This is a genomic window from Mesorhizobium norvegicum (genome assembly GCF_004919685.1).
Classification (GTDB): domain Bacteria; phylum Pseudomonadota; class Alphaproteobacteria; order Rhizobiales; family Rhizobiaceae; genus Mesorhizobium; species Mesorhizobium norvegicum.
Genome location: NZ_SMYZ01000041.1, coordinates 56,917 through 114,587 on the forward strand (window position 1 = coordinate 56,917; position 57,671 = coordinate 114,587).

Annotated in this window: 47 protein-coding genes and 1 pseudogene (2 of these 48 only partly in view); 30 read left to right on the plus strand and 18 right to left on the minus strand. The window is 63.2% G+C overall.

Annotation, left to right across the window (positions count from 1 at the left end; all coding sequences use genetic code 11):
- The 4 genes from FCU66_RS16995 to FCU66_RS17010 all read left to right on the plus strand — a co-directional run.
- Positions 1-11: the final stretch of a 4'-phosphopantetheinyl transferase family protein gene (locus FCU66_RS16995; RefSeq protein ID WP_136618320.1), read on the plus strand. It extends 727 nt beyond the left edge of the window; only the last 11 of its 738 coding nucleotides appear in the window; its start codon lies beyond the left edge, outside the window; its stop codon occupies positions 9-11.
- 98 nt (positions 12-109) lie between these two features.
- Complete coding sequence (locus FCU66_RS17000; RefSeq protein ID WP_136618319.1) at positions 110-6,427, plus strand: non-ribosomal peptide synthetase; 6,318 nt, start codon at positions 110-112, stop codon at positions 6,425-6,427.
- Positions 6,420-8,081, plus strand: a complete 1,662-nt coding sequence (locus tag FCU66_RS17005) for an AMP-binding protein (protein ID WP_168991891.1) — start codon at positions 6,420-6,422, stop codon at positions 8,079-8,081. Before FCU66_RS17000 ends, FCU66_RS17005 begins: the two co-directional genes overlap by 8 nt.
- 178 nt (positions 8,082-8,259) lie before the next feature.
- The gene (locus tag FCU66_RS17010; protein WP_136618317.1) at positions 8,260-9,834 is read left to right on the plus strand and encodes an anti-phage dCTP deaminase; all 1,575 of its coding nucleotides are present in this window, start codon (positions 8,260-8,262) and stop codon (positions 9,832-9,834) included.
- Positions 9,835-10,081: 247 nt separating this feature from the next.
- On the opposite strand, the gene FCU66_RS17015 is transcribed toward FCU66_RS17010, so the two are convergent.
- Together FCU66_RS17015 and FCU66_RS17020 are read right to left on the minus strand one after the other, a co-directional pair.
- The gene (locus FCU66_RS17015; RefSeq protein ID WP_246093929.1) at positions 10,082-10,318 is read right to left on the minus strand and encodes a DUF6471 domain-containing protein; all 237 of its coding nucleotides are present in this window, start codon (positions 10,316-10,318) and stop codon (positions 10,082-10,084) included.
- Positions 10,319-10,334: 16 nt separating this feature from the next.
- Positions 10,335-11,324, minus strand: coding sequence for a hypothetical protein (locus FCU66_RS17020; protein WP_136618316.1), 990 nt, complete (start codon positions 11,322-11,324; stop codon positions 10,335-10,337).
- A 406-nt stretch (positions 11,325-11,730) separates the two neighbouring features.
- Between FCU66_RS17020 and FCU66_RS17025 the strand changes: the two genes are divergently transcribed.
- Positions 11,731-11,925 (plus strand): hypothetical protein, encoded by a 195-nt coding sequence (locus FCU66_RS17025; protein ID WP_136618315.1) that lies wholly within the window; start codon positions 11,731-11,733, stop codon positions 11,923-11,925.
- A 178-nt stretch (positions 11,926-12,103) separates the two neighbouring features.
- On the opposite strand, the gene FCU66_RS41670 is transcribed toward FCU66_RS17025, so the two are convergent.
- The 3 genes from FCU66_RS41670 to FCU66_RS17040 form a co-directional block, all read right to left on the minus strand.
- A complete protein-coding gene (locus FCU66_RS41670; protein WP_206077119.1) occupies positions 12,104-12,391 on the minus strand; it encodes a hypothetical protein in 288 nt (95 codons plus the stop codon).
- 78 nt (positions 12,392-12,469) lie between these two features.
- On the minus strand, positions 12,470-13,618 hold the full coding sequence (gene dgoD, locus FCU66_RS17035) for a galactonate dehydratase (RefSeq protein WP_136618314.1): 1,149 nt from the start codon (positions 13,616-13,618) through the stop codon (positions 12,470-12,472).
- A 7-nt stretch (positions 13,619-13,625) separates the two neighbouring features.
- Complete coding sequence (locus FCU66_RS17040; protein WP_168991890.1) at positions 13,626-14,372, minus strand: FadR/GntR family transcriptional regulator; 747 nt, start codon at positions 14,370-14,372, stop codon at positions 13,626-13,628.
- Positions 14,373-14,573: 201 nt separating this feature from the next.
- Between FCU66_RS17040 and FCU66_RS17045 the strand changes: the two genes are divergently transcribed.
- The 6 genes from FCU66_RS17045 to FCU66_RS17070 all read left to right on the plus strand — a co-directional run bounded on the left by FCU66_RS17045 (position 14,574) and on the right by FCU66_RS17070 (position 21,547).
- Entirely contained in the window at positions 14,574-15,563 is a 990-nt protein-coding gene (locus tag FCU66_RS17045; protein WP_136618313.1) for an arabinose ABC transporter substrate-binding protein, read from the plus strand.
- Positions 15,564-15,634: 71 nt separating this feature from the next.
- Entirely contained in the window at positions 15,635-17,146 is a 1,512-nt protein-coding gene (gene araG / locus FCU66_RS17050) for an L-arabinose ABC transporter ATP-binding protein AraG (RefSeq protein ID WP_136618312.1), read from the plus strand.
- An 11-nt stretch (positions 17,147-17,157) separates the two neighbouring features.
- A complete protein-coding gene (gene araH / locus FCU66_RS17055) occupies positions 17,158-18,108 on the plus strand; it encodes an L-arabinose ABC transporter permease AraH (protein WP_136618311.1) in 951 nt (316 codons plus the stop codon).
- A gap of 15 nt (positions 18,109-18,123) precedes the next feature.
- Entirely contained in the window at positions 18,124-18,903 is a 780-nt protein-coding gene (locus FCU66_RS17060) for an SDR family oxidoreductase (RefSeq protein ID WP_136618310.1), read from the plus strand.
- A gap of 14 nt (positions 18,904-18,917) precedes the next feature.
- Positions 18,918-20,630, plus strand: a complete 1,713-nt coding sequence (araD, locus tag FCU66_RS17065) for an L-arabinonate dehydratase (RefSeq protein WP_136618309.1) — start codon at positions 18,918-18,920, stop codon at positions 20,628-20,630.
- Positions 20,631-20,641: 11 nt separating this feature from the next.
- Positions 20,642-21,547, plus strand: coding sequence for a dihydrodipicolinate synthase family protein (locus FCU66_RS17070; RefSeq protein WP_136618308.1), 906 nt, complete (start codon positions 20,642-20,644; stop codon positions 21,545-21,547).
- Between the two features lie 85 nt (positions 21,548-21,632).
- Here the strand turns inward: FCU66_RS17070 and FCU66_RS17075 are convergent, their stop codons facing one another.
- Positions 21,633-22,307, minus strand: a complete 675-nt coding sequence (locus FCU66_RS17075; RefSeq protein ID WP_136618307.1) for a GntR family transcriptional regulator — start codon at positions 22,305-22,307, stop codon at positions 21,633-21,635.
- 263 nt (positions 22,308-22,570) lie between these two features.
- Between FCU66_RS17075 and ssuD the strand changes: the two genes are divergently transcribed.
- From ssuD to FCU66_RS17135, 12 genes and pseudogenes are all read left to right on the plus strand, one after another.
- Positions 22,571-23,743: an FMNH2-dependent alkanesulfonate monooxygenase gene (ssuD, locus tag FCU66_RS17080; protein WP_136618306.1), complete on the plus strand. Its 1,173-nt coding sequence runs from the start codon at positions 22,571-22,573 to the stop codon at positions 23,741-23,743.
- On the plus strand, positions 23,740-25,185 hold the full coding sequence (locus FCU66_RS17085) for an FAD/NAD(P)-binding protein (RefSeq protein WP_136618305.1): 1,446 nt from the start codon (positions 23,740-23,742) through the stop codon (positions 25,183-25,185). Before ssuD ends, FCU66_RS17085 begins: the two co-directional genes overlap by 4 nt.
- Before the next feature lie 164 nt (positions 25,186-25,349).
- Complete coding sequence (gene sfnG / locus FCU66_RS17090; RefSeq protein ID WP_136618304.1) at positions 25,350-26,453, plus strand: dimethylsulfone monooxygenase SfnG; 1,104 nt, start codon at positions 25,350-25,352, stop codon at positions 26,451-26,453.
- A gap of 123 nt (positions 26,454-26,576) precedes the next feature.
- The gene (locus tag FCU66_RS17095; protein WP_136618303.1) at positions 26,577-27,509 is read left to right on the plus strand and encodes an ABC transporter ATP-binding protein; all 933 of its coding nucleotides are present in this window, start codon (positions 26,577-26,579) and stop codon (positions 27,507-27,509) included.
- Positions 27,506-28,405: a branched-chain amino acid ABC transporter permease gene (locus tag FCU66_RS17100; RefSeq protein ID WP_136618302.1), complete on the plus strand. Its 900-nt coding sequence runs from the start codon at positions 27,506-27,508 to the stop codon at positions 28,403-28,405. Before FCU66_RS17095 ends, FCU66_RS17100 begins: the two co-directional genes overlap by 4 nt.
- A gap of 3 nt (positions 28,406-28,408) precedes the next feature.
- Positions 28,409-29,449, plus strand: a complete 1,041-nt coding sequence (locus tag FCU66_RS17105) for a branched-chain amino acid ABC transporter permease (protein WP_136618301.1) — start codon at positions 28,409-28,411, stop codon at positions 29,447-29,449.
- Between the two features lie 83 nt (positions 29,450-29,532).
- Complete coding sequence (locus FCU66_RS17110; RefSeq protein WP_136618300.1) at positions 29,533-30,870, plus strand: ABC transporter substrate-binding protein; 1,338 nt, start codon at positions 29,533-29,535, stop codon at positions 30,868-30,870.
- A gap of 81 nt (positions 30,871-30,951) precedes the next feature.
- On the plus strand, positions 30,952-31,758 hold the full coding sequence (locus tag FCU66_RS17115) for an ABC transporter ATP-binding protein (RefSeq protein ID WP_136618299.1): 807 nt from the start codon (positions 30,952-30,954) through the stop codon (positions 31,756-31,758).
- A gap of 24 nt (positions 31,759-31,782) precedes the next feature.
- Positions 31,783-33,040, plus strand: a pseudogene (locus FCU66_RS17120) (SfnB family sulfur acquisition oxidoreductase).
- A 73-nt stretch (positions 33,041-33,113) separates the two neighbouring features.
- Positions 33,114-33,674 (plus strand): FMN reductase, encoded by a 561-nt coding sequence (msuE, locus tag FCU66_RS17125; RefSeq protein ID WP_127256266.1) that lies wholly within the window; start codon positions 33,114-33,116, stop codon positions 33,672-33,674.
- 119 nt (positions 33,675-33,793) lie between these two features.
- A complete protein-coding gene (locus tag FCU66_RS17130; RefSeq protein WP_136618298.1) occupies positions 33,794-34,279 on the plus strand; it encodes a hypothetical protein in 486 nt (161 codons plus the stop codon).
- A gap of 228 nt (positions 34,280-34,507) precedes the next feature.
- Complete coding sequence (locus FCU66_RS17135) at positions 34,508-35,719, plus strand: epoxide hydrolase family protein (RefSeq protein WP_136618297.1); 1,212 nt, start codon at positions 34,508-34,510, stop codon at positions 35,717-35,719.
- A 43-nt stretch (positions 35,720-35,762) separates the two neighbouring features.
- On the opposite strand, the gene FCU66_RS17140 is transcribed toward FCU66_RS17135, so the two are convergent.
- The 7 genes from FCU66_RS17140 to FCU66_RS17170 form a co-directional block, all read right to left on the minus strand.
- Positions 35,763-36,350 (minus strand): helix-turn-helix domain-containing protein, encoded by a 588-nt coding sequence (locus FCU66_RS17140; protein ID WP_246093930.1) that lies wholly within the window; start codon positions 36,348-36,350, stop codon positions 35,763-35,765.
- Between the two features lie 269 nt (positions 36,351-36,619).
- The gene (locus tag FCU66_RS17145; RefSeq protein ID WP_136618295.1) at positions 36,620-37,159 is read right to left on the minus strand and encodes an aminomethyltransferase family protein; all 540 of its coding nucleotides are present in this window, start codon (positions 37,157-37,159) and stop codon (positions 36,620-36,622) included.
- Positions 37,152-40,037 carry a sarcosine oxidase subunit alpha family protein gene (locus tag FCU66_RS17150; RefSeq protein WP_136618294.1) on the minus strand — a complete coding sequence of 962 codons (2,886 nt, stop codon included), beginning with the start codon at positions 40,035-40,037 and terminating at the stop codon, positions 37,152-37,154. The genes FCU66_RS17145 and FCU66_RS17150 overlap by 8 nt, the downstream gene beginning before the upstream one ends.
- Complete coding sequence (locus tag FCU66_RS17155) at positions 40,034-40,300, minus strand: sarcosine oxidase subunit delta (RefSeq protein ID WP_136618293.1); 267 nt, start codon at positions 40,298-40,300, stop codon at positions 40,034-40,036. The genes FCU66_RS17150 and FCU66_RS17155 overlap by 4 nt, the downstream gene beginning before the upstream one ends.
- A gap of 8 nt (positions 40,301-40,308) precedes the next feature.
- Entirely contained in the window at positions 40,309-41,562 is a 1,254-nt protein-coding gene (locus tag FCU66_RS17160; RefSeq protein ID WP_136618292.1) for a sarcosine oxidase subunit beta, read from the minus strand.
- Positions 41,563-41,644: 82 nt separating this feature from the next.
- The gene (locus FCU66_RS17165) at positions 41,645-44,056 is read right to left on the minus strand and encodes a GcvT family protein (protein ID WP_136618291.1); all 2,412 of its coding nucleotides are present in this window, start codon (positions 44,054-44,056) and stop codon (positions 41,645-41,647) included.
- Positions 44,057-44,171: 115 nt separating this feature from the next.
- Complete coding sequence (locus FCU66_RS17170) at positions 44,172-44,831, minus strand: TetR/AcrR family transcriptional regulator (RefSeq protein ID WP_164548563.1); 660 nt, start codon at positions 44,829-44,831, stop codon at positions 44,172-44,174.
- A 271-nt stretch (positions 44,832-45,102) separates the two neighbouring features.
- Here FCU66_RS17170 and FCU66_RS17175 point away from each other — a divergent pair, with 271 nt between their 5' ends.
- The 4 genes from FCU66_RS17175 to FCU66_RS17190 all read left to right on the plus strand — a co-directional run bounded on the left by FCU66_RS17175 (position 45,103) and on the right by FCU66_RS17190 (position 48,986).
- Positions 45,103-46,542 carry an aldehyde dehydrogenase family protein gene (locus tag FCU66_RS17175; protein WP_136618289.1) on the plus strand — a complete coding sequence of 480 codons (1,440 nt, stop codon included), beginning with the start codon at positions 45,103-45,105 and terminating at the stop codon, positions 46,540-46,542.
- A gap of 79 nt (positions 46,543-46,621) precedes the next feature.
- Positions 46,622-47,197 carry a DUF1349 domain-containing protein gene (locus FCU66_RS17180; RefSeq protein WP_136618288.1) on the plus strand — a complete coding sequence of 192 codons (576 nt, stop codon included), beginning with the start codon at positions 46,622-46,624 and terminating at the stop codon, positions 47,195-47,197.
- Positions 47,198-47,392: 195 nt separating this feature from the next.
- Positions 47,393-48,289, plus strand: coding sequence for a dihydrodipicolinate synthase family protein (locus FCU66_RS17185; protein WP_136618287.1), 897 nt, complete (start codon positions 47,393-47,395; stop codon positions 48,287-48,289).
- Positions 48,290-48,302: 13 nt separating this feature from the next.
- Positions 48,303-48,986 (plus strand): GntR family transcriptional regulator, encoded by a 684-nt coding sequence (locus FCU66_RS17190; RefSeq protein ID WP_136618286.1) that lies wholly within the window; start codon positions 48,303-48,305, stop codon positions 48,984-48,986.
- 97 nt (positions 48,987-49,083) lie between these two features.
- Here the strand turns inward: FCU66_RS17190 and FCU66_RS17195 are convergent, their stop codons facing one another.
- The 5 genes from FCU66_RS17195 to FCU66_RS17215 form a co-directional block, all read right to left on the minus strand.
- Positions 49,084-50,250, minus strand: a complete 1,167-nt coding sequence (locus FCU66_RS17195; RefSeq protein ID WP_246093931.1) for a glycosyltransferase family 4 protein — start codon at positions 50,248-50,250, stop codon at positions 49,084-49,086.
- Positions 50,251-50,500: 250 nt separating this feature from the next.
- On the minus strand, positions 50,501-52,030 hold the full coding sequence (locus FCU66_RS17200; protein ID WP_136618284.1) for a mercuric reductase: 1,530 nt from the start codon (positions 52,028-52,030) through the stop codon (positions 50,501-50,503).
- Complete coding sequence (locus tag FCU66_RS17205) at positions 52,020-53,351, minus strand: glucoamylase family protein (RefSeq protein WP_136618336.1); 1,332 nt, start codon at positions 53,349-53,351, stop codon at positions 52,020-52,022. The genes FCU66_RS17200 and FCU66_RS17205 overlap by 11 nt, the downstream gene beginning before the upstream one ends.
- A 147-nt stretch (positions 53,352-53,498) precedes the next feature.
- Positions 53,499-54,251 (minus strand): SDR family NAD(P)-dependent oxidoreductase, encoded by a 753-nt coding sequence (locus tag FCU66_RS17210; protein ID WP_136618283.1) that lies wholly within the window; start codon positions 54,249-54,251, stop codon positions 53,499-53,501.
- Between the two features lie 138 nt (positions 54,252-54,389).
- Positions 54,390-55,199: an IclR family transcriptional regulator gene (locus FCU66_RS17215; RefSeq protein WP_136618282.1), complete on the minus strand. Its 810-nt coding sequence runs from the start codon at positions 55,197-55,199 to the stop codon at positions 54,390-54,392.
- 196 nt (positions 55,200-55,395) lie between these two features.
- On the opposite strand from FCU66_RS17215, the gene FCU66_RS17220 reads away from it, so the two are divergent.
- The 3 genes in view from FCU66_RS17220 to FCU66_RS17230 are tightly spaced (at most 3 nt apart) and all read left to right on the plus strand, a layout consistent with a single transcriptional unit that may run on beyond the window.
- Positions 55,396-56,409: an ABC transporter permease gene (locus FCU66_RS17220; RefSeq protein ID WP_136618281.1), complete on the plus strand. Its 1,014-nt coding sequence runs from the start codon at positions 55,396-55,398 to the stop codon at positions 56,407-56,409.
- A complete protein-coding gene (locus FCU66_RS17225) occupies positions 56,409-57,251 on the plus strand; it encodes an ABC transporter permease (RefSeq protein ID WP_136618280.1) in 843 nt (280 codons plus the stop codon). Before FCU66_RS17220 ends, FCU66_RS17225 begins: the two co-directional genes overlap by 1 nt.
- A gap of 3 nt (positions 57,252-57,254) precedes the next feature.
- Positions 57,255-57,671, plus strand: partial view of an ABC transporter ATP-binding protein gene (locus tag FCU66_RS17230; protein WP_136618279.1) — the start only. 660 nt of this gene lie beyond the right edge of the window; the window shows 417 of its 1,077 coding nt (coding positions 1-417); it begins with the start codon at positions 57,255-57,257; the stop codon falls past the right edge of the window.

Below are 57,671 nucleotides of genomic sequence, written 5' to 3' on the forward strand. Positions count from 1 at the left end.
CCGCGCGTTGACAGCCGCGCCGCCAGCAAGCACTCAGGGAACCGGGCAAAGGCTTTTTGGGTTGAGCGGTGGCTATTTCTGATCGACGTCGATCCCGGATCGGGATCTGATGGGCACGATATGTGACCATGTGAACCGGCATGCCGGATACAATTCGCAGACGGTGGCCCTTCTGGCCGCGGGACGGCCAGGGCTTACCTTTGAAGGGTTGGTTGCCCAGATCCGCTATGTCGGCGAAGCGCTGGCGCTGGAGGGCATCGGCCTATCCGACCGTGTCGCCTTGCTGCTGCCCGAGGGTGCGGAAGCCGCGGTGGCGATTGTGGCCGTCGCAGCCAACGCGGCATGCGCTCCCTTGAACCCCGCATGGCCGGCGCGCGAACTTGAATCGCAGCTGGCCGCGCTGCGCGCCACGACGCTGATCGTACCGCATGGCTGGCAATCGCCGCTGCTTGCCGTGGCGGCCTCGCTCAAGATCCGCGTCCTGCAACTGCTTGCCGAGCCGGGTGCGGCGGCCGGGCGCTTTTCGCTGACCGGTGCCGGCGAGACGCATCGCGATAACTGGCGCAAGGCCTCACAACCGGATGCGGCAACGCCGGACGATACCGCGCTGCTGCTGTTCACCTCGGGCACGTCGGCGCGGCCCAAGCTGGTGCCGCTGACCCATCGAAACCTCTGCGTTTCGGCGCAGGACATCTGCGCGGCACTGGATCTGCGGCGCACCGACCGCTGCCTAGGCGTGATGCCGCTGTTCCACATCCATGGCATCAGCAGCCTTTTGGCATCGCTGGTTTCAGGGAGTTGCTACATCAGCCTGGCGGGCTTTTCCGCCGACGGCTTTTTCAGCGGCCTCGAAGACTTCAGACCGACCTGGTATTCGGCCTCGCCGACCATCCATCGCACGATCCTCGACCAGATCCGTCTTTGCCGGGGGGACCCGCGCCGGGCCGGGCTGCGCTTCATCCGTTCGGCTTCGGCGCCAATGCCATCCCAATGGATCGCGGATATCGAAGGCGTGTTCGGCGTACCGTTCGTCGAGGCCTATGGGATGACCGAGGCGGCGCCGCAAATTGCCAGCAACGGCCTGCCGCCGTTCGAACGCAAGCGCGGCTCCGTCGGCAGGTCCGCGGGCCCGCGGATCGCCATCATGGATGAAGCCGGGCGTCTCCTGATGCCGGACGAGAACGGCGAAATTGTCATTCGTGGCGCCAATGTCATGCCCGGCTACGATGGCGATCCCGCCGCCAATGAGGCGGCTTTCGTCGATGGCTGGCTGCGGACAGGAGACCGGGGCCATCTCGACGCAGACGGCTATCTGTTCGTCTCCGGCCGCCTGGCGGACACCATCAATCGCGGCGGCGAAAAAATCGCGCCGGCGCTGGTGGAGCAAGTCCTGCTCGACCATCCCGACATCGAACAGGCGGTCGTTTTCGGCATCCCCCATCCGGTGCTTGGCGAGACTGTTGCCGCGGCGGTCGTTCCCAAGCCGGGGAAAGCGCTGTCGACGCAGCAGATCCGCGGCTTTGTCGCCGAGCGGCTGGCGCGCTCCAAAGTGCCGCAGCGGATCGTGCTGGTGGATGAGATCCCGATCGATGCCGGTGGAAAGATCAATCGCAGGCATCTGGCTCTGAATCCGCAAGAACAGGACGGTCAACCTGTTCTGCCGCAGACCGGCAAGGTGGTTGCGCGAACCGCGATCGAGCGCCGGGTGGCGGCGGTCTTTGCCGAGGTTCTGGGAGCCGAACCGCCCGGCATCGATGACGACTTCTTCGACCTTGGCGGTCATTCACTGACCGCAATGCAGGTTCTCGCCCGGCTGCATGCCATATTCGAGGTCACATTGCCGGTCGATTGCATGTTTGACAGCCCGACCGTGGCGCGGCTTTCCCGGCGCATCGGCGAAGAGATGGCCAACCTCGTCGCGGATGGCCTGGCGCGGCTGGAGCGGGGATCGACGTCCGGGCAGGCAACGACACGCATTCCTCGCCGACAGGAGGGTGTGCCTGCGCCGCTTTCCTCAGCCCAGCAGCGCGTCTTTTTTCTCGACCGGATGGGCGCTGGCAGCGCTTACACCATGTCGGCCTCGCTGTGGCTGAGAGGCGCGCTTGATGAGCGTGCACTGGCGTTGGCGCTCGATGAGGTACGCCGACGCCACGACATCTTGCGCACGACCTTTCACCTGCGCGACGGCGACCCGGTCCAGGTCGTTTCCGGATTTCAGGAAAGCACGCTGCAAACGATCGACCTGACCGGCCACGAGGCGGATGCGCGAACCGCCGAGGCCATGCGCATCGCCACGCAGGAAAGCGACGAACCGTTCGATCTGGCGCAAGGTCCGTTGTTTCGCGCCAGTCTGGTTCGGCTGGCCGAGCAGCACCATGCCTTGCTGCTGACGATGCACCACATCATCTGCGATGGCTGGTCGATCGGTGTGCTGCATGCCGAGCTGCAGCAGCTTTACCAGGCCTTTCATGACAACCGGGCGTCGCCGCTCGCAGAACTGCCGCTGCAGTTCGGCGACTTCGCCGCCTGGCAGCAACGCGGCATCGAAACCGCGGAGATCGAACGCCAGACGGCATACTGGGTCCAGCAACTCAAGGGCCTGCCGCCGACCTGCACGCTGCCGACGGACCGATCCCGCCCGGCGATCCAGTCCCACCGCGGTGGCGCACTGCAGATCGAGATCGATCGTCAAACGACGGATCGCCTGAAGATCCTCGGCCGAAGCCAGGACGCGACCGTCTTCATGGTCTTTCTGGCGGCCTTCAAGACATTGCTCTTCCGTTACAACGGGCAGGATGATTGCGTCGTCGGCGTGCCGATCGCCAACCGCCCGAGGAAGGAACTGGAGCCGCTCATCGGCTTCTTCGCCAACACGCTGGTTTTGCGCACGACGCTTGGCGGCGACCCGTCCTTCGTCGAATTGCTCGGTCGCATCCGCACGACGGCGCTCGACGCCTACGCGCATCAGGATGTCGCCGTCGAACGCATCGTTGATCAGCTGAAAATCGCGCGCGATCCCGGCCACACGCCCCTGTTTCAGGTGATGTTCGCGTTCCAGAACGTCCCGAAGTTTTCTGGCTCGGGCCCATCGGCGCAGCCTGCAGCCGACCACCCAGTGGGGCCTTCCTTCGATTTTGCGCAGGACCTTGCGGCACAGCCTCTGCCCATCGACAAGGCGATGGCGAAATTCGACCTCACTCTGTACCTGTCGGAAACCCCGGACGGGATGGCCGCGACCTGGCAATTCAACGCCGATCTCTATGAGCCTGCCGTCATCGATCGGCTGGCTCGGCAGTTCCAGACCTTGCTCGAAGGCATAGCAAGCGATCCCGCGCAAACGCTTTCGCAATTGCCGCTGTTACCCGAGGTCGATCGTCACCAGATCGAGATCGACTGGAACCGCACGCAAGCCGGCGAACTGCTGGAGCAGGACTATGTCCAGCTGTTTGAGGCGCAGGTCGAGCGAACGCCCGATGCTGTCGCCGTGCTGGACCAGGATCAGCGGCTCACCTATCGCGAGCTGAATGAGCGGGCCAACCGCTTCGCGCGTTATTTCAGCAGTTGCGGCGTCGCCCGCGAGACATTGACGGCGGTCTGCCTGCCAAGGTCTGCCGAGGTGCTGGCAGTGCTGCTTGGCGTGTGGAAGGCGGGCGGCGCGTTTCTGCCGCTCGATCCCGATTACCCGCCCGATCGCATAGGCTTCATGCTGGCTGATGCGGGTGCGGCGCTGCTCATCACGGAGACATCGCTGTTGCCGAAATTCGGCGCCGCGTTTCAGCCGGAGGCACCGGGCCAAGCTGCCGCCAGGCAGGCCATCTGCATCGACGCCTGCCGACCGTCCGTTGCGGAGCAGGATCCCGGCAATCCGGGCGTCGTCGCTGCGCCGGATGCGCTCGCCTACGTCATCTATACGTCGGGCTCCACCGGCCGGCCCAAGGGCGCGATGATCACGCGGGCGAATGTCGGTCACTATGCGCAGGCGATGGTCTGCGCCGTCGGGCTCGAACCAGACGACACCTGGCTGCACACCGCCTCGTTTTCGTTTTCCTCGTCCATACGCCAGTTTGCGGTTCCCTTGTCGTGCGGTGCGGCGGTTTCGATCGCTTCGGCCGAGGAAATCAGCGACCCGCACGTGCTGTTCGAGATGGTGCGCCGCCAGCACGTGTCGGTGGTGGATCTCGTCCCTTCCTTTTCGGCCGGCTGCCTGCATGTGCTGATGTCGCTCGATCCATCCGTGCGCCAGAGACTGCTCGACAATCGGGTGCGGCTGATGCTGTCGGCCAGCGAGCCCCTGCCGGGCGCCCTGGTCGAAAAGTGGCGGCGCCTCTGCAAGCCGGCGACAGAATTCATCAACATGTTTGGCCAGACCGAGACGACGGGAATCGTAACCGTCCATCCCATTCCGGCCGAGGCCGGCACGGCGGGGATGATCCCGATCGGCCGGCCGATCGCCAATACGCAGGCCTATGTGCTGGACACGTCCCGCCGTCCGGTTCCGGCCGGCATCAGCGGCGAGCTGTATGTCGGCGGCGCCGGTGTCGGCCGCGGCTACATCAATCGCACCGGTGCCGGCAACCTCGTGCCGAACCCGTTCAGCACGGGCGAGCGGCTGCAGCGAACCGGCGATCTGGCACGCTACCTGCCTGACGGGACGATCGAAATCGTCGGGCGTGCAGACGAACAGATCAAGCTTCACGGCTTCCGCATCGAACCGGGTGAGATCGAGGCTGCGTTCCACACGCATCCGGAGGTGCGCGAATGTCTCGTCGGTGTTGTCGAGGATGCCATCGAAGATGACGATATCGGCGATCGCAAACGCCTGGTCGCCTTCGTTGCGGTGAATGCCCCGCATGATGCGGAAACGCTGGCTCTGTCTCGGCAACTGCGCGATTTTCTGCGGCGGCAGCTGCCGCGATACATGCTGCCTCAACGCATCGTCATCCTGGATCGCTTGCCGCGCACGCCAAACGGCAAGATCGACCGGCAGGCTCTGCTCGCCAGTCAGCCACGAGCGGCGACGCGGCCAATCGCCGGCATGCCTCCCTTGGGCCAGGCCGAGTTGCATGGGGTGGCGCGAACGGAGGCCGAGACGATCCTGGCGGCGGTCTGGAAGAAGGTCCTGAGGCTGGAGGAGGTTGGCCTGCACGACAACTTCTTCGACCTCGGCGGCAATTCCCTCCTCAGCATCAACATCGTCGTCGAAGCCGGCAAAGCCGGCCTGGCCATCGATCTGCGTCAGCTCTACCAGCACCAGACGATCGCCGATCTGGCGCGCGCTGCCTCCCAGGCGGGGCTTGGGCAAACCGTCGCGGCGACACCGGCATCGGCTGCGGACGCGGTGAAAATTCCGGTGACGATCGAAAGCCTCCGTGCCTATGGCCGCGAAGCGCTGACGCGGGCCGGACTGAGCGCGCAGGGTGCGGCGATCGTCACCGAAGTGCAGCTCGAGGCAAGCCTGCGCGGACAGCCGACGCACGACATTGTCAGCATTCCGCGTTACGCCACGCGGATTGCCTCGGGCAAGATCAATCCGCATCCGCAAATCCGCATCGAACATGACAGCGCCACCATCGCCCGCATCGATGGCGACAACGGCCCCGGCCAGTGGGTCAGCACGGTGGCGATGGACCTCGCCATTGAAAAGGCGGGCAGGCACGGCGTCGGCATTGTCGGTGTCCGCCGCTCCAATCATTTCGGTGCCGCCGGCCACTATGTCTGGCAGGCAGCAAGGAAGGGACTGATCGGTCTGTGCACGACCAACGGACCGCTGATCCTGGCGCCGACCGGCGGCGTCACGCCGACATTCGGCAACAACCCGCTCGGCGTCGGCATTCCGGCAGGGCGGCATTTTCCCATCCTTCTCGACGTCGCCATGAGCGTTGCGCCGCGCGGCAAGATCGGCCTGTCGGTTGCCGAAGGCAGTCCGTTGCCGGCGGGCTGGATTCTGGACCGGTTCGGGCGTCCCTCCACAGACCTCGGCGATCTCGCAGCCGGACTCGGCGTACCGATCGGGGGACATAAGGGCTACGGTCTGGCCATGGTGATGGAAGTGCTTGCCGGTGTGCTCACAGGCGCAGGCTTTGGCAGCGACCACCATCAGGACAGATTACGTGAGGGCTCTCACACGCCGGACTACGGCCATTTCTTCATGGCGCTCGATCCCGAGCGATTCATGCCGGCCGTCGACTTCACCCAGCGCGTCGATCGTCTCATCGAGCAGACCAGGAATGGCGAACATGCTGAAAACGCCACTGAAATCCTCATCCCGGGCGAAATGGAATTGCGCACTCGCCAACAGAGCCTGTCCGAAGGCGTGCGGTTGCGGTCATCGACTTACAAGGTACTCCTCGCCTACGCACGCAAGGCCGGGTTCGATGCCGGACTGGAGATCGTCGGGGAAAACCGGTTTGCCGAAAGCCATGGCTGAGCTGCTGACGTTCGATCGTAGCGAGCTGGACGGGAGCATCCCGGCGCGTTTCGACAAAGTGGTGCACAGCTTTGCGTCGCACGTGGCGATTGGTGGCGGCGATCGGCCATGGACCTATGACGAGGTCGACCGGCGGACCAACCAACTGGCCCGGGCAATCCTCGAGCGCACGCAGTCCGGGCACGGATGCGTTGCCTATCTGCTCGACCATTCGCCCGAGATGGTGATATGCGCGCTGGCCGTGCTCAAAGCGGCGAAGGCGTTCCTGTGCGTCCATCCGGCAATGCCACTCAAGGCCCAGCATGACATCATCGGCGATGCCGCCCCGGACCTGCTGCTGACCGACGCGGCTCACGCAGCAGCAGCGCGTGACCTTGTCGGCGATGACAGGCGGGTTCTGCTGCTGGAAGATATCGACCTGCGGTACTCCGCCGATGCACTGCATGTTCCGGTCGACCCGCGCGACCCGGCCGCGATCTTCTACACGTCGGGAAGCACCGGGCGGCCGAAAGGTGTGGTCAAAAGCCATCGCACCGTGCTGCACAGGGCCTGGCTTTGCGCCTTGTATGACGGGTTGGCCCCCACCGACCGGCAGTCTCTTCTGACCTATTGCAGTTTCGCCTCATCGGAGGCGGATGTCTTCGGAGCGCTGCTGAACGGAGCCACGCTGGAACTCTACGATGCCGCATCGCGTGGCCTCGGCGATCTCGGCGCGTGGATCGACGAGCGTCGCATCACGCTGCTGCACCCGCCCGTGATGCTGTTTCGCAAATATCTGGAGATGATCGACGGCAAGGACCTGCATCCCTCGGTCCGACTGGTGGCGCTGGCAGGCCAGACGGTCATTGCCTCCGACATCGAGCTATGGCGCCGCCACTTCGCCCCGTCCTGCGGCTTGCGCCATCGCTTCTCATCCACCGAGGCCGGCCACATCGCCGTGGCATCGGTGGCTCCGGGCGAGATACCCGCATCAGGTACGGTGCCGGCGCCTCGACCCGTCGCCGACAAGTTTCTCCTGGTCGTCGACGGGGACGGGCAACCGGTCGAACCGGGCGGCGTCGGCGAACTCGCCGTGCGCAGTGCCTTTCTGGCCGACGGCTATTGGCGGCGGGCTTCCGAAACAGTGAAATATTTTCGCGACGCCCCCGGTTTCCCCGACCAACGCCTGTTTCACACAGGCGACATCGGCCGCCTGTCGAGCGATGGCAGTCTTGAATTCCTCGGGCGCCGCGACGACCAGGTCAAGATTCGCGGCTATCGCGTCGAAATACGGGAAATCGAGCAGGCTTTGCTGCAGCTTCCAACGGTGGATGAAGCCGTCGTCATCACCGAGCTCCGCCAGGATGCGCATTCCCTTGCCGCCTTCGTCGTGATGAAGCCGGGGGCCGTGTTTCGGTCTGACGCGCTGAGGGCCGGCTTGAGGGCGAGCCTGCCGCAGTGGAAAATTCCAGGCCGAATCCATGCGATCGACTCGTTGCCGCTGACGCCAACCGGCAAGATCGACAGGCCACGTCTCCAGCAATTCCTGCAAGCACGTGACGGCTCCGTCGAAAACAGTCAGGCCGCGCAATCGCCCGAAGAGACAATGATGGTGCCGACCGCAAAACGGATCAGGAGCTGGAAGGGGCTTTTTACCCGGACCGGTAACCGGTGAAGGGCGAGCGAAAATTCCGGTATTATGGAGCAAACTCACCAAATATGATGATGTTTCCAACCGAATTTGAGGGTAGGGATGGATAGGGATTGATTGACGCCAGGAAAATGTCAAGCCGATTAACAGCTTAGAAGCTTTCTGCTATGTAACCTCCAAGGGGATAAGTGGGGGTACTGTGTTGAGCCAATCGGCTGCAATATTAAAACGAGACGATAAACAGCCAGAGAAAGTTGCTACAACCATAAGCGACCGGCTGTCGCAAGAGCTTGTGATAGCTTTGGTCGGGCCAGTGGCCTCTGGTGTTTCTACGACGGCAAAATTTCTAGCAGATTTGCTATCTCAGAAATACGGATATGACGTTTGTCCGATAATCAAACCGAGCGCAGTCATAAAAGCGGAGGCCTACAGAGTAGGATTGACGCCTGCCGGTAAGCAGCCGCTAGGTAAATACATTACCGAAATGCAAAATATCGGTAATGAACTCCGATCCGATTTCGGAAGCGATTATCTAGCCGAGAAGGCTGTGGAGAAGATCGTACTTTTCCGAAAACAGAAGAACGGATACAACACTGACGGTCTGCCTCAACCTGGCCGCAGGGCCTACATAATAGATTCTATAAAAAATCCCGAAGAATTTATCCTACTCAAACAGATATATGGCGAGACGCTTTGCTTGTTTGGTGTATTCGCGCCAGACAATTTGCGCCGTCAGCGCTTGCTTAATGACGGTGCCGAGCCACAGGAAGTCGATATAATCCTCGACCGGGATCAGAATGAATATCCGACATTCGGGCAGAAGACGCGAAAGGTATTTGTTGAGGCGGACTTCTTTCTCTGCAACGACAGGAAGAATGAAGAACTCCACTCCAGCGTGGATCGCCTGCTAGACATTATATTCAGCACCAAAATTAGAACTCCGACACGTGCGGAGTCGGCCATGTATGAGGCCACATCGGCGGCTTCAAATTCGGCGTGTATGTCTAGGCAAGTGGGCGCAGCAATCGTTGCAAAGAACGGCGAGTTGATATCAGTTGGATGGAATGATGTTCCGAAGTTCGGAGGTGGTCTTTATCGCGAAGACGACCAATCGGTTTGGAGCAATGAGAAGCAGCGTATCGAGGATAACGACCATCGATGTTTTAAATGGCAGCAAAAAATCTGCCACAATGAGGTTAGGCGCACCTCGATCAAGGAGATGATCGTCGATCGTATCCTGAAGTCGTCCATAATAAAGGACGGCGTGAAAAGGAAGAGGGCAGAAGAAATTCTGGATGGCACTGGGATAGACGATCTAATCGAGTTTTCTCGGTCGATTCACGCTGAGATGGACGCCATACTTGGCGTTGCGAGGGAGGGAAAACATTCGCTGGTTGGTTCGACGCTCTATACGAATACGTATCCATGTCACAATTGCGCTCGCCACATAGTGGCGGCCGGAATCCAATCGGTTGTATATATCCAACCATATCGGAAGAGTCTGGCAACGGTTCTCCATTCAGACGCAATCTCGGAAGACCCGGACCAACGGGACAAGGTCATTTTCAGTCAGTTCGATGGGGTTGCGCCTAGAAATTACCTCAGGCTGTTCCAGCAATCTGGGGAACGAAAGCGTGGCGGACATGTGGTGTCAGTGGACCATATGAACGCTGTGCCTGTTTTTCGAATGGCGCTTGATTCGCCGGCCGAATACGAGTCTAAAGTGATTGCTGATCTCACTGACAAGGAAAAGACACCAATTGGCAAAGGGGCGTGACGTGTCAAAGCGCAAGGATGTCTCGGGTCCCAATCAGCTTGAGTTCGATTGCATTTGGGATGGCAAGGACCCAAAATCTGGCACGGGGCGCTATCCAGGCGTCTGTCATGCGGGCAGCGCCGGGAACGTGGTCCGGCTTGTCGACGCGGCAACGCTTTCCATTCGCCGGGAGGCTGTTGAACGAGTAGCTCGCTCAGGGATTTTCCCGGTTCCGTCCAGCAAACGATGATTAAGTAGCCCGCTGAGGCTACATCTCCAAGCTGACTTGGCGGACTCCAATCACGTCCATGCACATCATGAAGAGCGCAGCGGTGAAGCTGCCCCGGCTTATCTTGTTCGCCAGATTGCGTTCGCTTTCGTGTGCGCCCTTCGCTGTCAGCCTCTTAGCCAGCGCCGCATAGGTTATGCCGCGCCGCTTCAGTTCGCCTTTCAGTATGTTTTTCGAAGTCGGATCAATGGTGCGGATACTGGCAGCGCCGGGCAAAATGAAACAGGCGGCCTCAGGGAGCCGCCTTTTTTTGCTCTTTCTTCAAGAAAATATTGAGATACTGGCCAAGCTCCGCAAGTCCGTCTGCGGACATATTCTCTGGGAAGATCAGTGTCACATCCCCTTCGTCTACGGGAAAGACCGCCTTTCGCGATCCCTTTTTCACCTCAATCGCCAAGGTGTTCTGACCCGAACGAGCCATAACATCTACAAGGTGTTGCGGCATGGCCGGAGGCGTCTGCGCAGGAGAAGGTTCCATAACTTTGATCTCTCTTACTGGAATCCCCGACATCCCCTGATCGGTAAAGGCCCACTGGTTGTCATCCGAAAAACCTAGAATGGTTGCGCCATTGGGAAACTGGTCCACGCCTTGACTGGACCACTGCACCTTGTCACCGATCTTGATATCGAGCGGCTGTCTATCCGCGCCGGCATCATGAATCTGACGTTCATTTTTGTCCACAATTTTATCAGGATCGTACAGTCCGATGTACCTGGCTGTTTCCTTGAACTCGGCCAGCAATTCGTGGGCTGCTTCCTTGTTGAACAGAAAATCAAAAACCAAAAAGTGCACGACGGAGTTGTCAGACGCTAGCCCGACTGGGTATTTGTCGTAGATCGCCTTGTGCACTTTAGGGCTTAGGGCAACCCTCCGTAAGAGAACTTTCTTCTCCGTCTCATCCTCGCGCTGGTCGAGCAGAATGCGACGCGCAATTTCCGATACCTTGATCTTGCGATTGTCTCCGTCGCCTTGAACTTCAATTAGGCCATAATATCCGAGCGTTGCGAGGGTCTGTCGCCCTCCGCTGCTTTTCGCGCTGTAGCCCCACGCGGCGGCTGCTGATTCTGCCGGCGCCGCATAGTCCCCCTCCCGCTCATAAAGGGCTTTGGCTTTCTCTACCGCCTTCTGAACGCTGAGAACGGGGTAGGATGGGCTGCGCCCGGCCCTGCGCTTCTGGGCGCTTTTGGTCTCGGCACTCGTGGCCTCGCTCTGATCCGACATTTTAGCCTCCGGTTCTGAAGTTAACAGCCTTCATATAGGAGGAGACTGGCAAAGTCAAAAATCCGAATATGTCTAAACCGGGTATTGCGTTATGACCAGATTGCCCACAGGATGCGCCGTGGAGATTCGTATCCACGGCGCATCGAGCAAAGGTAATCGGTATGGAACCCATATAGCTTGACTGCTTCCTGATCTGACAAGGTCTCGAACGCCTGGTCAGTTTCAGCAGCCGCCGCTGGGCGGTAGGGGTCGGGGCGCAAATGCCTCGGCTCCACAACGGACCCGGAAATAGGTCCGGGTTCGAACAGTGACCGGATAACAGATCACTCAGCGAAACGACAATGATTCATCCTTGAATCAGCGTCAACTGTTTATTCGGTCGCGCCCTTTTCGAAAGGAAAAGGCAATGCACGACCGCAAGGTAACGCCGGATATGGTTCCGGTGATAAAATTGGCCCGCCACTTGGACATCCCGTACTCGTGGATTTCGGGTTATTACCCCGGCCTCAACTTTGGCCGGATTGCTGACGTGGTGAAGGGACGTAGGTTCCCCGAAATCCCGCCGGCAAGCGATCTCCCCGCCGACTTCCCCTCGGCATAGTTGAATAAGAGGAGGGGCGGCCTACTGGTCGCCCCTTTTCAGTTTCCAGAGCTTGTAAGGCCCATTGGCGTCTTGCTTTCTGTCCAGCCGCATTCCACAATCAAGCCTTGGTCGACACAGACCTCTATGCAGGCGCCGATGCGGTCGCTTCGTCGGCGACAAGCCCGCGATCTGCCAGTTAGGTGATCTGGCGCGAGGTCATGGGCGCCGTCGCCTCTCGCATAGTGCTCAACACAAACCGCTTCACAGACCCCTTCTGAGCGCGGTGCTTGGTCACGTATTCCTTTATCGCCCGCGTGTCGGCGCTCGGATCAAAGAGCCGGATTGCCGCGTCCAAATGGTCTATATCGACCGTCAGCTTTTTGATCTCGGCGCGGTACTTGTCACGCAGGGCGGTTAGCTTGGCGTGCTTGCCGACAAGGCCGGCGACGATGTTGGGTCTATCGTAGTCGTAAATATCCATCATGCCCGATGATGTAACCTCGTTTACGATGGCGTAAACATCATACTTGGTGAATTTGCTCCATGATACCGGACAGTCTCATCACCACTCGGCGAAAGAACCATCCTTGTGGCGCCAGATCGGGTTGCGCCAGCGATGCCCTTCCTTGGCGCGTTCCTTGACATAGTCCTCGTCGATCTCGACACCCAGGCCCGGGCCGTCAGGGATGGCGACATAGCCATCCTCGTAGTGGAAGACATCCTTGTTGGCGGCATAGTCGAGCAGGTCGTTGGCGGCGTTGTAGTGGATGCCGAGGCTCTGCTCCTGGATGAAGCAGTTGTAGCTGACCGCGTCGAGTTGCAGGCAGGCGGCAAGCGCGATCGGCCCGAGCGGGCAGTGCGGCGCCACGGCCACGTCATAGGCTTCCGCCATCGCCGCGATCTTGCGGCATTCGGTGATGCCGCCGGCATGCGACAGGTCGGGCTGGATGATGTCGACGACGCCTTCCTCGAACACCGACTTGAAGTCCCAGCGGCTGTAGAGCCGCTCGCCGAGCGCAATCGGCGTCGAGCCAAGCGCGGCGATCTCCTTCAGCGCTTCGCGGTTTTCGCTGAGCACCGGCTCCTCGATGAACATCAGCCTGTAGGGCTCCAGCTCCTTGACCAGGGCGCGCGCCATCGGCCGGTGCACGCGGCCATGAAAATCGACGGCGATGCCGATGTTGGGGCCGACGGCCTCACGCACCATGGCGACGCGTTCGACAGCGGCGTCGATCTTGTCATGGCTGTCGACGATCTGCAGTTCTTCGGTGCCGTTCATCTTGAGCGCCAGGAAGCCGCGCGCCACCATTTCCCTGGCGCCGGCCGCGACCTCCGCAGGCCGGTCGCCGCCGATCCAGGAATAGACCTTGATCGTGTCGCGCAGCTTGCCGCCGAGCAGTTCATGCACGGGCACGCCGAGCGCCTTGCCCTTGATGTCCCACAGCGCCTGGTCGATGCCGGCAATGGCGCTCATCAGGATCGGTCCGCCACGATAGAAGCCGCCGCGGTGCATCACCGTCCAGTGGTCCTCGATCAGGCGGGGATCCTTGCCGATCAGATAATCACCAAGCTCCTTGACCGCTGCCTCGACGGTCAGCGCCCGGCCTTCGACGACCGGCTCGCCCCAGCCGGTGACGCCGGCATCGGTCTCGATCTTCAGGAACAGCCAGCGCGGCGGAACGATGTAGGTGGTGAGCGAGATGATTTTCATGCGCTTCTCAGTTGCTCTTGAGTTTCTTGGCGCTGACGAGGTCGCGCGCCGCGAGGTCGAGGATCTTGTTTGCCGCGCCACGTGCCGCCCCGGCGTCGCGCATGCGCAGCGCCTCGACCACCTCGCGGTGCGCCGCCACGGCCTCCATGCGCCGGTCGAGCGAGATCACCGCCGTCGCCTCCAGCGAGAATTTCAGCCCTGTGTCGATCAGATTGCCGATCTGGCGAAAGATCGGATTGTGGCTCGCGGCATAGACGATCTGATGGAAAGCGATGTCGCTGCGCGAGAAGGCGGCGAGATCCTCGCCGGCGCCGGCCATGCCGCGCCAGGCGGCTTCCAGATCGGCGATCTCCTGCAGAGTCGCGCGGGTGGCGGCCAGTTCGGCGACCAGCGGCTCGATGGCCCGGCGCGTCTCGAGAATGGCGTCGAAGAGCTTGTCGTCCAGCGCGTGCGGTGCGTGCCAGGCAAGCACCTGCGGGTCGATGATGTTCCAGTCGTCCTCGTTGCAGACGATGGTGCCGATGCGCGGCCGCGACAACACCAGCCCTTTGGCCGCCAGCACCTTCAGGGCCTCGCGGATGACGGTGCGGCTGACACCATACTCGACACCAAGTTCATTTTCGGTCGGTAGTGAGGAGCCGGCCGGGTAGCGCCCGGAAAAGATGTCCGAGGCTATCGCCTTGGTCACATCGGGCATGACGCGCGGGCGGCGAGCGGTCGTATCTCCCGGGGCTTTCTTCAGAATCTCGGTCACCCCAGCCCTCCTCCAAGGCGGCGAACCCGCTGGTTTCGCACAACCGACCCGGCCTTAGCGGATGCAGATGACTTGCGCCAGCGATCGTTGGTAGGAGCATGTATATTAATTATCATACCAGATCAATTGACGAGTATGATAAAAACGAATAGACACTCCGGCATCCGGGCTGAGCGCCCGGTCTATCGCTGGGAGGAAATCATGCGACTTTTGAAGACCGCGCTCGTCGCGGGCGCGCTTGCCGTGCTGTCCGTCACGACCATCGCTGCATATGCTCAGGACACCAAGATCGGTTTCATCGTCAAACAGCCCGAGGAGCCGTGGTTCCAGGACGAATGGAAATTCGCCGACCAGGCCGCCAAGGAAAAAGGCTTTACCCTGGTCAAGATCGGCGCCGAGGACGGTGAGAAGCTGATGTCGGCGATCGACAATCTCGGCGCCCAGGGCGCCCAGGGTTTCATCGTCTGCACACCCGACGTGAAACTCGGACCCGGCATCGTCGCCAAGGCCGCCGCCAACAATCTCAAGCTGATGACCGTCGACGACCGTCTGGTCGGCGCCGACGGCAAGGCGCTGGAAGACGTGCCGCATATGGGGATCTCGGCAACCAAGATCGGCGAGGCCGTCGGCCAGGCGATCGTCGACGAGATGAAGGCGCGCGGCTGGAAGGCCGATGAGGTCGGCGCAATCCGCGTCTCCTACGACCAGCTGCCGACGGCGGTCGATCGCGTCGAAGGCGCCATCTCGGTGCTCAAGGCAAACGGCTTCAAGGCCGAAAACATCTTCGACGCGCCGCAGGCCAAGACCGACACGGAAGCGGCCCTCAACGCCGCGACGGTCGTGCTCAACGCCCATGCCGACATCAAGAAGTGGGTCTCCTTCGGCCTCAACGACGAAGCCGTGCTGGGTGCGGTGCGTGCTTCCGAAAGCGTCGGTATTCCGGCCGATGGCATGATCGGCGTCGGCATTGGCGGCGCGGATTCGGCGATCAACGAGTTCAAGAAGCCGACCGCGACCGGCTTCGTCGGCACGGTGATCATCTCGCCGAAGCGTCATGGCTACGAGACGGCGCTCAACATGTACGACTGGGTTGCCAACAACAAGGAACCGGAGAAGCTGATCCTGACCTCGGGTGCACTCGCCAAGCGCGACGACTACCAGAAGGTCCGCCAGGGTCTCGGCATCCAATAATCCTCCCTGTACAAACAGGCGGCGGCTCATCCCGCCGCCTGTTTGTCATTTCACAAGAAGGATCGCTACCCGTGTCCTTTCTCGACTTCGCGCACATCACCAAGACCTATCCGGGCGTCAAGGCGCTGTCGGACGTCTCGTTCGGCGTCGACAAGGGCGCCGTGCACGGCCTGATGGGCGAGAACGGCGCCGGCAAATCCACCCTGATCAAGATCCTGTCCGGCGACCAGCATGCCGATGAGGGCGAGATAAGCATCGACGGCAAGGTCCAGGCCTATGCCTCGACCAGGGATGCCTTCGACAATGGCGTCATCGTCATTCATCAGGAACTGCAGCTCGTTCCCGAGCTCACCGTTGCCGAAAATCTCAGCCTCGGGCGTTTCCCCGCCAACGCCGGCATCATCGCCGCCCGCCGGATGCTGGACGATGTCGGCGCCAAGCTGAAATCGGCCGGCATCGACATCGACATGCGCCGCAAGGTCAAGACGCTGTCCATCGGCGAACGCCAGATGGTTGAGATCGCCAAGGCGATCATGTTGGATGCACGGGTCATCGCGCTGGACGAGCCGACCTCGTCGCTGTCCTCGCGCGAAAGCGAAATCCTGTTTGCCCTGATCGACCGCCTGCGCGGCGAGGGCAAGGTCATCATCTACGTCTCGCATAGGCTGGACGAAGTGTTCCGGCTCTGCGACAGCCTGACCGTGCTGCGCGACGGCAAGCTCGCGGCGCACCACGCGTCGCTGAAAAATGTCACTCGCGACCAGGTCGTCGCCGAAATGGTCGGCCGCGAAATCTCCGACATCTGGGGTTTTCGCTCGCGCAAGCCCGGAGACGTCCGCCTGAAGGTCGACAATCTCAGCGGCCCCAAACTGAAGACGCCGGCCAGTTTCGAGGCGAGGGCAGGCGAGATCGTCGGCTTCTTCGGCCTGATCGGCGCCGGGCGCTCGGAACTGATGCGGCTGGTCTACGGCGCCGATCCGCGCTCGGGCGGCAGCATCACCGTCGACGGCAAGCTGGTCCGCGCCACCGATCCGCGTGGCACGATCCGGGCCGGCATCGTGCTGTGCTCGGAGGATCGCAAGCATGACGGCATCATCCAGAGCCGCTCGGTCGAGGAGAACATCAACATCTCGTCGCGGCGCCATCACACGCGCTTCGGCGTGTTGAACCGCGCCAGCGAGATCGCCACCGCCGAGACCTTCATCAAGAAGCTGAAGGTGCGCACGCCCTCGCGCAAGCAGGACATCATCAATCTCTCCGGCGGCAACCAGCAGAAGGTGATCCTTGGCCGCTGGCTGTCCGAGCAGGGCGTGCGGGTCCTCATCGTCGACGAGCCGACGCGCGGCATCGATGTCGGCGCCAAATCGGAAATCTACGAATTGCTCTACCAGCTTGCCGAGGACGGCATGGCGATCGTCGTCGTCTCGTCCGAACTGCCGGAGGTGATGGGCATCTGCGACCGCATCCTGGTGATGTGCGGCGGCCGCGTCAGCGCCGAACTCACCCGCGACCAGTTCGCCGAAAGGGCGATCCTGGCCGCCGCTCTCCCCGATCAGAAAACCCCCGACGCGATCGCATCCTGAGGACTTTTGGCATGACCGTCCAGTTGAAAAAAATCCTGCTCGGCGAACAGGGCCTCGTCGTCATCTTTGTCGTCGCCTTCGCGCTGGTGTCGGCTCTGGTGCCGAACTTCCTCACCGACCGCAACATGCTCGGCCTGCTGCAGTCGGTGGTCACCGTCGGCATCGTTGCCTGCACCATGATGTTCTGCCTTGCCGCGCGCGACTTCGACCTGTCGGTCGGTTCGATCGTCGCCTTTGCCGGCATGGTCGCGGTGATGGCGTCGAATTACACCGGTTCGATCCTGCTCGGCCTGCTGGCGGCGATCGCCTGCGGCGCCTTCGTCGGCTTCATCAACGGCGTCGTCATCGCCAAATTCCGCATCAACGCGCTGATCACGACGCTGGCCACCATGCAGATCGTGCGCGGCTTTGCCCTGATCGCTTCCGACGGTCGAGCCGTAGGCATCAACAGCCCGGATTTCTACCAATTGGCGCTGTCGAAACTGCTTGGCATACCGACGCCGGTCTGGGTGCTCGCCATCCTGTTTTGCATCTTTGGCTTCGTGCTCAACCGCACCGTCTTCGGCAAGAACACGCTGGCCATCGGCGGCAATCCAGAGGCCTCGCGGCTGGCCGGCGTCAATGTCGACCGGACGCGTATCTGGATATTCGCGCTGCAGGGCGTCGTCTGCGGCATTGCCGGCATCCTGCTGGCGTCGCGCATCACTTCCGGCCAGCCCAACGCGGCGGTCGGACTTGAACTTTCGGTCATCTCGGCCTGTGTGCTCGGCGGCGTCTCGCTTGCCGGCGGCCGCGCCACCATGTCGGGCGTCATCGTCGGCGTGCTGATCATGGGCATCGCCGAAAACGCCATGAACCTGCTCAACATCCCGGCCTTCTACCAGTACATCGTGCGCGGCGTGATCCTGCTGCTGGCCGTGTTGCTCGACAATCTGCGCTCGTCGGCACTGGGCCGGCGTTAAGCTGGAGGGATAAAAATGGCTGAGCGCCTTTCCGGCAAACGCATCTTCCTGACCGGTGCCGCGCAAGGCATCGGGCTCGCCATCGCCGAGGCCTGCCTTGCCGAAGGCGCAAGGCTGTTCCTGGTCGACCGCGACGGCGCGTTGCTGGACAAGACCGTCGCCGGCCTCGCCGCATCGCAAGGCCATGTCGGGCATGCGGCAGCCGACATCAGCGACGGTGCCGCGATTGCCGCTGCCGTCAGCCAAGCGACCGCCGAGATCGGCCCCATCAACGCGCTGATCAACAATGCCGGGGTCAATGTGTTCTCGACGCCGCTCGAGGCGACCGAGGAAGAGTGGAACCGCAACTTCGACGTCAACGTCAAGGGCGCCTGGAACTGCAGCAAGGCGGTGCTGCCGGGCATGATCGCAAGCGGCGGCGGCGCCATCCTCAACATCGCCTCGACGCACAGCTTCACCATCATCCCGCACACCTTCCCCTATCCGGTCGCCAAACACGCGCTGCTCGGCCTGACCAAATCGCTGGCGCTCGAATATGCGGCGCAAGGCGTGCGCGTGAACGCGCTGGCGCCCGGCTATGTCGAGACGCAGAAGGCGATCGACTACTGGAACAGCTTTCCTGATCCGGCCGCAGCACGCGCGAACACCATGGCGCTGCATCCCGGCGGCCGCATCGCCACGGCGCACGAGATCGCGCTGGCCGCGGTGTTCATGATTTCCGACGAGTGCCCGTTCATGAACGCGGCCACGCTTGTCGTCGATGGCGGGTTGAGCCAGCTCCAGCATCCTGCCTGAATTCCGGGAAAACCATGACCAAGAGACGATCGCAGCACTGGTTCGGTGGCCAAGGCAAGGATGCCTTCATCCACCGCAGCTGGATGAAGAACAACGGCCTGCCCGACGATGCCTTCGACGGCCGCCCGGTGATCGGCATCTGCAACACCTTCTCCGAATTCACGCCTTGCCATGTCCATTTCCGTGGCCTGATCGAGCACATCAAGGCTGGCGTGCTGGAGGCCGGCGGTCTGCCGCTGGAATTCCCGGTCTTCTCCTGCGGCGAATCCAACCTGCGCCCGACGGCGATGCTGTTTCGCAACCTCGCCTCGATGGATGTCGAGGAGGCGATCCGCGGCAATCCGATGGACGGTGTCGTGCTGATGGCCGGCTGCGACAAGACCACGCCGTCGCTGGTCATGGGCGCCGCTTCCTGCGACCTGCCGTCGATCGTCATTTCCGGCGGGCCGATGCTCAATGGCCGCTTCCAGGGCCGCGAGATCGGTTCCGGCACCGATGTCTGGAAATTCTCCGAGGATGTCCGCGCCGGCGTGATGAGCGAACAGGATTTCGCTGATGCCGAGAGCGCCATGTCGCGCTCGCCCGGTCACTGCATGACCATGGGCACGGCCTCGACCATGGCCTCGATGGTCGAGGCGCTCGGCCTGGCGCTGCCGGGCAACGCCGCCTATCCGGCGGTCGATGCACGCCGCAGCCGCATCGCCCGCATGACAGGACGGCGCATCGTCGAGATGGTCAATGAGGATCTACGCCCGTCGGCCATCCTCAAGAAGGCGGCCTTCGCCAACGCCATCCGCGTCAATGGCGCCATCGGCGGCTCGACCAATGCGGTCGTGCATCTCATCGCCATCGCCGGCCGCGTCGGCACCGAACTGACGCTGGACGATTGGGACAGATATGGCCGTGACGTGCCGACCATCCTCGACCTGATGCCGTCAGGCCGCTTCCTGATGGAGGATTTCTGCTACGCCGGCGGCATTCCGGCGGTCATGAAGGAGATCGCTGATCTGCTCGACCTCGACGCGCTGACGGTCACCGGCAAGACCTTGCGCGACAACATCACTGATGCCCAAAATTACAATCCCGAGGTGATCCGCCCGCGCGACAAGGCGCTCACCTCGCAGGGCGGTATCGCGGTGCTGCGCGGCAATCTGGCGCCCGACGGCGCCATCATCAAGCCGTCAGCTGCCTCACCACAGTTGATGAAGCATCGCGGCCGCGCCGTCGTCTTCGAGGACATCGACGACTACAAGGCGCGCGTCGACGATCCCTTGCTGGACATCGACGAGGGCTCGATCATGGTGCTGAAGAATTGCGGCCCCAAGGGCTATCCGGGGATGGCCGAGGTCGGCAACATGGCGCTGCCTCGGAAGCTGCTCAAGCAAGGCGTCCGCGACATGATCCGCATCTCCGATGCCCGCATGTCCGGCACCGCCTTCGGCACCGTCGTTCTGCATGCCGCACCCGAAGCCGCTATCGGCGGCCCGCTGGCGCTGGTCAGGAGCGGCGACATGATCGAGCTCGATGTCGAAGCGCGGAAGCTGCATCTCGACGTGTCCGATCAAGAACTCGCAAGGCGGCGGACATCCTGGGCTCCGCCGCAGCCGGTAATGCGCGGTGGCTATCAGGGTCTTTACGTCGACCATGTCTTGCAGGCGGATCGTGGCGCCGATCTCGACTTTCTCGTCGGATGCCGTGGCCATGCCATTCCGCGCGAAAGCCATTGAGGCCGACCAGCATGCCCAATTTCCAGCCTGATGATTTCCACGGCATTCACGCCATTCTCTACGCGCTCTTTGATGAGAACGAAAAACTCGACCGCGCGGCAATGCGAAGGCAGGTCGAGATCTGCCTGGCCAGCGGCGTGCACGGCATGGCAGCGCTCGGCCTGGCAACGGAAGTCGCCAAGCTGACCGAAGCCGAGCGTCGGATGATTATGGACTGGACGGCGGAAGACACCGCCGGAAAGGTGCCGCTCGCCTTCACCATCTTCGGCGCTTCGGTGGCCGAGCAGGTGGCACAGCTTCGCCATGCTGAAAGCGTGGGAGCCGATTGGGTGATCCTGCAGCCGCCGCCGGTCGGATCCTATGGTGCGCCGGAATACATCAAGTTCTTCGGCCGCGTCGCTGAGGCGACCGACCTGCCGGTGGCGATCCAGAACGCGCCGGCGTTTTTCGGGCGCGGCCTGTCCTCAGACGAAATCCGCGAACTCGTCACGCTTCATCCTAACATAAGGCTGATCAAGGGCGAGGGCCCGGTCACCGACATTGCCGGATTGATCGAACGCACCGAAGGCCGGATACCGGTCTTCAACGGACGTGGCGGTCTGGAACTGGTCGACAATTTCCGTATCGGTTGCCGCGGCATGATCTTGGCGTCCGACTGCATCGACCTCGCCGTGCGCGCCTGCAATGCGTTCCGCGCCGGAGACGAAACAACGGCTGAGGCCGAGTACGCAGGAATGCTGCCGGCAGCGGTCTTCGTCATGCAGGGCATCGAGAACCTGATCTGCTACGGCAAGCGGCTGTTCGGCGCCCGTGCCGGCATCCCGATCCACGACCGGGCTCCGGCGATGCGGCCAAGCGAGATCGGCCTGGCGATGGTGGCGCGCTTTGCGGCTGGCCTCGGCCGGTTGCCGGGCTAAACGGCAACTGAGCGCCCGACAATGTCGAGGCCGTGGTAAGCTCCTTGAGACCAGCCCCGCGACCATGCGGCGGGCCCCGGCGGCTTCAGCCGAGAAGGTCGGTTGCGACTTCGAGCGTGTTGCGCAACGACGTCTCGAGATGGTGTTCCATCGCTCGCGCGGCGCCCTCGGCGTCGTGACGTTTCAGCGCATCGTGAATGGCTTCATGCTGTTTGATCGTCTGTTCACCGTAGCCGGGCTTCGGAATGACGAGATGGCGGCCGCGATCCATCTGCGCCTTGGAGATGTCGACGGCCCTCCAGATCATCGGCAGGCCGCAGATTTCAGCGATGGTGCGGTGAAAGACATCGTCAAGCTGTATCGCGGTGGCATATCTGCCCTGCGATATGGCAAGCCGGTGCGCCGCCATATTGTCCTCCAGCAATTCACCGGCTGCCGGTGAGAACTTGGCGGCCGCGCGTCGGGCGCTTTCCATCTCCAGGGCCCGGCGGATGACGTAGGCTTCTTCCAGGTCGGCCCGGCTGATCGGCGCGACATAGGTGCCGGTCTGCGCCAGGATGGTGACCAGACCCTCGTCGCTGATGCGCTTGACCGCTTCGCGCACCGGGGTACGCGAAACACCGAGCGCTTCCGCGATGGCCACCTCGTTGATCACTTCCCCAGGCCTCATCTGTCCGACGACGATTAGGTTGCGAATCTGGTGATAGATCTGATCGCGGAGCGGAAGAGCCCGATTGAGAGTCGAAGGATCCAGGTCCATGGGAAATCCGTGGCTTAGGTCGCCGGAAATGGTCAGATTAGAATGAAAATCAGAAAGCCCCTAATGCGGGTGGATGGAGAGAATTTCTAATCCCGTCAGCGGATTTAGAATAAACTAACTCTACAGAATTTGTGGAATAAGCAATCTGCACTGGCGATCTGGTTTCCATCCGGACAGGACTACGCCATGCCTACTCTTTTGCGCTCGCCCTTAACCAAAGCAGGGATATCCGGCCGCCTCCGCCAGGCAGCGGGAGAAAGGCCATGAGCCGGGATGTGCCAGAACGCATCAAGGTGCTCTGGTTTCTGCCGACGCATGGCGACAGCCGCTATCTCGGCACGACAGAAGGCGGCAGGGCCGTCGATCTGCCCTACCTGACGCAAGTGGCGAAGGCCGCCGACACGCTGGGTTACTATGGCGTGCTGCTGCCGACCGGTCGGGCATGCGAGGATTCCTGGGTGATCGCATCGGCGCTTGTGCCGCTGACCGAGCGGTTGCGGTTCCTCGTCGCCGTGCGACCGGGCCTGCAATCGCCGACGCTGGCCGCGCGCATGACGGCGACGCTCGACCGCATCTCCAACGGGCGCTTGCTGATCAATGTGGTCACCGGCGGCGATCCGCTGGAGAACAAGGGCGACGGCATCTTCCTGTCGCACGCCGAGCGCTATGAGGTGACGCAGGAGTTCCTGCGGATCTACAAGCGGGTGCTGAGCGGCGAGACGGTCGAGCACGAGGGCAAGCATTTCCGCATCGAGGATGGAAGGCTGCTGTTTCCGCCGGTGCAGACGCCCTATCCGCCGCTCTATTTCGGCGGCTCGTCCGATGCCGGATCCGTGGTGGCGGCGCAGGAGATCGACAAATATCTGACCTGGGGCGAGCCGCCCGCCGATGTCGAGCGCAAGCTGGATGGCGTGCGCGAACTGGCCGAGAAGGCCGGCCGCAAACTCTCCTTCGGCATTCGCCTGCATGTCATCGCGCGTGAAACGACCGAGGAGGCCTGGGCCGCCGCCGACAGGCTGATCAGCCGGCTCGACGATGCGACGATCGCCTCGGCGCAGAAAGTCTTTGCCCGCATGGATTCGGTCGGCCAGGCGCGGATGAGCGCGCTGCATGGCGGCAATCGCGCCAAGCTCGAGATTGCGCCCAACCTCTGGGCCGGCGTCGGCCTGGTGCGCGGCGGCGCCGGGACCGCACTTGTCGGCGATCCCGACACGATCGCCGAGCGCATCGATGAATACCGGCGCCTCGGCATCGATACCTTCATCCTGTCCGGCTATCCGCATCTGGAAGAAGCCTATCGCTTCGGCGAGCTGGTGCTGCCGAAACTGCCGACCGATCATCCGGTCAAATCAGCCGCTTCGTCCGTCAACACCGGCCCGTTCGGCGAGACCATCGCCGGCGACCACCCACCGAAGTCGCTCGCCAGCGCCTCGTGAACGCGCTCCCTCCGGCCCGTCGGCTGCGCGTCGCCATCGTCGGCGGCGGCTTTTCCGGCGCGGCGGTAGCCTGGCACCTGGCGCAAATGCATCGGCCGGAACGCCTGTCGATTTCCGTGATCGAGCCGCGCTCTTTCGTGGGCGGCGGCCTTGCCTACTCCAGCGAGGAGCCGGCGCACCGGGTCAATGTCCCGGCTGTCAGGATGAGCATGGCTCCCGACGACCCGCAGCACTTTGCGCGCTGGTTGGTCCGCAGCGGAGAACTCGAGCGCGACACCGACGCCATCTGGAAGAATGGCGACGCCTATCCGCGCCGGCGCGTGTTCGGTCGCTACGTCGCCGAACATCTGGCGCCCCATCTCAGTTCCGGCGTTGTTGAAGGGTCCGCCACACGCGTGACGCGCGATGCCAGTGGCGCGGGCTGGACCGTGCATACGTCCAGTGGGTTGGTCGCCGCCGATATCGTCGTCCTGGCAGCGACGCACCCGCAGCCGGCGATTCCAGCCGCGCTGATCCACCTGTCGGAAGCGCCCGGTTTCATCGCCGATCCGTACGCGCCAGCCGTGCTTGCCGGGATCGGGCCGGACGCGTCGGTGTTGATCGTCGGCTCTGGCTTGACCTCGGCCGACATGGTCGCCGAACTCGACCGTCGCGGCCATCGCGGCCGAATCCTGTCGCTGTCGCGCCGCGGCTTACGCTCGCGCGGCCACCCTGATATCAGGGGCGAGCCCTTTGGCGACTTTGCCTCGGCCCCGGCCATATCAGCGCTTGGCCTGCTCAAGACCATTCGCGCGACGCTGGCGGCGGCGCGTGCGGCCAATGTCAACTGGCAGTCGGTCTTCGACCAGCTGCGCCTGCAGGGTCCTGTGCTGTGGTCGGCACTTGCTCCACCGGAGCGGGCAAGGCTGGTCCGCCAGCTGCGCGTGTTCTGGGACGTTCATCGCTTCAGGATCGCTCCGCAGGTCGCTGCCGTGCTCGACCGGCGTCATGCGGCCGGCACGTTCGACACCATTGCCGCCAGGCTTGTCGCATCGAACGATGAGGACGGCAGCCTGGCGGTCAGCTTTCAACGGCGCGGGCAGACGCGGATCGAGACGGCGCGCTTCGATGCCGTCATCAACACCACGGGTCCGGCCCATGGGCAGGCACTACAGCTGAACCCGGCATTGCACTCGCTGGCTGAAGCCGGCCTGATCAGGACGGACCAATACGGGCTTGGCATCGACACAAGCCTCGACAGCCGCGCCGTCGGCCGAGATGGCAAGGCGGTCTCGACACTCTTCGTCGCCGGTCCGCTGGCGCGAGCGACTTTCGGCGAACTCATGGGCCTGCCTGAGGTTGCCCGCCATGCCCAGACGGTCGCGGCCGAAATTGCCAAGCTGGTGGAAACGCCAGCCGAGGCCGTCAGCGCCAATGTTGCGCATGGTCCGCTCGCGAGCTGACACCGGCAAGCCGGGTTGGCCTGATAAAATTGGTATTTCCGTCCCCACAGGGCTTCAAAAACGGAAAATCCTTCTTTGTATATATATTCTATAAACATAATAAATATTGGGGAAGCCGGCGCGGCCGGAGCGATCAACGACACGGCCTGAATGGGAGACAGTTCATGGCACACGCAGAAACCGACGCGATCAAATTCGCCTACTGGGTGCCGAATGTTTCGGGCGGCCTGGTGATCTCCAACATCGAGCAGCGCACCAATCATTCGGCCGAGTACAACCGCAAGCTGGCGCAGATCGCCGAAAAGTCCGGCTTCGACTATGCGTTGAGCCAGATCCGCTTCACCGCCGGCTATGGCGCCGACGAACAGCATGAATCGGTAGCGTTCAGCCACGATCTGCTGGCGGCGACCACGACGCTCAAGGTCATCGCGGCGATCCTGCCCGGACCGTGGAACCCAGCGCTGGCGGCCAAGCAGATTGCCACCATCAGCTACCTGACCAATGGCCGTGTCGCGGTCAACCTCGTCTCCGGCTGGTTCCGGGGCGAGTTCCACGCCATCGGCGAGCATTGGCTCGACCATGACGAGCGCTATCGCCGCTCGGAGGAATTCATCCGTGCGCTGCGCGGAATATGGACACAGGACAGCTTCACTTTCCGTGGTGATTTCTACCGCTTCAATGAATATTCGCTGAAGCCGAAGCCGCAGCAGCCGCTGCCCGAAATCTTCCAGGGCGGCTCGTCGCGTGCAGCGCGCGACATGGCATCGCGCGTCTCGGACTGGTACTTCACCAACGGCAACACGCCGGCCGAAATCGCCAAGCAGGTCGACGATATCAGGGCCAAGGCGAAAGCCAACAACCATTCCGTCAAGGTCGGCGTCAACGCCTTTGCCGTCGTCCGCGAGACCGAGGACGAGGCCAGGGCGGTGCTGGCCGAAATCATCGCCAAGGCCAATCCCGAGGCGGTCAACGCCTTTGGCCACGAGGTCAAGAATGCCGGCAAGGCGTCGCCGGAAGGCGAGGGCAATTGGGCGAAATCGTCCTTCGACGATCTGGTCCAGTACAATGACGGCTTCCGCTCGAACCTGATCGGCACGCCCCGGCAAGTCGCTGAGCGCATCGTCGACCTGAAGCGCGCCGGCGCCGATCTCATCCTGCTCGGCTTCCTGCATTTCCAGGAAGAGGTCGAGTATTTCGGCAAGCATGTCATCCCGCTCGTCCGTGAGTTGGAAAACGCCGAGGCGGCAGCGTCGCTGGCGGCGGAGTAGCCACCCCACAGGCTGGCCGGACAGGCTCCGGCCGGCACACGCATGAAAGCTATCCGGCGCGCTCGAGCCATCGAGCCGCAATGAGAATTTGCGCGCCTGCTGACGCAATCGAGGACGATTGGAATGCCTCTGCCCAGTTATACGCTCGGAGTGATGGAGGCTTCCGCCTACGCACCGGAGGTCTTTGCGCACGGCCTGCCGTCAAGCCCGCCGGAGCAGCAGCCCGCAGCCAACGGCGAGCCGATCGGCTCCGTTGCCGGCGTCGCCTCTGCGTTGCTTTCGCTTCAAGGCATCAGCCTGTCGTTTGGCGGCGTCGTGGCACTGGCCGATATCGATCTGTCGGTCCGCTCCGGCGAGATCCGGGCCATCATCGGCCCGAACGGCGCCGGCAAGAGTTCGCTGATCAACGTCATCAGCGGCGTCTACCGGCCGGATCGCGGCCATGTAAAGCTCGACGGCGCCGTCTATGCCCAGGTCCCGACGCAGCGGCTGGCGCATCTCGGCGTCGCCAGGACCTTCCAGAACCTTGCTCTGTTCAAGGGTCTCAGCGTCCTCGACAATGTCGCTTCCGGCCTCGCTTACAAGGTCCGCTCCAACTTTGCCGGCCAGGTGCTCGGCATCGGCCGCTCGCGCGGCGAGCAGCGTGACTCTCTGAGCCGTGCCGAACAGATCCTGGAATTCCTTGATCTCACGTCTGTCCGCGACCGTCTTGTCGGCACGCTGCCTTACGGGCTGCAGAAGCGGGTCGAACTGGCCCGTGCATTGGTGGCGCAGCCGCGCCTGCTTTTGCTCGACGAGCCGATGGCCGGCATGACTGCAAGCGAAAAGAGCGAGATGGCGGCCTTCGTCCGCGCCGCGCGCGACCGCTTTGCCACCACTGTGGTGTTGATCGAGCACGATGTCGGTGTCGTCATGGGTCTGTCGGATCGCATTGCCGTTCTCGACTACGGCCGCAAGATTGCCGACGCCACGCCCGACGAAGTCAGGAACGACCAGCGCGTCATCGATGCCTATCTCGGCGTCGCCTCGGATAATGAGGACGGGGCAGGCATATGATCGCTGATTTCGACTACCAGTTCTTCCTCGAAGTGCTCGTTGGCGGCCTGCTCTCCGGCGTCATGTATTCGCTGGTCGCGATCGGCTTCGTGCTGATCTACAAGACCTCGGGCGTGCTCAATTTCGCGCAAGGCGCGATGCTGTTGTTTGCGGCACTCACCTTCGTCAGCCTTGTCGAGCGTGGTGTGCCGTTCGCACTTGCGCTGGTGATCACCTTCGCCATCATGGTGGCGATCGGCATCGCCATCGAGCGCACAGTGCTGCGGCCGCTCACCAACAAGCCGCCGATCACGCTGTTCATGGCGACGCTCGGCCTGTCCTACATCATCGAGGGCGCCGCCCAGCTGATCTGGGGCACGCAGGTCCATGGCCTCGATCTCGGCATCGAAGACGTACCGCTGGAAATCGGCGGCGTGCTGATCAGCCAGTTCGATATCTTCGCCGCCGTGGTCGCCGCCGGCATGGTTCTCCTGCTGTCGCTGTTCTTCCGATACACCCGCATCGGCCTCTCCTTTCGCGCCGTCGCCGACGACCAGTTCGCGGCCCTCGCGGTCGGCCTCAGGCTGCCCTTGATCTGGGCGACCGTCTGGGCTGCTGCCGGCCTCGTCGCACTGGTGGCGGGACTGCTGTGGGGCGCACGCCTCGGCGTGCAGTTCTCGCTGTCGCTGGTGGTGCTGAAGGCGCTGCCGGTGCTGGTGCTCGGCGGCTTCGATTCCATCCTCGGCGCCATCGTCGGCGGCCTCTTGATCGGCGCCAGCGAGAAGCTCGCCGAGGTCTATATCGGCGACTATTTCGGCGGCGGCATCGAGAGCTGGTTCGCCTATGTCGTCGCGCTGGTCTTTCTCTTGATACGTCCCTCCGGCCTGTTCGGCCAGAAGCTCGTGGAAAGGGTCTGAGCGATGACCGCGATAACAAGCGATTTCTCGTCCGCGCCGGTGCTGCCCAAATGGGTCGTCCCCGTGCTGCTGCTCGCCTTCGCCTATGGCGTCGTGCCGCTGATCGGCTCGAGCTATCTATTCGAGGCCATCCTGCTGCCGTTCCTGGCGCTCAGCCTCGCCGGCGTGGGCTTGAACATCCTGACCGGCTATGCCGGCCAGGTGTCGCTTGGGAGTGCTGCCTTCATGGCAGCGGGCGCCTTCGCCGCCTACAATTTCAACCTGAGGATCGAAGGCCTGCCGCTGATCGGCAGCATCTTCCTGGCCGGCATCGTCGCGGCCGCGATCGGCATCGCCTTCGGCCTGCCCAGCCTGCGGCTGAAGGGTTTTTATCTCGCGGTTTCGACCCTTGCCGCGCAGTTCTTCGTGCAATGGGCGCTGACCAAATTCAGCTGGTTTTCCAACAACTCGGCATCCGGCGTCATGGATGCGCCGAGACTGTCGATTTCAGGCTTCGCGCTCGACGGCGCCATCGGCCGCTATCTCTTTGCGCTGACAATCGTCAGCGTCCTCACCTTCCTCGCTCATCGGCTGGTCTCGTCGCAGACCGGGCGCAACTTCATCGCCATCCGTGACAATGAAACCGCCGCCCGCATCATCGGCATCCCGGTGCTGAAGACCAAGCTGCTGGCCTTTGCCATCTCGTCCTTCATCATCGGCGTTGCCGGCGTCATCTGGGCCTTCGCTTATCTCAGAACCGTCGAGCCGGACGGCTTCGATCTCGACCGGTCGTTCCAAATCCTGTTCATCATCATCATCGGCGGCCTGGCCTCGATCCGTGGCGCCTTCTTCGGCGCCGCCCTCATCGTGGTTTTTCCGCTCGTCCTGTCTCGCCTCGGCGGCTTTCTGCTCGGCGATCTCTTCGACTCGGGCGTGCTCGACATGAGCCAGCGCATCGTGCTGGGCGCGCTCATCATCCTGTTTCTGATCCTCGAACCCGACGGGCTGGTGGCGCTGTGGGACAGGATCCGAAGACGGCTCCTGTTCGCCTGGCAGTCGACCTGAGCTGACGCATCCGAAAATGAACCACATCCGAAAATGAACAAGGGGCCGAACCCAAGACGGCCCATACCGGGAGTACCCTAACCATGACTTTCCTGAGCACAATCAAGGCGGCGGCACTGTCCGCGGCGATGATCGTGTCGGTGGCCTTGCCCGCCGCGCACGCCGACGAACAATATTTCCCGCTGCAAAGCTATCGCGTCGGACCTTATGCGGCCGGCGGTACCGGCTTCTTCGGCGGCTTCATCGACTATCTCAACCTCATCAACATCCGCGACGGCGGCGTCAACGGCGTCAAGCTGACCTGGGACGAATGCGAGACCCAGTATGAGGTCGAGCGCGGCGTCGAATGCTACGAGCGGCAGAAGAGCCATGCCGGCGCAGCCGCGTGGAACCCGCTTTCGGTCGGCATCGCCTATGCCATGATCGACCGCATCACCGCCGACAAGGTGCCGCTGATCACCGTCAACCACGGCCGCACCGACTCGACCGACGGGCGTGTCTTCCCCTACGTCTTCCCGCTGCTGCTCAATCCCTACAGCGAGACATCGGGCATCGTGAACTACATCGCCTCCAAGGAGGGCGGCATCGACAAGCTGAAGGGCAAGAAGATCGTCGTGCTCTATCACGGCTCGCCCTACGGCAAGGAGACCATCCCGATCTATGAATTGCTGGCGCAGAAATACGGCTTCACCGTGCAGCAGATCGAGGTGCCGCATCCCGGCAACGAGCAGCAGTCGCAGTGGCTGACCATCCGCCGCGCCAAGCCGGACTTCGTCGTCCTGCGCGGCTGGGGCGTAATGAACCCGGTGGCGCTGAAGACAGCGGTCAAGGTCGGCTATCCCGTCGACCACATCGTCGGCAATGTCTGGTCGAATTCGGAAGAGGACGTGATCCCGGCCGGCGACGCCGCCAAGGGCTACACCGCCATCACCACCCAGGCTTCCGGAAACTCCTACCCGGTGGTGCAGGAGATCGTGAAAACGGTCTACGACGCCGGCAAGGGCAATCTGGAAGACAAGTCGCGCATCGGCTCGGTGTACCACAACCTCGGCATCGTCAACGGCATCCTCAATGTCGAGGCGATCCGCGTCGCGCAGGAGAAGTTCGGCCACCGCACGCTGACCGGCGACGAGGTCCGCTGGGGCTTCGAGCATCTCAAGCTCGATCCGGCCAAGGTCGAGGCGCTCGGCGCCAAGGACCTGTTCCATTCGATCAATGTCAGCTGGGACAACCACGAAGGCGAAGGCTACGTGACCTTCCAGCAGTGGGACGGCAAGAAGTGGAACGTCGTCTCCGACTGGATCGCGCCGGACTGGGCGCTGCTGCGGCCGATCATCGAGAAGTCCGCCGAGGCCTACGCCGCCGAGAAGGGCATCAAGCTGCGCACGGCGGACGACGCCGACGCGGTGACCACCAACTGATCAGCCAAAGCCTGGCGCTGCGGATCGGTTTCCGTGGCGCCCGGCCTGTTTCGGTTCATCGAACCACGGAAATGAGAGCCCATGCCGGACGATGACGTCATTCTTGCCGTGGACACGGTCCATGCCACCTACAACCACGCCATCACGGCGCTGCATGGCGTCAGCTTCGAGTTGAAGCGGGGCCAGATCCTGGCATTGCTCGGCGCCAACGGAGCCGGCAAGACCACGACGCTGAAAGCCGTCTCCAACCTGCTGCCGGCCGAGCGCGGCCAGGTCAATGCCGGCACCATCCGCTATGAAGGCTCGGATGTCTCGCGCCGCAAGCCGGGCGATCTCGTGCGTGCCGGGCTGGTGCAGGTGCTGGAGGGGCGCCACTGCTTCAAGAGCCTTACCGTCGAGGAAAACCTGATTGCGGGCGGCATCGGCCGCAGCGGCAGCCGTGCCGAGATCAACGGGGATCTCGAGCGGATCTACGGCTATTTCCCTCGCCTCAGGGAAAAGCGCCGGACACTGTCCGGGCTGACGTCGGGCGGCGAACAGCAGATGACCGCCATCGGCCGGGCGCTGATGTCGCGGCCGCGCCTGCTGGTCCTCGACGAGCCGTCAATGGGGCTCGCCCCGCTCATCGTCCAGGACATCTTCCAGAGCTTGAGAAAACTCAACCGCGAGACCGACCTGTCGATCCTGGTCGCCGAGCAGAACTCGGCGGTCGCCCTCAGATACGCCGACCACGCCACGGTCCTCGAAAATGGCGTCTCCGTTCTCTCTGGCGCGGCTGCCGAGCTTCGCCAGCGCGAGGACGTCAGGGCCTTCTATCTCGGTCAATCGACCCCCGGGCAGCAGGCAGCGCCTGCCGCCAAGCCAGCCCATCTCCATGCCGTGGCCTGAAACGAAATCCGAAGGAGCATTGAAATGACCGTTTCGACCGTCAAGACCGACCACGCTTCCGCCGCCGTGCCGCCAGTCGCGCGACCAACCGTGCCTGCGCACATCATCAAGGACGACGCCGAGGCGATTGCCATCGCCCACGCGCTCGCCGCCGAATTCGTCAAGGGTGCCTCCCGGCGCGACCGCGAGCGGATCTGGCCGGTTGCCGAACTCGATGCGTTTTCGCAAAGCGGCCTGTGGTCGATCAATGTGCCCAGAGCATTCGGCGGGCCGGAGGTGTCCTATGCGACGCTGGCCAAGGTGATCGAGATCATCTCGGCCGCCGATTCCTCGATCGGCCAGATTGCGCAGAATCATCTTGGCGTTGTCGCCGCCATCCGCACCGTGTCCGATGCGGACCAGCAGAAGCTGCTGTTCGCCGAAGCGCTGAAAGGCACGCGGTTCGGCAACGCCTTTTCCGAGTTCGGCTCCAAGCGCGCCGCCGATTTCGAGACCCGCTTCACCGATGCCGGCGATCATGTCGTCGTCAACGGCCGGAAATTCTATTCGTCCGGCGCGCTGCTCGCCCATCTGGTGCCGATCGTGGCGCTCGATGACGAGGGCCGCGCCTGGTACGCCATCGCCGACCGCAGCGCGCCCGGCCTGACGGTCATCGACGACTGGTCGAGTTTTGGCGAGTTTTGGCCAGCGCACGACGCTTTCCGGCACCGTCATCATCGACAACGTCAAGGTGCCGAAGACGCATCTGGTGCCCGGCTACAAAGGCTACGACAAGCCGACAGCCGACGGCGCCATCTTCCAGATCATCCAGGTGGCGGTCGACACCGGCATCGCCCAGGCGGCGATCGACGAGACGGTTCACTTCGTCAGGACCAGGAGCCGCGCCTGGATCGACAGCGGCGTCGACAATGCCTGGGACGATCCCTACACCATCCAGGCGATAGGCGACCTGACGCTGCGCCTGCACGCGGCGCAGGCGCTGCTCGAAAAGGCCGGCCTGGCAATCGACCGCGCCGTGGTCGAGCCGACCGCCGAGACGGTGGCGCACGCCCAGATCGTCACCGCCGAGGCAAAAATCCTGTCGACCGAGATCGCCATTGCCGCCACCAACAAGCTGTTCGAACTGGCGGGGACGCGCTCGACGCTGGCCGAACACAATCTCGACCGGCATTGGCGCAACGCCCGCACGCACACGCTGCACGATCCGGTGCGTTGGAAGTACTCGATCCTCGGCAAATATTTCCTCAACGGCGAAAACCCGCCGCTGCACGCCTGGAGCTGATTTCCCACCGGCGGGCGAGAGGCTCGCCACATCAAAATTTTTCGGCCACTATCACCCAAAGAGGTCCACTGCCATGTCAAATCCAACAGTCGTCGGCTTTTCCGGCAACATCACCCGGCCGTCAAAGACGCGCGCCTTCGTCGATCTGGTCACCAGGGACATCGCAGCCAGCCACGGCCTGTCGGCGAGCACCTATGATATCGAGGATCTCGGTCCGTCGCTTGGCACGGCGAAATGGGCCCGCGATCTCGACGGCCAGGCGCGCGCGATCCTGGAACAGATCCTCGCCGCCGACGTGCTCGTCGTCGGGTCGCCGACCTACAAGGGCAGCTATACCGGTCTGTTCAAGCATTTCTTCGACCTGATCGATCCGGCGGCATTGCGGGGAAAGCCCATCGTGTTGACGGCGACCGGCGGTGGCGAGCGCCATGCCCTGATCGTCGAACATCAGCTGCGGCCGCTGTTCGGCTTCTTCGAGGCCTTTGCCCTGCCCACCGCCGTCTACGCCACTGACAAGGATTTCACCGACGGCGTGCTGCGCTCCGAGGCCATCCTTAAGCGTGCGGCGCAGGCTGTGGACGAGGTCGGCTTCGTGCTGGCCAACCGCTCGGCTGGCAGGATCGCCGCCGAATAACTTGCCGGCAGCGGATTGCGCCGCGATCGAAATAGGCGAGGGCAGCGCCCTCGCTTACGCGCAATTTACGACCGCCCGCTAAAAACGTTCCTGTCTGATTCGTCTGGGACAGGAACGTCATGAGCAAAGCCCTCACATCCTTCGCACTGGTCGCCGTGCTGACCGCCTTGCTCATGGCGTTGAGCCTGGCCGTGGCCAGGCACGGCTATCCCTACGGCGCGATCGGCGTCAGGCGCCTTGACGGCATTGCCGATGCCGGCGTGTTCATCCCGATTGCCGCGGTTTATTTCTTCGGCGCGATGCTGATGATGATCCTGCCGATCAGGGCGGCCGGCATTGTCCTGACCCATGCCGCCGACGCCCTCTTCTGGACCGTGATCGCGTTGTTTGCGACCATCGTCGGTTGTCTGGTCGCCAGATGGGCGTTCGGCCAGGGCAGCGCCGTGTGGGCGCTGCTGAACTGGCGGTTCCTGTTTGCGGCGGCGATCGTCGGTTGTCACTTCGTCATGAACGAGCTGCGCCGCAACGTGCTGCTGCGCAGCCTGTTCTTCGTGGTCTTTGCCGCCGCGACGCTGGCCTGCCTGTTCTGGTCTTTCACGCTCTAGCCAAAACCTGCTGCTCGCCTTGCCGCCTGCACCCTCTGTTGCCGACGCGGATGAACGTGGCGCCGGCAGCTCAGGCTTGTCGTTTTGCATCCCCTCATGCCCCAACACGTTGGCAGGAGAATGAACTATCCAGCATTCGTTTCCAGCTGGATGATTTGCGCAAATTTACAATCCGTGCTGCCGCCGCACCGATAGTTTGGCAATTGAACAAAACAAGGCGCTGCGAAAATGAACCGCCGCGAATTTGCGAAAGGCCTCATCGCAACAGCGCTTCTCGGCGGCCTCACCAATCGCCGCGCCCTCTCACAGGAGAACACCGCAATGGCAAAGCCAGCCCCGTTCAGAATCGCCATTTCCGATGACCAACTCGCCGATCTCAAGGCGCGCCTGCAACACACCCGTTGGCCGGATGAGCCCGCCGGAACAGGATGGATGGCCGGAACAAATCTCGATTACATGAAGAGACTGACCGACTATTGGCTCCATGACTATGACTGGCGAAAGGCCGAAGCGAGCCTGAACGCGTTGCCGAACTACAAGGTCAATATTGAGGGGATTGACCTGCATTTCGTCCATCAACCGTCGCGAAAGAAGGGCGCGACGGCAATCCTCTTGCTTCATGGTTGGCCGGATAGCTTCTACCGGTATCACAAAGTCGTGGATGCGCTGGCGGAGGAATTTCACGTTGTCGTGCCGTCCATTCCGGGCTTTGGCTTCTCCGGTAAAACGGCTCTTCCCGCCGACAAGGTGGCCGACATTTTTGCCCACCTCATGGATGATGTCTTGGGTTACCACCGCTTCATCGCGGCGGGCGGCGATTTGGGGTCGGTAATTGCGATGTCGCTGTCGCAGCGTCATTCGGACAAGCTTATTGGTTCCCATCTGACCGATGTGGGCTACCCGGATCATACCACGGACTTTGGCGCCCTGAGCGGGCCGGAACAAGGTTACGCAGGGGCGATTCAACAATGGTTCTTCATGCATGGCGCCTTTAATCTTGTGCAGGCCACAAAGCCGCAAAGCCTCGCCTTCGCCATGAACGACTCGCCGGTCGGACTCGCGGCATGGATCATGAGCTTCATGGCCGGAATGGGGGTCGGCGATGATGCGGATGCCAGATTTGGTCGTGATGAGCTTTTGACCAACATCATGATCTACTGGCTGACGGAAACGGCTGCCTCATCCTTCCGCGTCTACAATCAAAACGCTATGCAGCCGCCTAACATCAAGGGAAAAAACACCAGGGTCCCGGTGGCGGTGGCGACTGAAGTGCCGATTCCAGGCGGAGTTCGCCTGCCCCGTGAATGGGCGGACCGCCAGACCTCGGGAAATGTCGTGCAATTTCACGATATGGAAAAGGCAGGCCATTTCGCCGCGTGGGAGGATCCCGCATTCTATGTCGAAGACATCAGGCAATTCGCGGCACTTATCGCGAAATAAGCTCAGCCGTGAACGCCCGCCGGGCGAAAACGCTCGCCCGGCTTCAGATCTTGTGAACCGCATCAAGGTTTGATGGCAACGAACCCATTATCTTCTTTAGAGACTTAATCATGTGCGGTTGATCCGTGTAGCCAAGATCGAAAGCCACCGTTGCGGCGCTATGGCCGGCTTTCAAGCGCCGCACCGCTTCCTGCGCGCGCCGGATCAACTGAAAATCTTTCTGCGTAATACCGGTGGTGTTTTTGAAATGCTGTTGTACCGAGCGTTTGGAGGCGGCTTTGGGCTTCTCGGTAAAGGCCCTGGCCACAACGTCGTTGGACATAAGCAGCCCTGCCGCGATCATCCCATCGACAAGAGCTTCGGCGTTCAGAAATGTTGGTAGCGGCAGTTCCACTCCGTCGAGCAAAAATTCGTCTTCTCTTACATCCAGAAAACGGACCGTCGCGCCGGTTCGCACCTCTTTGTCACGCGCAAGATAGACATGGGCGGCAAAGGAGATGACAACGGAGTGCTCACCTTCAAGATATGGCACCTCGACGGGTTCAGTTGCCTGACCGCTTAAAAACACAACGGATTGACCATCCGGGGCGACGCTGCGGATCAGATCCCACGAACCGTCTGGTGTGGCCACATAAATCCCGTCACTTAAACACACAGTTTGCCAGACTGTGTCGATCCAGGGATGGGAGGATGACCGGCTCGTGTGCTTTTGGACCATGATCGGCAAATTGCTCCGGCAAAACTGCGACGGCGATTCATAAACGGCGCACGGGTTACACAGTTGAACCCTTGCGCGACGGCGTCCAGCCCTTGCAGCTGATTTGCGGAAGATATCAACGCATCCTCTCCGAACCTGGAGTGGCGATCAGCCCAAAGGATATCCCGCTTTATATTAGCCGGCTAATCGGATGATCCGGCGGCAATGTTGCCGGCGGCCGTTTCCATCCATGTCCAGAGATAGGCCGCAAGACCACGGTCGACATGGATGCGCAGCTTACCGCCATGGCGATAGACGACGGCGCTGATACCGGCGAAGGACAGCGCTGCACTGGCACTCGCTTGCTTTGGATCGAGTGTCGTTCCGCGCGCGATGAAAGCGTCGAGCGCAGCGCCCTCTACCTCGAACACCTGCAGCCCGGCGCTGATCGTCGTCACCGCGAACCCTTCTGCATGCCAGCCCGTGGCAACGGCTAGGGAGCTGTTCGACACGACGAGCAGCCGGTCGCGCGCCAGCCGCGCCGCATAGCGGCCGCCCTGCGCGGTACCAAAGGCTCCGACACCAGTGCGGTCCACGCCAGATACTCGCGCCCACGCGTCGAGGTCGCCGCTGACCAGCAACTGGTTGAGGCCGCAGACCGCGCGCACCACAAGGCCGGGCGCCGTGATCACCGCCGACTGCCAGTCCGGTGCAACGGACCATTTTTCCGCGAGATCACGCATGCAGCCGGTCTCCTGCCGGGTTGAAGGCGCAAGGGGCGGTAATCGTCGCCTTGCTGATCTTGCCGAGATGCTGGATGTCGATCGTCTCGCCATGGCGGGCCGCGCCGCGCTCGATCAGGCCAAGCGCAACCGGGCGGCCGAGCGTCGGGCTTTGGTAGCTCGATGTGACAAAGCCCTGGCTGCGCAATCTGCCGTCGATCCGTTTGATGCCGTGCGCGCCGGTCGGCAGCGGCGCTTCGCCTTGCGGCACCGTAAGCCCGACAAGCTGCATGCGGTTGTCACGCGAGGCCTCTTCGGTGAACAGCGAGCGGCGGCCGACGAACTCGGTCTGGCGCTTGGTCCGCGGGCCGTCGACGCCGAGATCGTGCGGCAGCGTGGTGCCGTCGGTGTCCTTGCCGATGACGATAAAGCCCTTCTCGGCGCGCAGGATCATCAGCGCTTCGAGGCCGATGACGACGGCGTCGAACGTCTGGCCGGCCTGGCGCAGTTGCGCCCATAACGGCTCGGCGCGATCCGCCCGGATCGAGATTTCGTAGCTCCGGTCGCCGGTGAAGCTGACGCGGGCGATGCGGACTTCGTCTCCGGCATAGATGCCATGACCGATCGCCATATGCGGCAGGTCGGCGTCGTCGAGCGAAAGGCCGAGCTCCAGCATTTCGAGCAGTTTTCGGGCGTTCGGTCCGGATACGGTCAGAGTCGCCATGTCTGATGTGGCGTTGTGGATGTAGACGGCGCCGTGGCCAAAACGGTCCTGGCGCCATTCCTCCAGCCGCGCATGCACGGCAGCGACATGCGAGGACGAGCACGACACGACGAAGCGCTGTTCGTCCAGCCGCACCAGAACGCCGTCGTCGAAGACCACGCCGTTTTCCGACAGCATGAAGCCGTAGCGGCAGCGGCCCGGCTTCAGCGTCGACATGGTGTTGTAATAGAGGAAATCGACGAACGCGGCCGCCTGCAGTCCGATCACCTCGATCTTGCCGAGCGTCGAGCCATCGAACAGCGCCACAGATTGACGGGCGCGCCGCGCCTCATCCGCGATCGAACGCTCCGAGTCGGCGTTGCCGCCATAGTGGGCCGGGCGCAGCCAGCCGCCATATTCCTGGAAGACGGCGCCGCTGGAACGGTGGACGTTTTCGAGCGGCAGCCGGCGCACCGGCGCCATCAATTCGCCGACGCGCGCGCCGGCAAAGCTTGCCAGCGGCACCGGCGTGAACGGCGGCCGATAAGTGGTGGTGCCGACCTCCGGCACCGTGCGGCCGGTGATCCCGGCCATCAGCGCCAGGCCGGGCAGATTGGAGGTCTTGCCCTGGTCGGTCGCCATGCCGAGCGTGGTGTAGCGCTTCAGATGTTCGACCGAGACGAAGTTTTCGCGTGCCGCCAGTTCGACGTCCTTCACCGTCACGTCGTTCTGGTAGTCGATCCAGATGCGTCCCTTCGAGCCCGGCAGCGGCCATGCCGCTGTTATGCCGCCTGTCGCCTCCGGTCCGGTGCTGCGCGGCGGTAGGGCAGCCTTCGTCTGGCCGAGCGATGCAACGGCGGTGCCGGCGCCAGCAAACACCTCCGACAGGGAGACCGCGCCGGCTGCGGCACCAACCACGGCGATGCCGTCGACCGGATCGCCGGGCAGGAAGGCCGCGCGCGCCTCGCTCCAGGCGAGCTTGCCCTTGGCCTGGCCGAAGAGATGAATGGTCGGCGTCCAGCCGCCGGAGATCAGCACGCAATCGGCATCCAACTTCGTGCCGTCGTCGAGCGTCACGCCGTCGACGCGCAGCTTGCCGCTGGCGGAAGCCAGGGCGCGTCCTTTGATCAGCCGGACATTGGCGGGCGCGTTAGGCGTGCCGTCGCGCCGCAGGTCGACAAGCCTGACTTCGGCGCCTGCCTCGGCAAGCGCTCCCGCCGTTTCATAGGCGCTGTCATTGTTGGTGGCGACGACGATGCGGCGGCCGACAAGTACGGCATGGCGCCTGAGATAGGCGAGCGCAGCATCCGCCGATAGGATGCCCGGCAGGTCGTTGTTGGCGAAAGGCAGCGGCCGCTCGATGGCGCCGGTTGCCAGCACGATCCGGCGCGGCCTGACCCGCCACAGCGTGTCGGGCCGCCCGTCGAAATGACGCTGGTTCAGCCCGACCAGATTGTGGTCGTAGATGCCGAAGGCGGTGGTCGAAGGCAGGATCAGGTGGCCGGCCGAGGCAAGTGCCGCAACCGTCTCCGCAATCCAGGCGGCGGCCGGCTTGCCATCGATCTCGCCGGCACGATGGCCGAGCGATCCGCCTGGATTCTGCTGGTCGTCCACCAGCGTGACAGACAGGCCCGCGTCGGCCGCCAGTCTTGCCGCCGCCAGCCCAGCCGGCCCCGCGCCCACCACCAGCACGTCGCAATGATGGTTGACCTGGTCCGCTGTGCCAGGCGAGGCCCAGTCCGCATCGACCTTCCCCAGCCCCGCCATGGCGCGGATGCGCGGCTCGAACCTGTGCCATTCCGGCCACATGAAAGTCTTGTAGTAGAACGCCGCCGGAATGAAGCGCGCAAAACGGTCGAGGAAGGCGTTGCGGTCGGCCAGCGCACTGGGTGTTGCGTTGACGCTTCTCGCCACCAGCCCGTCGCGCGCCGGCTCGGTCGTGGCGCGCGTGTTGGGCGTCGCCCGCAGGCCGCCAATATCGACCAGCGCGTTCGGTTCTTCCACGCCGGCGCCCCATATGCCGCGCGGTCGGTGGTATTTGAAGCTGCGGCCGACGACCGCGACGTCACCCGCCAGCAGCGCCGAGGCGATGGTGTCGCCGGCAAAGCCATGCACGGTGGCGCCGTCGAAGCTGAACCGGATCGGGTGCGAGCGGTCGATGGCGCTGCCGCCGGTGGCAAGACGCGAGGCGGTCACGCCGCGTGCTCCCCGCCGAGAGCGGCCGAGGACAGCACCTTGTGGCTGACCGTGTCACGCTCCATGACGAAGAACTCGCCGCAAGTCATGTGAACCCAGATCTCGCGCGCCGTGCCTTTCGGATTGGTGCGCAGATAGAGGTAATCAGCCCAACGATCGATCGGCACGTCGGCGCCGTCCGGCCTGATATTGCCGGCATCGCCGCCATAGTGGAACTCGGTCTCGTCGCGCGGGCCGCAGAATGGGCAAGGGAACAACTGCATGATTGCCTCTAGTGCGCGATGCCGGAGCCGGCCGCTTCGTCGATCAGCCGCCCGGTGGCGAAGCGATCGAGGTCGAAGGGGCGGCTGATGTCATTGTGCTTGCCGGTCGCCAGCAACTGCGCCAGCAGCGTGCCGCCAGCGGGAATGGCCTTGAAGCCGCCGGTGCCCCAGCCACAATTGAGGAACAGGCCAGGCAGCGGCGATTCACCGATGATCGGCGAGGAGTCCGGCACGACATCGACAATGCCAGCCCATTGCCGCATCAGCTTCAACTGGCCGAAGATCGGGAACATCTCCAGCAGGCCGGCAATCACCGTCTCCAGCGTCGGCAGGTTGCCGCGCTGCGCATAGGACGGAATGCGGTCGAGGCCGCCGCCGATGACGATCTCGCCCTTGTCCGATTGGCTGACATAGACGCCGCAGCCGGGCGACAGCACCACCGTGTCGAGGATCGGCTTGACCGGCTCGGAAACGCAGGCTTGCAGCGCATAGGAATTGATTGGCAGCCGGAAGCCGGCCTTGGCCGCCAGCACCGAGGAATGCCCCGCCACCGCCATGCCGATGCGGTCGGCTCGGATCGCGCCCCGCGAAGTCTGGACGCCACGGCAGCGGCCGCCCTCGATGATGAAATCGGTGATCTCGCAGTTCTGGATGATGTCGACGCCGAGCCGGCTCGCCGCCCGCGCATACCCCCAGGCGACCGCGTCATGGCGCGCCGTGCCGGCCCTGCCTTGCCAGATGCCGCCGAACACCGGGAAGCGCGCGTCGGCTGAAAAATTGTAGATCGGCGCCACCCGGCGCACATCGTCAGGTGAAAACAGCTCGGCATCGATGCCGTTGATCTGCATGGCGTTGACGGTGCGGGCGCCGATCTCCATCTCGGCGGTCGAGTGGCACAGATTGACCATGCCGCGCTGCGACAGCATGACGTTGTAGTTCAGGTCCTTGGCCAGCCCCTCATAGAGCCGGTGCGCCAGACCGTAGAGCTCGACGCTTTCCGGATAATAATAGTTTGAGCGGACCACGGTGGTGTTGCGGCCGGTGTTGCCGCCGCCGATCCAGCCTTTTTCCAGCACCGCGACACGGGCGATGTTGTGGTTCTTGGCCAGGTAGTAAGCGGTCGCCAGACCATGGCCGCCGCCACCGATGACGATCGCGTCATAGGACGGCTTCGGCTCGGGCGAGCGCCAGGCCGGCTGCCAGCCGGTCTGGCCGGCCAGACCCTCCTTGAACAGCGACAGAGCGGAATAGCGTCGGGTCATGGCGTGCCGGACAGGCCTGATTTTCGGAAAGGAGCGTGGATCATCGCATGGTCCGTTGCACGGATGGCGCCGGTTCGATCGGTCATGCCCGCATCGCCTTGCCCAGTGGATCGTATGGCGACGAAGCGATGACGCGCGCACCTCTTTCGACGCCGACGATGTGGGTTGTCAACAGCGTATCGATATCGGCCGCCTCGCGCTCGACCAGCGCCATGGCAAGGCTCTTGCCGACCGTATGGCCGTAGCCGCCGGAGGTGACGAAGCCGGCAAGCCTGCCTCTGTTCCAGACCGGCTCGTAGCCGCTGGCATCGGCATCCGCCGCGTCGATTTCGAGCGTCATCAGCGTGCGCCGGGATTCGGCCTTTTGCTCTTTCAGGACCGCCTCACGGCCGATGAAATTGCCCTTGTCGAAGGCGATCCAGCGGTCCATCCCTGTCTCGGCCGGCGTGTAGTCCTGCGTGAACTCGCGCGACCAGATGCCAAAACTCTTTTCGAGCCGCAGCGAATTGACCGCGCCGAAGCCGTATTCGGTCACGCCCAGATCCTTGCCCGCCGCCAGCAGCGCGCGGCGCAGGCCCGCATGCTCATTGGCCTGGCAATGGATCTCGTAGCCGAGCTCGCCGATGACCGACAGCCGTCCGACCTTGGCCCGCACCAGGCCGACATCGAGCGTCTTGCAGGCGAGAAAGCCGAAGGCCTCGTGCGAGACATCCTGGTGTGTCAGCCGCTCGAGCAGAAGGCGCGCATTGGGGCCGGCGAGCGAGAAGCCGACGATTGCGTCCGAAATGTCGCGGACGGTGACGCCATCGCTCATATGCTGTTCGAACCAGCGCATATGCCACTGGCGCAGATAGTAGGAGCCCATGATCCACCAGGAGCCATCGCCCCAGTTGAAGACGGTGAGGTCGCCCTTGAGCTTGCCGTTTTTGCCCAGCATCGGCGCGAGTTTTGCACGTCCCGGCTTGGGCAGCGCACAGGCAAGCAGCCGGTCGAGCCAGGCTTCCGCCTGCGGCCCCGTGATCTCGTAGCGCGAGAAGGCGGTGATATCGAGCAGGCCGACACCTTCGCGCACCTTGCGGCATTCCTGTGCGACGATGTCGAAGGCGTTGGAGCGCTTCAGCGTCGGTGTCTCGACGAAGCCTTGCGGCGCGAAATAGAGCGGCACTTCCATACCCCAGGAATTGCCCCAGCGCGCGCCGGCGGCGTCCATGGCGTCATGCGCGCCGGCCGTCTTCAAGGGCCGTCCCGCCGGCAGTTGCTCATTGGGATAGCTCATGACGAAGCGGCGCGAGTAGAACTGGCCGGTGGTCTGCCTGATGTATTCGCGGTTGGAGGCGAAGTCGCCGTAGCGGGCGATGTCCATGCCGTAGACGTCGGCTTCCGGCTCGCCATGGATCATCCATTCGGCAAGCGACTTGCCGACGCCGCCGCCTTGCAGGAAGCCGGCCATGACGCCGCACGCCACCCAGTAGTTGGGCACACCGCGCACCGGGCCGACCAGCGGATTGCCGTCCGGCGAGAAGGTGAAGGCGCCGTTCACCCAGCGCTTGATGCCGGCAGTCTCCAGGCAAGGGTAGCGGCTGAAGCCGAGCGCCAACTCGTCGGCGATGCGGTCGGTGTCTTCTTGGATCAGTTCGATGCCGTAGTCCCACGGCGCCCCGTCCATGTTCCAGTGCTTGTGGTTGATCTCGTAGATGCCGAGCAACAGGCCCTTCTGCTCCTGGCGCATGTAGGTGAAGCCTTCGAGATCGACGATCAGCGGCAATTCCTTGTCCAGCGCCTGGATTTCGGGCAGCGCCTCGGTGACGAGATAATGGTGCTCCATCGGCGACACCGGCAGGTCGATGCCGGCCATCCTGCCGACCTGCTTGGCCCACAGGCCGCCGGCATTGACGACGTGCTCGGCAATCACCGTGCCCTTCTCTGTGACCACGTCCCAACTGCCGTCGGCGCGGCGATTGAGTGCCAGCACGCGGTTGCGCTCGATGATATCGGCACCGCGCAGCCTGGCTGCCTTGGCATAGGCGTGCACAACGCCCGAGGGATCGATATGGCCTTCGCGCGCGGCATAGAGCCCGCCCAGCATGCCGTCGGTGTTGAGGATCGGGCAGCGCTGCTTGATCTCGTCGACGCCGACCAGGTGGACATCGTCGATGCCCATGGTCTGGAAGATGCGGTAGGAGGCCTTCAGCCACTCCCAGCGCTCCGGCGCCGAGGCGACCGAGATGCCGCCGGTCATGTGCATGCCGATGCTCTGGCCCGATTCTTTCTCGACTTCGGAGAGCAGGTCGATCGTGTAGGCCTGCAGGGCAGCGATGTTGGGATCGGCGTTCAGCGCATGGAAGCCGCCGGCCGCATGCCAGCTCGACCCTGCGGTCAGCACCTCGCGTTCGATCAGCGCGACGTCGCTCCAGCCGAACTTCGCCAGGTGATAGAGCACCGAGGCTCCAACCACGCCGCCGCCGATGACGATTGCCCGGTATTGGGATTTCATCCTGTCGCACTCCACCCAGTCATGGCGACCCAACCTAGTAGCATTGTACATCAGTGTCTAGTGCTTCGCACGGCGGTTGCGCTGTCGAGAGGCGGATATGCTGATGTTGGGATGGCTACCGGCTGCGGGGAACGGTTTTCTCGACGTAGCGCGAGAAATCCTCGACGTCCTGGGGTGACGGCTCCTGGCCGGTAAAACTGCGCAGATACGAGGCAACTTGAGCCAGGCGGCTGCTCATCGGCTCGTTGAGTTCGAGCGAGTAATAGCCGATCTGCATGAAATAGAGCACGCGGGCCCGCACGAACGCATCCACCTCGTCATAGCCATGACGCATGAACATGTCGCGAATGGCGTTGACGCGCTCCTCGTCGGCCTCGTCGAGCGCGCGCCGGATGGCAGGCGAGCGACGTGCCCAGGCCCTGATCGCGAAATCCAGCTGCGGATCGAACAGCCTTTCGTCCACCCAGCATTCGAAAATGCTCATCACCCCGCGGATGACGGTCGCGGAAGGCCGCCTGGCGCGTTCGACGATGAATTTGGTGTTGGTCTGCCGCCAGTAGTCGAGTAACTGGTCGAGCAGATCCTGCCGGCTCTTGAAATACCAGTAGAAGCTGGAGCGCGACACGTCGAGCTTCTGGCCCAGCGTCAGCACGCGGACGCGTTCGACGCCATCCGAGATCAACGTTTCAAGCGCAAGCTTCAGCCAGTCTTCACGAGTGGCCTTGATGTTACCGGTGGCGCCGGCGCGCTGGATCGTCGTTTCGAGAGCTGCCATCGACACGACGCATGACATGCTGCCTCAGGCAAATCAAGGCTATGGACATGACTGTACAGAGCAATTCAACCGGCCTTCGATGATGCCGCGCAGATGTTAGCCAGATTGGGGATCACTATGGCGCTGTCGCCGCCACGCCATCGGTACAGCGCAGGTGAGGGGGTTTTTGTCGCGGCGCCAGGCTCAGTGCGTGCTTTCCCGCAAGGCAATTGTCTGGCAAATACCAGTTCAGACAGATGCCCGCGCGGCCAACCAGCAGGAAGACAAGGACATGACGCTGTTTCGACAGAACCTCATCGATGGCGAATGGGTCGGCGACGCCGGTTCCCGCAACATCAACCCCTCCGATACTGGCGATGTCGTCGGCGACTATGCATCCGCGGGTGTCGAACAGGCCAGCCAGGCGATTGCGGCGGCCAAGGCAGCGTTTCCGGCATGGTCCCGCTCCGGTCCGCTGGCCCGTCACGCGGTGCTGAAAAAGGCCTCGGACGAGATTCTGGCGCGCAAGGACGAGATCGGCCGCAATTTGGCGCGTGAGGAAGGCAAGACGCTGGCCGAGGGCATCGGCGAGACCATTCGCGCTGCCCAGATATTCGACTTCTTTGCCGGGGAAACATTGCGTTTGACCGGAGAGGTCGTACCGAGCGTGCGACCGGGCGTCGGCGTTGAGATGACGCGCGAGGCGGTCGGCGTCGTCGGCATCATCACGCCGTGGAATTTCCCCATCGCCATTCCGGCGTGGAAGATCGCGCCGGCGCTGACCCACGGCAACACCGTCGTCTTCAAGCCGGCCGAGCTGGTTCCCGAGAGCGCCTGGACCATCGTCGACATCCTGCATCGCGCCGGCCTGCCGAAGGGCGTGCTCAATCTCGTCATGGGCAAGGGCTCGGTCGTCGGTCAGGCGATGCTCGACAGTCCCGATGTCAACGCCATCAGCTTCACCGGCTCGGTCGGCACCGGCAAGCGCGTCGCCGCGGCAAGCATCGAGCACATGCGCAAGTTCCAGCTCGAAATGGGCGGCAAGAACCCGCTGGTCGTGCTTGACGACGCCGACCTCGCGGTTGCTGTCGATTGCGCGCTCAATGGCGCCTTCTTCTCGACAGGCCAGCGCTGCACCGCCTCGTCCAGGCTGATTGTGACGGACGGGATACATGATCGTTTCGTCGATGCTCTCAAGGACCGCATGAGCAAACTGGTCATCGGCGATGCGCTCGACGCGCAGACCCAGATCGGTCCGGTCGTCGACGCGACGCAGCTGAAGCAGGACGAGGACTACATCGCCATCGGCGTCAGGGAGGGCGCTACGCTCGCCTTCGGCGGCGAGCGGCTCGATCGCAAGACGCCGGGCTTCTACTTGCAGCCGGCACTGCTGACTGAGGCCACCAACGCCATGCGCAGTTCACGCGAGGAGATTTTCGGACCTGTCGCCAGCGTCATCCGCGTCAAGGACTATGACGAGGCGCTTGCCGTCGCCAACGACACGCCCTTCGGCTTGACCTCCGGCATCTGCACCTCGAGCCTCAAGCACGCCACGCACTTCAAGCGCAATTCGGAGGCTGGCATGGTGATGGTCAACCTGCCGACGGCGGGTGTCGACTTCCATGTTCCCTTCGGTGGCCGCAAGGGCTCCAGCTACGGCCCGCGCGAGCAGGGCCGCTACGCGGCGGAGTTCTACACCACGGTGAAGACGGCCTATACGTTCGCTGGCTGATCGGCCGTCGGCCGATCATGCCGGCCTGATCGGGGCCGGCCACCCGCCACGCACATCAAGATTGGAGCGGCGCGAAGCGATGACAGTGCAGAACCTGACCTGGCTCAACTCGCCGCCGCACCATGCCATCGACGGCGATAGCGTTCGCGTGCGCACCGGCAAGGAGACCGATTTCTGGCGCGAGACCTTTTACGGTTTCTGGCGCGACAACGGCCACTTCCTGTACCGGCCGGTCGAGGGCGATTTCACCGCCGAAGTCATGGTCAAGGGCGACTACAAGGTGCTTTACGACCAGGCCGGGCTGATGGTCCGGCTCAGCGAAACGCACTGGATCAAGGCCGGTATCGAGTACACCGACGGCATCTCCTATTTCTCCGTCGTCGTCACCAACGACACGTCCGACTGGTCGCTGGTCGCCATCCCTGCCGACCCGAACGGCATCAGCATCCGCCTGACCCGTCACGCCGAGGCGATCCGGGTCCAGTATCTCGATGCTTCCGACGGCCACTGGAAGCCGGTGCGGCTTGCCTATTTCCCGATCTCGAAAACGGTCGATGTCGGCATGATGTGCTGCTCGCCGCAGCGCGAGGGGTTCGAGGTCACATTCTCCGGCTTTTCCGTCGGTCCGCCGATATCGCGCGAACTGCACGATTGAGGCGTGCGGTCTTGCGCTGAACCGCGAGCACTTCGACCTTTACGACAGTCACTGTTTGACGACTTGCAACGCGCGCCGTCTGGTGTCCGACCGCGCCGTGAATGGGGTGCGGCAATTGCCCCGGACCTTGCCCTTTCACATTTTGTATGATTGGATCCAATCATACAAAATGGATTTGAAGAGGAAGGCCGCACGATGACGCATTGGCAAGGGGTGTTCCCGGCGGTCACGACCAAGCTGAACCAGGATGGTTCGATCGACATCGAGGCGACGCAGGCCAGCATCGATCGCCTGATCGCCAATGGCGTGTCTGGCATCATCGTCCTGCCGATGCTTGGCGAGAACGCATCACTGCATCCGCAGGAGCGGGAAGCGGTCATCCGGGCCGCGAAGGAGGTGGTGGCCGGACGTGTCCCGCTTCTGTCCGGCCTTGCCGAGATTTCGACGGCCAACGCAACCGCAGCCGCACGCAAGTACCAGGATTTCGGTGCCGAAGGCCTGATGGTGTTCCCCAGCCTTGGCTACAAGACCGACCCGCGCGAGACGGCTGAGTGGTACAAGGCGATCGCCAACGCCAGCGACCTGCCGATCATGATCTACAACAACCCGATCGCCTATGGCGTCGACGTCACCCCCGCCATCCTGAAGGTGCTGGCGGACTGTCCGACGATCGTTGCCGTGAAGGAAGAGACCGGCGATGTGCGCCGGGTCACCGACATGATCATTGAACTCGGCGATCGCTTCGATATCTTCTGCGGCGTCGACGACCAGATCGTCGAAAGCATGGCACTCGGCGCCACCGGCTGGGTGTCCGGCATGACCAATGCATGGCCGAAGCAATGCGTCCGCATCTTCAATTTGTGCGCGGCCGGCGATTTCGCCGGCGCGCGCGATCTCTACCGCATCATGACGCCGTCCTTTCACCTCGACACGCATGTCAAGCTGGTCCAGTACATCAAGATGGCCGAGCATCTCGTCTATGGCGCGCCGGAGTGGACCCGAGCGCCGCGTCTGCCTCTGGTCGGCGAGGAGCGCGCGCGCGTCACCGCCATCATCGAGGCGGCGATCGAAAAGCTCAGGCTGCGGGACTGAACACGGGACGCCCATGGCCACCACCGACAAGCCGCTGCTGCAGCGCCAGACCGTGACGGCGATGGTCGCCGAGTACATCGCCGCCCGGATCATCGGCGGCGATTACCCGGGTGGGCATCAGATCCGCCAGGAAGCCATCGCCGCCGAACTTGGCGTGAGCCGGATCCCGGTGCGCGAGGCGCTTCTGCAACTGGAGGCGGACGGCCTGGTCGTCATCAGGACGCATCGCGGTGCTGTCGTGTCGGAGTTGTCCGCCGACGATGCGATCGACCTTTTCGATGCGCGTCTGCTGCTTGAGCCTTTCCTGGTCGAAAAGGCGATCGTGCACGCCTCGGATCAGGACATCGCGACCATCGAAAAATCGATGCGCGCCTACGAGGCTGCCATCGCCCGGGGCGATGATCCCAAAGACCTCAGCCGTCTCAACTGGGCGTTCCACACCGCATTGCTCGAACCCTCCATGCGACCGCGTTCGATGGCCGTCGTCCAGACGCTCTTCAACTCCGCCGACCGCTATTTGCGTCTGCAGATCGAGCCCGCCAAGGCACAGGCCAAAGCCTTGCAGGAGCATCGTGAGCTCTTCGAGGCCTACCGTCGCAGGGATGTCGCCGAGACCGCGCGCTTGTTGAGAAAACACATCGCCGACGCGGCCGGCGAGATCGTCAGCCAGTTGCGGCGCAGTGAGACCGCCGCCTGACGATTATCCGGCAAATATCGCCGCAGCCCTGTCGCGACAGGGGCACAGCGGTCCGGAACGACGTCGCTTTTCCACGTCTGGTGAAGGATCGGTGGGATCATGCGCCGGCCTCGTCCAGCCCCAGCCCGCCGCGGACGGCATTGCGGATAGCGCGCGGGCCGAACCTGGCCCAAACCGCTTGATGCGCGCGGATGCGCTGCCGTGCCCTGCGGTGAGTATCCAGGCAAAGTCCGACAGCCATGTCGGCAAGCCCTTCATCGGTATCCGACAGCAGCAGCTCCTCGTTCTCGACCAGGTCCAGACCCTCGGCCGCCAGCGGCGTCGCGATCACCGGCACGCCCCAGGCCATCGCCTCCAGAATCTTGATGCGCGTGCCGCCGCCTGCCGCAAGCGGCATGATGCTGAGATGCGCCCTGGACAGGAGCGGCGCCACGCTTTCGGGGTCTTCGAAGAGTTCCACACCAGGCAATCCGGCCAGTGCCCGCACGGCGGGCTTCGGGTTGCGTCCGGCGAGAACCAGTGCTGCGGTCGGCAAGGCCTGTCGGATGCGCGGCAATATGGAGCCGGCTAACCGCCCTGCGGCATCGACGTTTGGCGGATAGCCGAGATGGCCGATAAACAGGATCACCGGAAAGCCGTTGCCGGCCCCAGGCTCGGCGAGTAGCGTTTCGGGACTGTGCGCGGCGTGGGGAATTCCGTTTGGAACGACGTCGATCGGCAGCATGTGGCGGGAGAGGGCCATCAGCCTGTCGCGATCCTGGCGCGAGCAGACCCAGACCCTGTCGACAAGGGCAAGCGCCTGTCTCTCGAGACGCCTGATGCCAAGGCCTGCGGTGATCGTCGCCACGGCCGGTCGCTTCGCATCGACGCGCCGCAACTGTCCCGCCAGGTCGGACTCGACATTGTGCATGTCGAGGATCAGCTGTTTCGTCAGCGCTCGCAAAGGCCGCAGCAGCTTGAACAGGCCGATACCCTCGACCAGCACGGTGTCCGGGCGGAAGTCTCGAACCAGTGCCTCCAGCCGCGTCAAGGCGGCGCGCGAAATGCGATGCTCCGCCCTTATGCGCCACCACCCGATCGAGCCGGAGCGGGTCTCTCCTTCGATCGACAAGGCCTCGGTACGGATCGACGGATCGGCAGCTTCCATGGCCTGCGGCCGCACCGACACCAGGCAGACCGGGCCGAATTCCGCCGCCGCTTCAGCGTTGCGATGATTTCTCAGATCCGCGCCGGAGGTCGGTGGAAAGGCCGGATCGTGGGTCACGATAAGCGTACGCCTTTCGGCATTCCGTGCCGGGAGGGCCACGTGCGAGCTCATGGTGTTGGAAGCATGCACTCCGGGCCGTGCGCCCGGAGCTGCACCAAAGACTTTATTCCAGACGGCATTCAAGACGGCCCCGCAGCCACAAACCAGCTTCGACTTGTTTAGCTGATCGGCACTTTCGTCAAGCGCTGGATATTCCTTGAATGTCTGGTGCGCCAGGTTGGCGACAAGGTCCGGTCAGAATGTAGGGTCATCGTCTGGACCGCTCCAGCCAACGCGTCGTGACATGTCTCCAGAATGAGGTGAACCGCGTTCGCCTGTAAGCGTCGGCGGCCATCTTTATGCCTTGTGCCTGCGTCGGGAACGGATGAATGACGTCGGCCAGCGCGAGCAGTCCCATGCCCGACTTGATCGCCAGCGACACCGCATTGATCATCTCGCCGGCATGGCTGGCGACGACCGTGGCACCCAGGATGCGGTCGGACCCTTCCCTGACGTGGATTTTGACAAACCCCTCTTCCTCGCCGTCCATGATCGCGCGGGCGACATCGTGCATCAGCACCGTATAGGTCTTGACCGGGATGCCGTTCTGGCGCGCCTGCGCCGGATAGAGGCCGACATGGGCGATCTCCGGATCGGTGTAGGTGCACCACGGAATGACCAGTTCGCTCAGTTTGCTGCGTCCGAGAAACAGGGCGTTCTGCACGACCATGCGGGCCGTCGCCTCGGCGGTATGGGTGAATTTGTAGGCGAGGCAGACATCGCCCGCCGCATAGATGCGCGGATTGGTGGTCCGGAGATAATCGTCCGCTTTGATGCCGGTGGCATCGTACGCCACCCCGGCGTTCTCCAGGTCGAGACCATCGACATTGGGCGAACGACCGATGCCGGTGATGATCTCGTCGACGGAAATCGTCGTTGTCTCATCGTCGCGCACCAGGCCGGCGAGCTTCTTGCCGCCTCCTGTCCGTACCGCCACGACCTCGGTGTTCAGACGAACCTCGACCCCTTCGCGTGCCAGCGCATCCGAAAGGATCTGGGCGGCGTCGCGTTCCTCGCCAGGCAGGAACATTGGTTCCCGCTGCGCCAGGATGACTTTTGCCCCGAGCAGGCAGAAGGCCTGCGCCGTCTCGCAGCCAAGCGGCCCGCCGCCGATGACCAGAAGACGCTTCGGGCAGTCTGTGAGATCGAACATGGTCTCGTTGCTGAGATAGCCGGCCTCGGCGAGACCCGGAATCGTCGGCAGGGCCGCACGTGCGCCCGTCGCAACCAGCGCCTTCCTGAAACGCAGGGTTTGCCCGGCAACCGTGACAGCGTCCGGTCCGGAAAACCGCGCTTCGCCGAAATAAAGGTCGATGCCTTCGGAGGCGAGGCTTGCGGCCGAATCGGCACGGCTGATCCGCTGCCGAATCTGCCGCATCCGCGTCATGGCCCGCTGGAAGTCGACGTGAAGACGGTCCGGCGTGTCACCGCCAAAAGTCTCGGCATCGCGCATATCGGCATAGAGCCTGGCCGTGCGGATGATCGCTTTCGACGGGATGCAGCCGACATTGACGCAGGCGCCGCCGATCAGCCCGCGCTCGATCAGCGCGACTTTCGCGCCGAGGTTTGCCGCCTCGCGCGCTGCGGTCAACCCGGCCGGCCCGGCGCCGATGACGATCAGATTGTATGGGCCGTTGGGCTCCGGGTTCTTCCAGTGCGGCGGATAGGCGCTCTTGACCAGGTTGATGTCGTTGCTGTCGACGGGGAAGGCGGGAGCCCTGGTCCGGTCACGCGACATCGCCGCCATCCCCCGACAGCCAGCCGCCACTGAACCCGGCCTTGCCCAGGCCGCGGCGGATATGCTGATTGGACCGCATCAGCTTCCAGATAAGTCCTGACCGATGGTTTTCGATCATCATCACCACGATGCCCTGGTCCAGCCCGTAATGGCCTTCCGACACCCAGCCGTGCCGGCCGAATTTCCGCCGGTTCGCCAATGTCGGGTTGAAGCCGCTCGGCAGCCGGTAATTATCGATCACCTCGGGATAGCGATCCCCGAGATGGCGCAGGGCCGCCAGGCAGATGTCCGGCGCGAACGGCAGTGATGCCGGATAGGACCATGGGGCGATCGTTCCGTCATCGGGCCCGAACGGCGCGCCGCGCGCGGCATAGCCGGAAAACCGGCGGCGCTGTCGCTGCACGCTGGTGCGAAAGCCGCCTGGGCCGTCGCCCGCCGAAAGTCCCCACAGGTTCTCGTCGTAGCCGCCATAGCCGTAAGGATTGTGGCGCGCGTAGTCGCGGTGCAGGTAGGTCGAGCGGCGGCTGTTTTCGAAATAGTCCGAGTTCTTCTCACGCATGAAAGCGTCGCGGATGCCGGCGAAGTCGATCCAGGCATGCGAGAACTGATGCATGAACAGCGGACCGCCATAGAGCACGTCGTAGCCGTAGATGTTTTCCCACTGGTAGGTCGCCGTCCAGCCCTCGTAGCTGTTGTCCGAGGTCGGGCTGTCGGGCGAGGCCATTGACAGCACATAGAGGATCGTCGCTTCGTTGTAGCCTTCCCAGCCATAGTGGAGAAAGCCGCTCTTCGGCTTCCAGCCCTGCCGTAAGGTGGGCGTGCTTCCCTGAGCCCATCGCCAGTCGACGCGACGGTAAAGCGCCTCGGCCAGTTGGCGGATTTCGGCTTCTTTGTCATTGTCGTCGGCGAAATAGGCGCACGCCACCAACATGCCTGATATCAGCAATGCCGTGTCCACCATCGACAGTTCGCAGCGCCAGACGCGCAGGCCGGTCCGCATGTCGAGGAAATGGTAGTAGAAACCCTTGTGGCCGGTGACGTCGTCGCCATTGCCTTGCCGGCTGGTCGAGAAGAAACGCAACGCGGCAAGCGTCAGCTTCACGGCCGCATCGCGCGTCATCCAGCCGCGCTCGACGCCGATCGGATAGCAGGACAGCGCGAAGCCGACGACAGCGATGCTGACCGGCGAATTCGGCCGCGATGTATCGGCGACCAGTCCGTTTTCGGGGTTCACGTTCTCGAGGAAATAATCGAAGGCGGCGCGCTGATAGCGGTCCAGAAGCTCGTCGTCGGACAGTGCGGCAGGCTCGGCTCTAAGCAAAAGCAGCAAGCTCCCGCCGGATGGCTGCATCCCGTCTCATGGTTTCCCGCTACCTTTGTTGCGATTTGTCGATTCGAAGCCTGCAACTATACGCCCGTAAGCTCCCGTTCGTTGCACCGTCACGCGGAATTGAGATGCGTCTTGGCCTCAGTAGGTGGCGCGGCCGCCGGAAACGTCGAACACGGCGGCCGTCGTGAACGAACACTCCTCCGAGGCGATCCAGCAGATCAGCGCCGCCACCTCGTCGACCTCGCCAAAGCGCGCCATCGGTATCTTGGACAGCATGAAGTCGATGTGCTCCTGGCTCATCTGCTTGAAGATCGCGGTGCGCACGGCCGCCGGTGTGACGCAATTGACCGTCACCTTGGTCTTGGCCAGTTCCTTGCCGAGCGACTTGGTCAGGCCGATCACCGCAGCCTTCGAGGTGCTGTAGGCGGAGGCGTTGGGATTGCCTTCCTTGCCGGCGATCGAGGCGATGTTGACGATGCGGCCATAGTTGCGCTCGAGCATGTGCGGCACCAGCGCCTTGTTGCAGTAGAAGACGCCGTTGATGTTGATGTCGATGACCTTCTGCCAATCCTCGGTCGAATAGTTCCAGGTCGTCATGTTCGGCCCGGTGATCGCCGCACTGGTGACCAGGATGTCGACACCGCCAAGCGCTTCGATCGTCGACCGTGCGGCGCGTTCCACACCGGCGGCATCGGCGACGTCGACGGCGACACCGTGGAGGCCGGGAAGGGTAGTCTTGGCCTGCTCGATCTGGGCAGGATCGCGATCCCACGCCGAAACCCGTCCGCCCTCTTCGACGATTCTCTGAGCCACCGCCAAACCGATGCCCGATGCGCCGCCGGTGATGACCGCCGCTCGATTGCTGAATCGTCCTGCAAAATTCATCGGCATCTGATTTCCCCCCCGCCTGAACCCGATGGACGATGGCGATGCACGGCCGCCATACCATCGGCGGCGACTGTGCGGTCACCACCAGGCAAGTTCAAGCCGGCATGCAGGCCGATCGTCTAGGCCAATCCCGTGCCGGGATTACACAGGATTTCCCTCGAGCTCACTGCCCAGTGCTTTCACCATCGCCACCAGCGCCGGTCCGATCTCGGCATGCGCGCGGACCTCGGTGATGATCTCGCCGATGCCGCCGCAGGTGATGGCAACCAGCGGCGAGCCGTCACGCGGCCGGAACGGCACGCCGACCGCATGGATGTAGCTATGCCAAGCGCCGAATGACGTTACGTAGCCTTGCCGTGCATATTGGGCGATCGCGTCGTCGATCGCAGCATGGATCATCGCTGCCTTGTCCGGCTCCGCCTCCTGCAAAGCCCGCACAAGGCCGGCGCGCTCCTCGGGTGACAGGGCCGCCGCATAGGCCAGCCCCATCGATGTCTTCCAGATCGGCAGATAGGAGCCTGGATTGAGCCGCAGCGTGACAAGGCTCTCCGAGCGGCAATTGGCGAGATAGACCATGTTGAGGCTGTCGCGCGTGCCGAGCGCCACCGCTGCCCCCGTCAGATCGGCCAGCGGTTGCATCAGCGGCCTGGCGACGTGAACGACGGCGCTGGAACTGAGCGCCGAATAACCCAGCGCCACGGTGGCCGGTCCCAGGCTGTAACGGCCGAGATCCTTGTCGTACAGGAGATAGCCGAGCGCGCTCAGCGTATAGGTGATGCGCGAAACCGTGGCCTTGGGCAGGCCGGTGCGCGCGATGATGTCCTGGTTGCCGAGCGAGGCGTCGCCAGGCCGGAAAGCGCGCAGGATGCCCAGCCCGCGCACCAGCGACGACGAAAGCTGCGCGCCTTCGCCTTCAAGCTCCGTCTCGTCCCTGGTCGCTCGCTTGCGCACGCTGGGTCTTTCTGGCGTCGTCGTCCGCCTGTCGGGCCGGTGCCGCCGGCACGGTCTGTCGTGTCTGGTCGAAAAATGAAATTAAATTCCATTTATATTGACAGGGGCTTTCGCGGACTGTCAATATGCTTCCATCGATGGCATCTCCCAGCGCCTTGTGCCATCTTACGAAGCCCCACCTTGTGAAGGTAGCCACGTGTCTCGCTATATTTTGCGCCGGCTTATCGCAATGCCGTTTCTGGTGCTCGGCATCGTCACCATCGCCTTCCTGATCACCACGGTGACCAAGGGCGATCCGCTGACGGCCATCGTCGCCGAACAGCAGATGAGCAACCCGGAAGTGGTGGCCGCCGCCAAGGCGCGCTGGGGTCTCGATCGTCCTTTGCCGGAACGCTATATGATATATCTTGGTAATCTGCTGAGCGGCGACCTCGGCACCTCTTTCATCACCAAGCGCAATGTCGGCACCGACATTCTCTACCGCTTGCCGGCAACGCTCGAACTGGTTTTCGCCGCGATGATCTTCGGCACCACGCTCGGCATCGTGCTTGGCGTGTTGGCCGCCTATTTCCGCAACAGCCTGATCGACCATGGCGCGCGGCTGTTCGCTTTGTTCGGCTCGTCGCTGCCGGTGTTCTGGTCGGGGCTCGGCCTGCTGTTCATTTTCTCGGTCATGCTGAACTGGCTGCCGGGGCCGGGCAGGGTTGATGCCCGCCTGGCATTGCCGCTCGGCATCACCGGCTTCCTGACCATCGATTCGCTGTTGGCTGGCGACTGGACCGTGTTCAAGGACGCACTCTGGCACCTGCTGCTGCCGGCCTTCGTGCTCGGCTGGACGGTTTCGGGGACCATATCGCGGCTGGTGCGCGCCAACATGCTGGATGTGATGAGCCGCGAGTTCGTGCTCACCGCGCGCGCCAAGGGTGCGAGCGAATTCCGCGTCGTCATCGTCCACGCGCTACGCAACACCATGGTGCCGACCCTGACCGTCATCGGCTATTCCTTCGCCTATCTGATCACCGGCGCGGTGCTGACCGAGACCATCTTTTCCTGGCCCGGCATGGGCTCCTATGCCGTCGAGGCGGCACGCGCGCTCGACTTCCCGGCAATCATCGGCGTCACCATCGTCGGCGGCCTCGCCTTCCTGGTCACCAACCTCATCACCGACATACTCTATGTCGTGGCCAATCCGCGCGTGAGATTGAGCTGATGTCGGCGGTCGCAACCAAATCCCGTTCCGCCCCTGTTCCCGAATGGCTGACCGCACCATTGGTCATCGGCACGGTCGTTATCCTGTTCTGGCTGTTCATGACCGTCTTCGCCAATCTGGTCGTTCAGTTCGATCCGCTCGAAATGGTGGCGCGCCGGCTGCAGCCGCCGAGCTGGGCGCACTGGCTGGGCACCGATGCGCTCGGCCGCGATGTCCTGAGCCGCACCTTGCACGGGGCGGCGCATTCGCTGCCGATCGCGGTTCTGGTCGTTGTCTCGGCCGTCGTCATCGGCTCGTTGCTCGGTGCCATTTCCGGCTTCGTCGGCGGGTTGACCGGTGCGGCGATCATGCGGCTCGTCGATGTCACTCTGTCCTTCCCGCCGATGCTGCTGGCCATGGCCGTCGCGGCGTCACTTGGGCCGGGTCTCGGCAATGCGGCCATCGCCATGGTACTGGTCTGGTGGCCGGTCTACGCCCGCCTGATGCGGGCGCAGGTTCTGGAGGTGAAGGAGCGCGAGCATGTCGAGGCGGCGATCGCCGCTGGCGCCAGGCCGCGCCGCGTGCTGTTCACGCACATATTGCCGCTTTGCTGGACCCCGGTGCTGATCAGCGCGACCATGGATCTCGGCCAGGTCGTGCTGCTTGCCGCGTCGCTCAGCTTCATCGGCCTCGGCGCCACGCCGCCGACGCCCGAATGGGGGTCGATGATCTCCGACGGCGCCGTCCATTTCTATCAATGGTGGATCGCCTTCGGTCCCGGCGTCGCCATCCTCACCATCGTGCTCGGCTTCAACTTCATCGGCGACGGCTTGCGCGACATTCTCGATCCAAGGTCGGACTAGGCGATGAGCGCACAGATATCTTCAGCGCCACCGGGCGCAGTCGACAAGGCGGGCGAGCGCGAGCCGCTGCTGTCCATACGCGGCCTGCGGGTCGGGTTCCGGCGCGCAGGCAATCAGTTCGAGGCGGTGCGCGGCATCGACCTCGATGTCGCCAAGGGCGAAGTGGTCGGCATTGTCGGCGAGTCCGGCTCGGGCAAGTCCGTCGGCATGCTTGCCGCGCTCGGCCTGACCTCCAAGAACGCGGTGGTCACCGGCTCGGTCCGCTTCAACGGCGACGAACTGGTTGGCAAACCGGCGCGCGAGATGCGCAAGATCAGAGGCGCGCGCATCGCCATGATTTTTCAGGACCCGCTGTCCTCGTTGAATCCGGTGATGACCGTCGGCGCCCAGATCGCCGAGGCGGTCAGGCTGCATCAGCGC

Coding starts and splice junctions, on each gene's coding strand:
- FCU66_RS17000 (WP_136618319.1), top strand. CDS start 110: ATGGGCACGATATGTGACCATGTGAACCGGCATGCCGGATACAATTCG.
- FCU66_RS17005 (WP_168991891.1), top strand. CDS start 6,420: ATGGCTGAGCTGCTGACGTTCGATCGTAGCGAGCTGGACGGGAGCATC.
- FCU66_RS17020 (WP_136618316.1), bottom strand. CDS start 11,324: ATGTCGGATCAGAGCGAGGCCACGAGTGCCGAGACCAAAAGCGCCCAG.
- FCU66_RS17025 (WP_136618315.1), top strand. CDS start 11,731: ATGCACGACCGCAAGGTAACGCCGGATATGGTTCCGGTGATAAAATTG.
- FCU66_RS41670 (WP_206077119.1), bottom strand. CDS start 12,391: ATGATGGATATTTACGACTACGATAGACCCAACATCGTCGCCGGCCTT.
- dgoD (WP_136618314.1), bottom strand. CDS start 13,618: ATGAAAATCATCTCGCTCACCACCTACATCGTTCCGCCGCGCTGGCTG.
- FCU66_RS17045 (WP_136618313.1), top strand. CDS start 14,574: ATGCGACTTTTGAAGACCGCGCTCGTCGCGGGCGCGCTTGCCGTGCTG.
- araH (WP_136618311.1), top strand. CDS start 17,158: ATGACCGTCCAGTTGAAAAAAATCCTGCTCGGCGAACAGGGCCTCGTC.
- FCU66_RS17060 (WP_136618310.1), top strand. CDS start 18,124: ATGGCTGAGCGCCTTTCCGGCAAACGCATCTTCCTGACCGGTGCCGCG.
- araD (WP_136618309.1), top strand. CDS start 18,918: ATGACCAAGAGACGATCGCAGCACTGGTTCGGTGGCCAAGGCAAGGAT.
- FCU66_RS17070 (WP_136618308.1), top strand. CDS start 20,642: ATGCCCAATTTCCAGCCTGATGATTTCCACGGCATTCACGCCATTCTC.
- FCU66_RS17075 (WP_136618307.1), bottom strand. CDS start 22,307: ATGGACCTGGATCCTTCGACTCTCAATCGGGCTCTTCCGCTCCGCGAT.
- ssuD (WP_136618306.1), top strand. CDS start 22,571: ATGAGCCGGGATGTGCCAGAACGCATCAAGGTGCTCTGGTTTCTGCCG.
- sfnG (WP_136618304.1), top strand. CDS start 25,350: ATGGCACACGCAGAAACCGACGCGATCAAATTCGCCTACTGGGTGCCG.
- FCU66_RS17095 (WP_136618303.1), top strand. CDS start 26,577: ATGCCTCTGCCCAGTTATACGCTCGGAGTGATGGAGGCTTCCGCCTAC.
- FCU66_RS17100 (WP_136618302.1), top strand. CDS start 27,506: ATGATCGCTGATTTCGACTACCAGTTCTTCCTCGAAGTGCTCGTTGGC.
- FCU66_RS17105 (WP_136618301.1), top strand. CDS start 28,409: ATGACCGCGATAACAAGCGATTTCTCGTCCGCGCCGGTGCTGCCCAAA.
- FCU66_RS17110 (WP_136618300.1), top strand. CDS start 29,533: ATGACTTTCCTGAGCACAATCAAGGCGGCGGCACTGTCCGCGGCGATG.
- FCU66_RS17115 (WP_136618299.1), top strand. CDS start 30,952: ATGCCGGACGATGACGTCATTCTTGCCGTGGACACGGTCCATGCCACC.
- msuE (WP_127256266.1), top strand. CDS start 33,114: ATGTCAAATCCAACAGTCGTCGGCTTTTCCGGCAACATCACCCGGCCG.
- FCU66_RS17130 (WP_136618298.1), top strand. CDS start 33,794: ATGAGCAAAGCCCTCACATCCTTCGCACTGGTCGCCGTGCTGACCGCC.
- FCU66_RS17135 (WP_136618297.1), top strand. CDS start 34,508: ATGAACCGCCGCGAATTTGCGAAAGGCCTCATCGCAACAGCGCTTCTC.
- FCU66_RS17145 (WP_136618295.1), bottom strand. CDS start 37,159: ATGCGTGATCTCGCGGAAAAATGGTCCGTTGCACCGGACTGGCAGTCG.
- FCU66_RS17155 (WP_136618293.1), bottom strand. CDS start 40,300: ATGCAGTTGTTCCCTTGCCCATTCTGCGGCCCGCGCGACGAGACCGAG.
- FCU66_RS17160 (WP_136618292.1), bottom strand. CDS start 41,562: ATGACCCGACGCTATTCCGCTCTGTCGCTGTTCAAGGAGGGTCTGGCC.
- FCU66_RS17165 (WP_136618291.1), bottom strand. CDS start 44,056: ATGAAATCCCAATACCGGGCAATCGTCATCGGCGGCGGCGTGGTTGGA.
- FCU66_RS17170 (WP_164548563.1), bottom strand. CDS start 44,831: ATGGCAGCTCTCGAAACGACGATCCAGCGCGCCGGCGCCACCGGTAAC.
- FCU66_RS17175 (WP_136618289.1), top strand. CDS start 45,103: ATGACGCTGTTTCGACAGAACCTCATCGATGGCGAATGGGTCGGCGAC.
- FCU66_RS17180 (WP_136618288.1), top strand. CDS start 46,622: ATGACAGTGCAGAACCTGACCTGGCTCAACTCGCCGCCGCACCATGCC.
- FCU66_RS17185 (WP_136618287.1), top strand. CDS start 47,393: ATGACGCATTGGCAAGGGGTGTTCCCGGCGGTCACGACCAAGCTGAAC.
- FCU66_RS17190 (WP_136618286.1), top strand. CDS start 48,303: ATGGCCACCACCGACAAGCCGCTGCTGCAGCGCCAGACCGTGACGGCG.
- FCU66_RS17200 (WP_136618284.1), bottom strand. CDS start 52,030: ATGTCGCGTGACCGGACCAGGGCTCCCGCCTTCCCCGTCGACAGCAAC.
- FCU66_RS17210 (WP_136618283.1), bottom strand. CDS start 54,251: ATGCCGATGAATTTTGCAGGACGATTCAGCAATCGAGCGGCGGTCATC.
- FCU66_RS17225 (WP_136618280.1), top strand. CDS start 56,409: ATGTCGGCGGTCGCAACCAAATCCCGTTCCGCCCCTGTTCCCGAATGG.